Source organism: Candidatus Omnitrophota bacterium, from assembly GCA_041650805.1.
GTDB lineage: Bacteria > Omnitrophota > Gorgyraeia > 2-01-FULL-45-10 > 2-01-FULL-45-10 > JBAZKM01.
Genome location: JBAZKM010000003.1, coordinates 57,672 through 115,342 on the forward strand (window position 1 = coordinate 57,672; position 57,671 = coordinate 115,342).

52 protein-coding genes and 2 tRNA genes (2 of these 54 cut by a window edge) are annotated in these 57,671 nt (G+C 54.3%); 52 read left to right on the plus strand and 2 right to left on the minus strand.

What is annotated here, in order from left to right; all coding sequences use genetic code 11:
- The 24 genes from cutA to smc form a co-directional block, all read left to right on the plus strand.
- Positions 1-304 carry the 3' portion of a divalent-cation tolerance protein CutA gene (gene cutA / locus WC515_02915; protein MFA5146315.1) on the plus strand. The gene continues 17 nt to the left of window position 1, outside the view, so only the last 304 of its 321 coding nucleotides appear in the window; its start codon lies beyond the left edge, outside the window; its stop codon occupies positions 302-304.
- Positions 305-358: 54 nt separating this feature from the next.
- A tRNA-Ala gene (locus WC515_02920) sits at positions 359-432 on the plus strand.
- A 225-nt stretch (positions 433-657) separates the two neighbouring features.
- On the plus strand, positions 658-2,187 hold the full coding sequence (gene amrB, locus WC515_02925) for an AmmeMemoRadiSam system protein B (protein MFA5146316.1): 1,530 nt from the start codon (positions 658-660) through the stop codon (positions 2,185-2,187).
- Positions 2,184-3,098 carry a hypothetical protein gene (locus WC515_02930; protein ID MFA5146317.1) on the plus strand — a complete coding sequence of 305 codons (915 nt, stop codon included), beginning with the start codon at positions 2,184-2,186 and terminating at the stop codon, positions 3,096-3,098. Before amrB ends, WC515_02930 begins: the two co-directional genes overlap by 4 nt.
- Positions 3,099-3,111: 13 nt before the next feature.
- On the plus strand, positions 3,112-3,855 hold the full coding sequence (locus WC515_02935) for a 16S rRNA (uracil(1498)-N(3))-methyltransferase (GenBank protein ID MFA5146318.1): 744 nt from the start codon (positions 3,112-3,114) through the stop codon (positions 3,853-3,855).
- The gene (gene mtaB, locus WC515_02940) at positions 3,830-5,155 is read left to right on the plus strand and encodes a tRNA (N(6)-L-threonylcarbamoyladenosine(37)-C(2))-methylthiotransferase MtaB (GenBank protein ID MFA5146319.1); all 1,326 of its coding nucleotides are present in this window, start codon (positions 3,830-3,832) and stop codon (positions 5,153-5,155) included. Before WC515_02935 ends, mtaB begins: the two co-directional genes overlap by 26 nt.
- On the plus strand, positions 5,142-5,915 hold the full coding sequence (locus WC515_02945) for a glycosyltransferase (protein ID MFA5146320.1): 774 nt from the start codon (positions 5,142-5,144) through the stop codon (positions 5,913-5,915). The genes mtaB and WC515_02945 overlap by 14 nt, the downstream gene beginning before the upstream one ends.
- Before the next feature lie 67 nt (positions 5,916-5,982).
- Positions 5,983-6,723, plus strand: coding sequence for a 3-oxoacyl-[acyl-carrier-protein] reductase (gene fabG, locus WC515_02950; protein ID MFA5146321.1), 741 nt, complete (start codon positions 5,983-5,985; stop codon positions 6,721-6,723).
- A gap of 35 nt (positions 6,724-6,758) precedes the next feature.
- Positions 6,759-6,998 carry an acyl carrier protein gene (gene acpP, locus WC515_02955; GenBank protein MFA5146322.1) on the plus strand — a complete coding sequence of 80 codons (240 nt, stop codon included), beginning with the start codon at positions 6,759-6,761 and terminating at the stop codon, positions 6,996-6,998.
- Positions 6,999-7,005: 7 nt separating this feature from the next.
- A complete protein-coding gene (fabF, locus tag WC515_02960) occupies positions 7,006-8,268 on the plus strand; it encodes a beta-ketoacyl-ACP synthase II (GenBank protein ID MFA5146323.1) in 1,263 nt (420 codons plus the stop codon).
- 98 nt (positions 8,269-8,366) lie between these two features.
- Positions 8,367-9,521 carry an acyl-CoA dehydrogenase family protein gene (locus WC515_02965; protein MFA5146324.1) on the plus strand — a complete coding sequence of 385 codons (1,155 nt, stop codon included), beginning with the start codon at positions 8,367-8,369 and terminating at the stop codon, positions 9,519-9,521.
- 12 nt (positions 9,522-9,533) lie between these two features.
- A complete protein-coding gene (locus tag WC515_02970; GenBank protein MFA5146325.1) occupies positions 9,534-10,316 on the plus strand; it encodes an electron transfer flavoprotein subunit beta/FixA family protein in 783 nt (260 codons plus the stop codon).
- A complete protein-coding gene (locus WC515_02975; GenBank protein MFA5146326.1) occupies positions 10,313-11,518 on the plus strand; it encodes an electron transfer flavoprotein subunit alpha in 1,206 nt (401 codons plus the stop codon). The genes WC515_02970 and WC515_02975 overlap by 4 nt, the downstream gene beginning before the upstream one ends.
- 365 nt (positions 11,519-11,883) lie before the next feature.
- Positions 11,884-12,684 (plus strand): sulfate adenylyltransferase subunit CysD, encoded by an 801-nt coding sequence (gene cysD, locus WC515_02980; protein MFA5146327.1) that lies wholly within the window; start codon positions 11,884-11,886, stop codon positions 12,682-12,684.
- A 1-nt stretch (position 12,685) separates the two neighbouring features.
- Positions 12,686-13,903, plus strand: a complete 1,218-nt coding sequence (locus WC515_02985) for a GTP-binding protein (GenBank protein ID MFA5146328.1) — start codon at positions 12,686-12,688, stop codon at positions 13,901-13,903.
- A 299-nt stretch (positions 13,904-14,202) separates the two neighbouring features.
- Complete coding sequence (locus WC515_02990; protein ID MFA5146329.1) at positions 14,203-15,264, plus strand: hypothetical protein; 1,062 nt, start codon at positions 14,203-14,205, stop codon at positions 15,262-15,264.
- Positions 15,245-15,532 carry a PqqD family protein gene (locus WC515_02995; protein MFA5146330.1) on the plus strand — a complete coding sequence of 96 codons (288 nt, stop codon included), beginning with the start codon at positions 15,245-15,247 and terminating at the stop codon, positions 15,530-15,532. Before WC515_02990 ends, WC515_02995 begins: the two co-directional genes overlap by 20 nt.
- Before the next feature lie 3 nt (positions 15,533-15,535).
- Positions 15,536-16,618 (plus strand): radical SAM protein, encoded by a 1,083-nt coding sequence (locus tag WC515_03000; GenBank protein MFA5146331.1) that lies wholly within the window; start codon positions 15,536-15,538, stop codon positions 16,616-16,618.
- Complete coding sequence (locus WC515_03005) at positions 16,615-17,712, plus strand: radical SAM protein (GenBank protein MFA5146332.1); 1,098 nt, start codon at positions 16,615-16,617, stop codon at positions 17,710-17,712. Before WC515_03000 ends, WC515_03005 begins: the two co-directional genes overlap by 4 nt.
- Positions 17,709-18,761, plus strand: a complete 1,053-nt coding sequence (locus WC515_03010) for a radical SAM protein (protein MFA5146333.1) — start codon at positions 17,709-17,711, stop codon at positions 18,759-18,761. The genes WC515_03005 and WC515_03010 overlap by 4 nt, the downstream gene beginning before the upstream one ends.
- Positions 18,758-20,401, plus strand: coding sequence for an alkaline phosphatase family protein (locus WC515_03015; protein MFA5146334.1), 1,644 nt, complete (start codon positions 18,758-18,760; stop codon positions 20,399-20,401). Before WC515_03010 ends, WC515_03015 begins: the two co-directional genes overlap by 4 nt.
- The gene (locus WC515_03020; protein ID MFA5146335.1) at positions 20,398-21,555 is read left to right on the plus strand and encodes a UPF0489 family protein; all 1,158 of its coding nucleotides are present in this window, start codon (positions 20,398-20,400) and stop codon (positions 21,553-21,555) included. The genes WC515_03015 and WC515_03020 overlap by 4 nt, the downstream gene beginning before the upstream one ends.
- Complete coding sequence (locus WC515_03025) at positions 21,533-22,042, plus strand: S24/S26 family peptidase (protein MFA5146336.1); 510 nt, start codon at positions 21,533-21,535, stop codon at positions 22,040-22,042. Before WC515_03020 ends, WC515_03025 begins: the two co-directional genes overlap by 23 nt.
- 107 nt (positions 22,043-22,149) lie before the next feature.
- Positions 22,150-25,743: a chromosome segregation protein SMC gene (gene smc / locus WC515_03030; protein MFA5146337.1), complete on the plus strand. Its 3,594-nt coding sequence runs from the start codon at positions 22,150-22,152 to the stop codon at positions 25,741-25,743.
- Positions 25,744-25,761: 18 nt separating this feature from the next.
- Here the strand turns inward: smc and WC515_03035 are convergent, their stop codons facing one another.
- Together WC515_03035 and WC515_03040 are read right to left on the minus strand one after the other, a co-directional pair.
- Positions 25,762-26,943, minus strand: coding sequence for a diguanylate cyclase (locus WC515_03035; protein MFA5146338.1), 1,182 nt, complete (start codon positions 26,941-26,943; stop codon positions 25,762-25,764).
- 60 nt (positions 26,944-27,003) lie between these two features.
- Positions 27,004-27,513 (minus strand): hypothetical protein, encoded by a 510-nt coding sequence (locus WC515_03040; protein MFA5146339.1) that lies wholly within the window; start codon positions 27,511-27,513, stop codon positions 27,004-27,006.
- 428 nt (positions 27,514-27,941) lie between these two features.
- Between WC515_03040 and WC515_03045 the strand changes: the two genes are divergently transcribed.
- The 28 genes from WC515_03045 to WC515_03180 form a co-directional block, all read left to right on the plus strand.
- Complete coding sequence (locus WC515_03045; protein MFA5146340.1) at positions 27,942-29,138, plus strand: bifunctional 3,4-dihydroxy-2-butanone-4-phosphate synthase/GTP cyclohydrolase II; 1,197 nt, start codon at positions 27,942-27,944, stop codon at positions 29,136-29,138.
- A gap of 72 nt (positions 29,139-29,210) precedes the next feature.
- Entirely contained in the window at positions 29,211-29,675 is a 465-nt protein-coding gene (gene ribE, locus WC515_03050; protein ID MFA5146341.1) for a 6,7-dimethyl-8-ribityllumazine synthase, read from the plus strand.
- A 17-nt stretch (positions 29,676-29,692) separates the two neighbouring features.
- Entirely contained in the window at positions 29,693-30,112 is a 420-nt protein-coding gene (gene nusB / locus WC515_03055; GenBank protein MFA5146342.1) for a transcription antitermination factor NusB, read from the plus strand.
- Positions 30,109-30,942 carry a PHP domain-containing protein gene (locus WC515_03060; protein ID MFA5146343.1) on the plus strand — a complete coding sequence of 278 codons (834 nt, stop codon included), beginning with the start codon at positions 30,109-30,111 and terminating at the stop codon, positions 30,940-30,942. Before nusB ends, WC515_03060 begins: the two co-directional genes overlap by 4 nt.
- Positions 30,932-32,032 (plus strand): bifunctional diaminohydroxyphosphoribosylaminopyrimidine deaminase/5-amino-6-(5-phosphoribosylamino)uracil reductase RibD, encoded by a 1,101-nt coding sequence (ribD, locus tag WC515_03065; GenBank protein ID MFA5146344.1) that lies wholly within the window; start codon positions 30,932-30,934, stop codon positions 32,030-32,032. The genes WC515_03060 and ribD overlap by 11 nt, the downstream gene beginning before the upstream one ends.
- A complete protein-coding gene (locus tag WC515_03070; protein ID MFA5146345.1) occupies positions 32,017-32,658 on the plus strand; it encodes a riboflavin synthase in 642 nt (213 codons plus the stop codon). Before ribD ends, WC515_03070 begins: the two co-directional genes overlap by 16 nt.
- A gap of 81 nt (positions 32,659-32,739) precedes the next feature.
- Entirely contained in the window at positions 32,740-33,072 is a 333-nt protein-coding gene (locus tag WC515_03075) for an exosortase system-associated protein, TIGR04073 family (protein ID MFA5146346.1), read from the plus strand.
- A 340-nt stretch (positions 33,073-33,412) separates the two neighbouring features.
- A tRNA-Pro gene (locus WC515_03080) sits at positions 33,413-33,489 on the plus strand.
- A gap of 257 nt (positions 33,490-33,746) precedes the next feature.
- Positions 33,747-34,034: an acylphosphatase gene (locus WC515_03085; GenBank protein MFA5146347.1), complete on the plus strand. Its 288-nt coding sequence runs from the start codon at positions 33,747-33,749 to the stop codon at positions 34,032-34,034.
- Positions 34,035-34,042: 8 nt separating this feature from the next.
- A complete protein-coding gene (locus WC515_03090) occupies positions 34,043-34,771 on the plus strand; it encodes a metallophosphoesterase family protein (protein MFA5146348.1) in 729 nt (242 codons plus the stop codon).
- Positions 34,772-34,773: 2 nt separating this feature from the next.
- Positions 34,774-36,786, plus strand: a complete 2,013-nt coding sequence (ligA, locus tag WC515_03095) for an NAD-dependent DNA ligase LigA (protein MFA5146349.1) — start codon at positions 34,774-34,776, stop codon at positions 36,784-36,786.
- A 4-nt stretch (positions 36,787-36,790) separates the two neighbouring features.
- Positions 36,791-37,300 (plus strand): hypothetical protein, encoded by a 510-nt coding sequence (locus WC515_03100; GenBank protein MFA5146350.1) that lies wholly within the window; start codon positions 36,791-36,793, stop codon positions 37,298-37,300.
- The gene (locus WC515_03105; protein MFA5146351.1) at positions 37,278-37,907 is read left to right on the plus strand and encodes an MBL fold metallo-hydrolase; all 630 of its coding nucleotides are present in this window, start codon (positions 37,278-37,280) and stop codon (positions 37,905-37,907) included. The genes WC515_03100 and WC515_03105 overlap by 23 nt, the downstream gene beginning before the upstream one ends.
- 89 nt (positions 37,908-37,996) lie before the next feature.
- Positions 37,997-38,884, plus strand: coding sequence for a site-specific tyrosine recombinase XerD (gene xerD, locus WC515_03110; GenBank protein MFA5146352.1), 888 nt, complete (start codon positions 37,997-37,999; stop codon positions 38,882-38,884).
- A gap of 21 nt (positions 38,885-38,905) precedes the next feature.
- Complete coding sequence (locus WC515_03115) at positions 38,906-40,213, plus strand: CCA tRNA nucleotidyltransferase (GenBank protein MFA5146353.1); 1,308 nt, start codon at positions 38,906-38,908, stop codon at positions 40,211-40,213.
- A gap of 3 nt (positions 40,214-40,216) precedes the next feature.
- On the plus strand, positions 40,217-40,597 hold the full coding sequence (gene rbfA, locus WC515_03120; GenBank protein ID MFA5146354.1) for a 30S ribosome-binding factor RbfA: 381 nt from the start codon (positions 40,217-40,219) through the stop codon (positions 40,595-40,597).
- Positions 40,563-41,528: a bifunctional oligoribonuclease/PAP phosphatase NrnA gene (locus tag WC515_03125; GenBank protein MFA5146355.1), complete on the plus strand. Its 966-nt coding sequence runs from the start codon at positions 40,563-40,565 to the stop codon at positions 41,526-41,528. The genes rbfA and WC515_03125 overlap by 35 nt, the downstream gene beginning before the upstream one ends.
- Before the next feature lie 92 nt (positions 41,529-41,620).
- Positions 41,621-42,298 carry a tRNA pseudouridine(55) synthase TruB gene (truB, locus tag WC515_03130; GenBank protein MFA5146356.1) on the plus strand — a complete coding sequence of 226 codons (678 nt, stop codon included), beginning with the start codon at positions 41,621-41,623 and terminating at the stop codon, positions 42,296-42,298.
- The gene (gene ribF / locus WC515_03135) at positions 42,295-43,230 is read left to right on the plus strand and encodes a riboflavin biosynthesis protein RibF (protein MFA5146357.1); all 936 of its coding nucleotides are present in this window, start codon (positions 42,295-42,297) and stop codon (positions 43,228-43,230) included. Before truB ends, ribF begins: the two co-directional genes overlap by 4 nt.
- A gap of 38 nt (positions 43,231-43,268) precedes the next feature.
- Complete coding sequence (gene rpsO / locus WC515_03140; protein MFA5146358.1) at positions 43,269-43,538, plus strand: 30S ribosomal protein S15; 270 nt, start codon at positions 43,269-43,271, stop codon at positions 43,536-43,538.
- A gap of 101 nt (positions 43,539-43,639) precedes the next feature.
- Positions 43,640-45,811: a polyribonucleotide nucleotidyltransferase gene (gene pnp / locus WC515_03145; GenBank protein MFA5146359.1), complete on the plus strand. Its 2,172-nt coding sequence runs from the start codon at positions 43,640-43,642 to the stop codon at positions 45,809-45,811.
- Between the two features lie 52 nt (positions 45,812-45,863).
- Entirely contained in the window at positions 45,864-46,316 is a 453-nt protein-coding gene (gene dut, locus WC515_03150) for a dUTP diphosphatase (GenBank protein ID MFA5146360.1), read from the plus strand.
- Positions 46,317-46,339: 23 nt separating this feature from the next.
- Complete coding sequence (locus WC515_03155; GenBank protein ID MFA5146361.1) at positions 46,340-48,544, plus strand: DNA translocase FtsK; 2,205 nt, start codon at positions 46,340-46,342, stop codon at positions 48,542-48,544.
- Positions 48,534-49,394, plus strand: coding sequence for a RodZ domain-containing protein (locus WC515_03160; GenBank protein MFA5146362.1), 861 nt, complete (start codon positions 48,534-48,536; stop codon positions 49,392-49,394). Before WC515_03155 ends, WC515_03160 begins: the two co-directional genes overlap by 11 nt.
- Positions 49,395-49,399: 5 nt before the next feature.
- Complete coding sequence (gene rimO / locus WC515_03165; GenBank protein ID MFA5146363.1) at positions 49,400-50,731, plus strand: 30S ribosomal protein S12 methylthiotransferase RimO; 1,332 nt, start codon at positions 49,400-49,402, stop codon at positions 50,729-50,731.
- 25 nt (positions 50,732-50,756) lie between these two features.
- Positions 50,757-51,347 carry a CDP-diacylglycerol--glycerol-3-phosphate 3-phosphatidyltransferase gene (pgsA, locus tag WC515_03170; GenBank protein ID MFA5146364.1) on the plus strand — a complete coding sequence of 197 codons (591 nt, stop codon included), beginning with the start codon at positions 50,757-50,759 and terminating at the stop codon, positions 51,345-51,347.
- Positions 51,331-51,783, plus strand: a complete 453-nt coding sequence (locus tag WC515_03175; GenBank protein ID MFA5146365.1) for a phosphatidylglycerophosphatase A — start codon at positions 51,331-51,333, stop codon at positions 51,781-51,783. The genes pgsA and WC515_03175 overlap by 17 nt, the downstream gene beginning before the upstream one ends.
- 153 nt (positions 51,784-51,936) lie before the next feature.
- A protein-coding gene (locus WC515_03180; protein ID MFA5146366.1) for a helix-turn-helix domain-containing protein crosses the window boundary here: on the plus strand, positions 51,937-57,671 show its beginning. Its footprint extends 9,583 nt past the window's final position; only the first 5,735 of its 15,318 coding nucleotides appear in the window; the start codon lies at positions 51,937-51,939; its stop codon lies beyond the right edge, outside the window.

A 57,671-nucleotide genomic window follows, 5' to 3' on the forward strand; every position in this document is an offset into this window, starting at 1 on the left:
TATAATACTGGTCACCTGCGGATCGATGAAAGAGGCCGATACTGTCGCAAGTTCGCTCCTGAAGAAGCGCCTGGCGGCGTGCGCGAATATAATAGACGGGGTGCGGTCGCGGTTCTGGTGGCAGGGGAAGGTCGACTCTGCAGACGAGGTGCTCGTCCTTTTTAAGGCGCCCGCCGGTAATTTCCGGGCTATCGAGAAAGAGGTGAAGCGCCTCCATAGTTACGATGTGCCGGAGATCATTGCGATACCGATCACAGCCGGGAGCAGGGAATATCTCAACTGGATAGACGAAAGCGCGGGCTAGAGATTTAGCTTGTAAAAAGGGGTAGGATTTTTTATCATATACCTTATGTAGCTCGGGGCCGTAGTAAAGCGGGATTACGCAGCGTTCGCAACGCTGAATCACGGGTTCGATTCCCGTCGGCTCCACCATATTACGTGGTGTTTACGGGCAGGTTATAAGGTAACTTATAGGAGAATCGAAGCCCGCGAGCGCCGAGCGAAGCGAGGAAAAGGCCTCTGGCCGGCAGCGAGCGGACTGGCTACGCAGGCGGCCTCTGGACGCCGAAGTAGCCGATTCCCGTCGGCTCCACCATCCTGCTTCGCCATTCAATGAGAAAAAACTCGGGTATGGCTTCACAGAGATTACGGCAGGTTATGATGAATAAACCGATCTTATTCTTAACCTTAACCCTAACCCTGGCCTTAACCTTTTCATCATATGCCTCCGACACCAAGCAGGCGGACCTGGCCGGCAATTGGTATCCCGCCAACAGAGAGGAGCTGATATACCTCCTGGGCGGTTATCTGGAAAGCGCCGATCCGGATGATGTAGAAGGGGAGATATTCGCCATAATAGCGCCCCATGCCGGCTACAGGTTCTCAGGTCCCGTTGCCGCCCATGCCTTTAAGGCTGTACGCCGGAAAGCGGTGAAGACGGTCATCGTAATAGGGTTCGCCCACCGGAAGTTCTTTGACGGCATATCTATATATGACAGGGGGAGCTTTACGACCCCGCTCGGCGAGCTTTCCGTTGACACGGAACTTGCGAAGAAGATAAGCGCCGGGAACCCGAAGATATCGTACTACCCGGACGCCTTCAGCGGCGAAAATTCGATAGAGATGCAGCTCCCGTTCATACAGATGGTCTTCGGTGATGCCAGGATCGTGCCCATAGCCTTCGGCAATCAGTCGTATGAATATGCCGTTATCCTCGCAGATGCCCTGAGCGCCGCCTTAAAAGAGAGGGATGATTGCCTCATCGTTGCCAGTACGGATATGTCACACTACCATCCGTATGAAGAGGCGAAGGCCATCGATAGCCATGCGATACGCCTTCTCGAATCGAAGAAGGTGAAGGAGCTATATGATGAAGTGAGCCTCCGTATATGCGAGTTTTGCGGGGTCCTTCCCGTCGCCGCCACTTTACTCGCCGCGGAGAAACTGGGTTTCGGGGATATCAGGATATTGAAGTACGCCAATTCCGGAGATACGTTCGGTCCTAAGGAAGATGTAGTGGGATATGTGAGCGCGGTGATATACAAAAAGTCACCAGTCACCGGTCACCAGTCACCAGCGGGGACGAATTATAAGCCGCGGGGCTCGGAAGACGGGAAGGGAGAAGGGAAGATGCTCAATGAGACACAACGAAAGCGGTTGTTGCAGATAGCGAGGGAGTCGGTCACGGGTTTTGTGAGAGACGGGAAGAGGAGACGCTTTACCGAAAGCGATCCCGTGTTGAATATGCCCATGGGGGCGTTCGTGACCCTTCATGAGGGCGGAGAGCTGAGGGGGTGCATCGGCAACATGATAGGCCAGGGACCGTTATATCAGACCGTGGCGGATATGGCCATTGAGGCAGGAACGGGTGATCCCAGGTTCCCGGCGGTCTCTTCCGCGGAACTTGATAAGATAGAGATCGAGATATCTGTCCTTTCTCCGATGAAGAGGGTCTCGGGGCCGGATGAGATCAAAGTGCCGGGCCACGGCGTCATCGTAAGGCAGGGGGGCATGAGCGGCGTCTACCTGCCCCAGGTCGCCGAGGAGACCGGGTGGAGCAAAGAAGAGTTCCTTACGAGCCTCTGTGCGCATAAAGCGGGTCTTGCGCCCGACGCGTGGAGAGATCCGGCAACAGAGATGTACGTATTCACAGCCGAGGTATTTGGCGAGAAAGGGGGAAAAAGGTGAAGAACAGGAATTTGATCATAGGCATAATAGTCGCAACGGTAGTGCTTGTAATATTTTTGGCGATGCAGGGAAAACCGGCGAAGAAGGCCGTAAAGAAGGCGGTCCCCGCGGCGGGAAAGGCACAGCCCGGTCTACCCGCCAAGAAGGCGATATCCAAAGATAAAGGAGCGCTTACGGTAAAGGCGACCGATTCGAAGGGCAAAGAGGTCAACGTCAGGATAAAGGCATTCAGGTCGTATGACGCCAGGTCAAGTTTATATGATACCTCCTTTGCGGCAAACAGGATGCAGGAGCTTTCACCGGGCAATTATGACCTTGAGATCGAGACGACCCCGGCCAAGATATATAAAGGCGTCAATATCGCCAAAGGTAAAGAACATGTAGAGGATCTCGGCGCTATCACCGGCGCCGTACTGGTAAAGGCGACGGATTCCAGGGGAAAGGCGGCCGCATATCCGGTGAGGGCCGTATATTCCAGGACGACCTTGATGGTCGCGAGCGGCACTATGAACAGGCCCCTGGAGCTTGTGCCGGGTGCGTACGATATAGAGATATGGACGGCCCCGCGCCAGCTTCGCAGAGACGTAAAGGTCGAAGCGGGGAAAGAGAATCTTATAGATCTCGGCTGCGCTACAGGGTCCCTCATAGTGAAGACCGCGGACGAGAGCGGTAAAGCGGTAAAGAGCAATGTAAGGGTGACGAGGCCGGAGAACGGCGAAGCCGTATTGTCGGGAAAGGACGGACAACCGATGGAGCTCCTGCCGGGCATCTATGATGTCGAGACGATGGCAGGGCCAAGGCATGTGAAGAAAGGTAATACCGTAAAGGCGGGCGAAGAGACGGTAGTGGAATTGATCATACAGGCGCCCAAACCCGCACCTGCGGCTGCGCCGGCAAAGCCGAAAAAGTAAGGCAGTTCGATATATGGGCAGATTTTACGTTCCGCCGGAGGCGGTTAAAGGGAAGACCGTTATCATAAGCGGGAGAGAGGCGCATCATATCATAAACGTGATGCGCCTCAAGAGATCAGACGGTGTCGTTACGTTCGACGGATCCGGCAGGGAGTATGCCGGCATAATAAAGGATATAAGGGGAAAGACCGTAGAGGTCGAGATAATATCGACGCGGGAGCCCGTGCGCGGAACAGGCCTTCAGGTCACGCTCGTCCAGGCGCTCCCCAAGAAAGAGAAGATGGACTATATAGTGGAGAAAGGGACTGAACTGGGTGTCGCTTCCATAATACCGGTGATGACCGAGCGGACCATAGTCGACTGGGACGGTCCCAGGAGACAGGGCGCGGTCGCGCGGTGGCGTAAAATAGCGACCGAGGCCGCAAAACAATGCGGGAGGGCCGACATCCCCCTCATAGCCGATGTGACGGAGCTTAAGGGGTTCTTTAACGCGCCGCCGGAGCGCGACGCGGGTATTATAGCCGCACTGAGCGAAGATGCCGCACCCCTTAAGGAGGTCCTGGGGGCGTACCGTTCCGCCCGCCGCATATCCGTTCTGATAGGGCCCGAAGGTGACTTTACGCCCCATGAGATCAAAGAGGCAAAAGACAAAAAATTCAGGGTGGTTAACCTGGGGCCGCGTGTCCTGAAGAGCGACACGGCAGGGCTTGCGGTCCTGGCGATCATTGACTATGAACTATCAGGCCGGACAGTATAAAAGATTCTTTATAAAGACGCTTGGCTGCAAGGTCAACCAGTACGAATCCCAGGCTATCAGGGAGGACCTTGTAAGGAACGGCTTCAATGAGTGCGTCGCGGAAGATACCGCGGATATATATATCGTAAATACATGCACCGTCACAGGCAAAGCGGATAAGGAGTCCCGCCACTGGATAGGCCTCTTCCATGGCCTGAATCCCGGCGCCCGGATAGTCGTGACCGGTTGTTATACGGAAAAGAACGCGCATGAGCTGGCGGCCATGCCGGGCATATCGCACATAGTCAGGAACAGCGATAAGAACCGCATGGGGGAGATACTCGGCTCCGGAGGAGACCGCTTAAGGCCTGCCGCGCCGCTTGCGATCAGCGATTTCAAGGGACATTCGAAGGCGTTCGTCAAGATACAGGACGGATGCGAGAATTCCTGCTCTTATTGCAAGGTGCCTTCGGTCCGCGGACCGCTTACATCAAGACCGCTGAACGAGATATTGGAAGAGGCCCGGCGTCTCGTAGAGAACGGTTTTAAAGAGATAGTCCTCACGGGTATATGCCTGGGCGCATGGGGGAAAGACCTTGCCTCTAACGCCATAGCCGAAGAGATGGGGATAGCGGCCATGGGCCTTACGGATCTCCTGAAGGAACTCGACAGATCCCCCCGCGATTTCAGGATACGCCTGAGCTCCATAGAGCCCAGATACATCACCGGCGAACTCATAGAGTTCATGTCAAAAAATAAGAGGATCTGCCGCCATCTGCATATACCTTTCCAGTCCGGGGACGATGAGGTGCTCAGGCGGATGAATAGGCCGTACACCGCGGGCTATCAGAGAGACCTGGCGGCCAGGATCAGGCACGACATGCCGGACATAGCCATAACCACCGACATCCTCACGGGGTTCCCCGGAGAGACCGACGGAGAATTCCGTAATACGCTCGATTTTCTGCGGGATATATTGCCGGCCCGCACCCACATATTCACATTCAGCAGGCGCGAAGGCACGCCCGCGTATAATATGGCCCCCCAGGTAGCTCCCCATATCGTCAGGCAGCGATATTGTGCCCTTAAGGTCTTCGCATTGACTTCCGCCTATCTCTACAGGGAACGTTTTCTGGGCAAAAGGCTCGACATACTGGTCGAGTCGAAGCGGGATAAGGAGTCGGGCCTGCTGACCGGATATTCCGATAATTATATAAGGGTCCTGTTTGACGGCCCGGAAGCCCTGATGCGGAAGATAACCCCGGTAAGGGTAGAATACGTCAATATGATGCGCTCCACAGGTATATATGAGCCAGGATAGAAGCGCCAGTATCATAATCGCGGTATGGAACCAGCTCGGCTATACGAAACTTGCCGTGGAGTCGGTTCTTAAGAACACAACGACACCTTTTGAGTTCGTGATAGTAGATAACGGCTCGAAGCCGGAGGTCAGGGCGTATTTTGATTCGCTGAAAGGGCGCGCCGATATAAATTATATAAGGAACGAAGAGAACCTCGGCCCTATAAGGGCCATAAACCAGGGCATAAATGCCTCCGGCAAAGATTATGTAGTCGTTATGCACAATGACGTCATCATCCTCGAGAACGGGTGGCTGGGGAAGATGATATCCTGCGCCGAGAGCGATCCGCGGATAGGTATCGTCGGATTGGCCGGCAGAAAGGAGATATATAAGACAGGGTGCGTGAACGAAGAGAGCTTAAAGCACGATCTCCAGAACGAAGACCTGAACCCTCCTATGACAGAGGAGACCTCAGAGGTGGCCGTTATCGACGGGCTCTGTTTCATGATGACCAGGCGGCTGCTTGCCGGGATAAAGGGGCTCGATGAGACGTACGGGTATATGCATTGTTACGACCTTGATATATCCATGCAGAGCGCGGAGGCCGGGTTCAGGAATGTGGTTGCAAAGGTAGAGGCGATGCACATAGGTAACGGGGGCATGACCAGGAAGACGCGCGAGTACAGGGAGCTGGTGCGCGATGATTATGACCTCCTGAAACGCAATTGCAAGGTATTTGCCCGTAAGTGGCGGCATATGTTGCCCCTCAAGGTGGATTGATGGGAAAATTTTCTTGACAAGCGGTCAAATATGGATAGAATATGCTAAAGTTTGTTAAGGATACAAAATGAGATTTAAAGACAGTGTAGCGATGATAACGGGGGGCGGCCGCGGGATAGGCAAAACGATAGCGCTTGCCTTTGCGGCTGAGGGCGCGGATATAGCCATCTGCGATGTCAACGAAGAGAGCCTGAAGACGGCCCAGGCGGAGATAGAGGCGAAGGGCCGGAAGGCCCTCACGGGCGTCGTAGACGTGACCAAGGGCCAGGACGTAGAATCCTTCGTTCATAAAACCCTTGACAAATTTAAAAAAATCGATATACTTGTTAACAATGCCGGCATCACAAGGGACTCTCTCCTGGTCAGGATGTCGGAATCCGACTGGGATCTTGTCCTCGATGTGAATCTAAAAGGCGCTTTCAACTGCACCAAGGCCGTTTCAAAGATAATGATGAAGCAGCGGAACGGCCGGATAGTCAATATAGCGTCTATAATAGGTATAATGGGGAACGCAGGCCAGGCGAACTATGCCGCTTCGAAAGGCGGGCTCATAGCCCTGACTAAGACGGTGGCCAGAGAGCTTGCCTCGCGCAACGTAAGGGCGAATGCCATAGCCCCCGGGTTCATACAGACGGATATGACGGCTAAACTCCCCGATAACGTTAAGAGCGAGATGCAGAAGCTGATCCCGCTCGGCAATTTCGGAACGGCTGAGGATGTGGCAGACCTCGCCCTGTTCCTGGCAAGCGATGATTCCGCCTATATTACCGGACAGGTCGTTCAGGTTGACGGCGGCATGGTGATGTGAGTTAGGTAAAAGGGGATATAAAAAAAGGAGGTACAATGGAAGTCTCTCATGACAAGATCAGGCAGATTATAGCGGATCAACTTGGCGTGAAGAAAGAAGAAGTGACCGATAATGCGAAGTTCGTCGATGATCTGGGCGCGGATTCGCTGGACACTGTAGAGCTCGTCATGGCTTTAGAAGAAGAGTTCGGCATAGAGATACCCGATGAGGACGCCGAGAAGCTGACTACAGTCGGTGACTCTCTGAGATATATTGACGAGAAGGCCGGCAAATAACAGATCAATGATGTCTAAAAAAAGACGTGTAGTAGTCACGGGCCTCGGTGTCATATCTCCCATAGGAAACACCCTTGAAGAATTCTGGACATCCCTTCTCGAAGGAAAGAGCGGCGTAAAACGCCTCTCGTGTTTTGACCCCACATATTTTCCCTCCAAAGTAGCCGCAGAGGTAAAGAATTTCGATCCGTCCCGCTATGTCTCCGCAAAGGACCTTAAGAGGATGGACCGCTTTACCCTCTTCGCGGTAGCGGCCGCCAAAAATGCGGTGGCCGATGCCGGTATGGACCTGTCCGGGGAAGACCTTACAAGGATCGGTGTCCTGGTAGGGTCCGGTATAGGCGGCCTGCATACCATCGAACGGGAACATACACAGTACATAGCCCTGGGTCCGGAGAAGGGCCCGGGCAGGATGTCGCCGTTCCTTATCCCCATGCTTATCGTAAATATGGCCGCAGGCCAGGTATCGATAACGCTCGGCCTTAAAGGCCCCAATTCGACCGTGGCAACGGCGTGCGCCACCGGGAATCACGCGATAGGGGATGCGTTCAGGATCATCCAGAGAGATGAGGCGGATGCCATGGTATGCGGGGGGACCGAGGCGGCTACCACCCCCATGGGTTTCGGCGGTTTCTGCGCCCTGAAGGCCCTTTCGACCGCCTATAACGATACGCCCGAAAGGGCATCCAGGCCTTTCGACAAGAACCGGGACGGTTTTGTGATGGGCGAAGGCTCAGGTGTCGTCATGCTGGAAGAGATGGAACACGCCCTGAAGAGAAACGCCCGTATATATTGTGAAATGATCGGTTACGGCACGAGCGGGGACGCTTATCACATGACGGCCCCCGACCCTGAAGGCAACGGCGGCGTGAGATGCATGGCCGCTTCCCTGAAGGATGCCTCCGTAAAACCGTCTGACGTCACCTATATAAACGCCCACGGGACATCCACTTTGTATAACGACAGGATAGAGACGCTGGCCATAAAGAAGGTATTCGGCGATCATGCCGGGAAATTGGCGGTAAGTTCCACTAAATCGGTCATGGGGCACCTCCTTGGGGCAGCGGGAGGGGCGGAGATGATCGTCTGTGCCCTTGCCATAAAGAATGAGATAGCCCCCCCAACGATAAACTACGAGACGCCGGACCCCGAATGCGATCTCGACTATGTGCCAAATAAGCCCCGCGGTCTCAAGATAAAGGTCGCCATGTCCAACGCGCTCGGCTTCGGGGGCCATAACGCGACCCTTGTAGTACGTAAATTCACGTGATCAGCGTATAACGTTTAGCGGATAGCGTATAGAGAAGCAAAAACTGAACGCTAAACGCTATCCGCTATACGCTAAAATTTTTACCAAAGGAGACGAATATGGATTATCTCTTGACCGAACAACAGATCATGATACGGGACCTGGCCCGCCAGATCGCGTGCGATAAGATGAAACCGTTAGCCGCCAAATATGACGAGTCGGAGGAGTTCGCCTGGGAGATCATGAAGGTCCTTTCGGGGAGCGACATATTCGGTATCTATATACCCGAGGCATACGGCGGACTGGGCGGCGGCGTGATGGAGCTTTGCCTCGCGACCGAGGAGCTTTCGAGGGCGTGCGGCGCCATGGCGCTCGGTTTTGCCGGGACGGCGCTCGGGACATACCCGATCCTATTATACGGGAACGAAGAGCAGAAGAAGAAGTACCTCCCGGACATAGCCAAAGGGAAGAAACTTGCGGCATTCTGCATAACGGAGGCCGAGGCGGGGTCCGACGCCGGTAGCATAAGGACGACGGCGCGTAAAGACGGCGACCACTATCTCCTGAACGGGACGAAGCAATGGATCACGAACGGCGGCGAGGCCGAGGTATATACCGTAATAGCCATCACCGATAAGGCCAAGGGCGCGCGGGGGGCGAGCGCTTTCATAGTGGAGAAGGGCACCAAGGGGCTCGACTTCGGTAAGAAGGAGAAGAAATTGGGGATAAGGGCATCCGCCACGCGCGAGGTCATATTCACCGATTGCAGGATCCCGAAAGAGAATATACTGGGAAAAGAGGGGATGGGCTTCATAGTGGCCATGAAGACGTTCGACAACTCCCGCCCGGGAGTTGCGGCGCAGGCCCTGGGCATAGCCCAGGGGGCCTATGACCTTGCTATAGATTACGCAAGGAAGAGGATACAGTTCGGCCAGCCGATATCGAGCTTCCAGGCCATACAGCACATGCTTGCCGACATGGCGACCCAGATAGAGGCGGCGAGGGCGCTTGTATATTCCACCGCCAGGATGGTCGACTCCGGCGCCAAGAGCGTGGCCAAGGAGTCGGCGATGGCCAAACTCTACGCCAGCGACGTAGCCATGAAGGTGACGGTCGACGCGGTCCAGATCTTCGGCGGGTACGGTTATATGAGGGACTATCCCGTAGAGAAGTTCATGAGGGACGCGAAGATCACGCAGATATATGAGGGCACGAACCAGATCCAGCGGAACGTCATCGCCTCGCATCTTATCAAGGAGAGTATGAAGGGGTAGGAGCTACTAGCGGTGCATATCATCGTCTGCATAAAACAGGTCCCGAATACGACCGATGTCAGGATCGATCCGGTCAAGAATACGCTTATACGCGAAGGCGTGGAGAGCGTCATCAATCCCTTCGACACATACGCGATAGAGGAGGCCGTCCTATTGAAGGAACGGTTCGGCGGCAAGGTCACGGTCGTCACGATGGGTCCGCCGCAGGCGGAGAGCGCGCTTAAGGAGGCGATATCGCTCGGCTGCGACGAAGCTATCCTGGTGAGCGACCGGAAGTTCGCCGGTTCCGATACGTGGGCCACGAGTTACACGCTCGCCTGTTCCATAAAAAAGATAGGGACGTTCGACCTGATACTATGCGGCAAACAGGCGTCCGACGGAGACACGGCCCAGGTAGGGCCTGGCATATCGACCCACCTCGACATACCTCAGGTGACCTACGTCAAGAAGGTGGAGGACATATCCGGCAATAAGGCGAAGGTCGAGAGGATGACCGAAGAGGGATATGATGTCATAGAGACACCGCTCCCCTGCCTCATGACCGTCGTGAAAGAGATAAATACGCCGCGCCTCCCGTCCCTCAAGGGCATGATGAAGGCGAAGTCGGCTAAGATAACGAAGTGGACGGCCGACGACATAAAATGCGATCCGAAGAGCATAGGGCTTGACGGTTCGCCTACGCGTGTCGTCAAGATATTCACCCCGCCTCCTCGTAAAGGCGGAGAAGTCCTTAAGGGGGACGCCGGTGAGATCGCATCCAGGGTCGCAGGGCTACTCAAGGATATAGTCATATGAGCAGCGGTTCCATAAAGGTCATCCTCGAGAAGTGCACGGGGTGCACGCTATGCACGCGCGTATGTCCGTTCGGCGCGATACAGATGGCAGATAAGAAGGCCGTTATAGACCTCGCCAAGTGCACGCTCTGCGGCGCGTGCGTCGATTCCTGTAAATTCCAGGCGATCATCCTCGAAAAGGGCGCATCTGTCAAAAAGGATCTCAGCGCATATAAGGACGTATGGGTATTCTGCGAGCAGAAGAAAGGTGTCATACAGACGATATCGTTCGAGCTCCTCGGCGAAGGGAAGAAGCTCGTGGGCAAGCTGGGCGGTAAGCTCTGCGCCGTGATACTCGGAAGCGGCATAGGCGGGAAGGCGGATGAGCTCGCATCGCGCGGGGCTGATAAGGTCTACATGGTCGACGCCCCGGCGCTCGCATCATACCAGGACGACCCGTATACGAACGTCCTGGTCGATCTGGTTAAGGAGTATAAGCCGGAAGTCCTTCTGTGCGGGGCGACGACTATCGGCAGAAGCCTCATATCGAGGGTCGCGGTCAGGGTCAATGCGGGTCTCACGGCCGACTGCACCGGGCTCGATATCGATACTAAAGAACGGCTCCTCCTCCAGACCCGGCCGGCATTCGGCGGGAATATAATGGCCACCATCATCACGCCGAACCACAGGCCGCAGATGTCGACGGTGAGGCACAAGGTCATGAAAGAAGCCGAGGTCGATAGATCGCGCAAGGCTGAAGTGGTCAAAAAGACGTACGGCGAAGATCTCCTCAGGTCGCGAACAAAACTTCTCGATATAGTCGAAGAGATAGAGGAGACGGTCAACCTCGCGGAGGCCGACATCATCGTCTCGGGCGGACGCGGCCTGGCAAACCCGGACAACTTCTCGGTCGTCAGGGACCTGGCGAAAGTGCTCGGCGCGGCGGTCGGCGCCTCCCGCAGCGCGGTAGACGCGAATTGGATACCGTATTCTCACCAGGTCGGACAGACGGGGAAGACGGTCTGCCCGAAGCTCTATATCGCATGCGGCATAAGCGGTCAGATCCAGCACCTCATCGGCATGCAGTCGTCGAAGGTCATAGTCGCCATCAATAAGGACCCCGACGCGCCCATCTTCAAGGTCGCCACCTACGGCATCGTCGGCGACATCTTCGAAGTAGTCCCGGCCCTCACCAAAGAATTCAGTAAGATCCTCAAAAAATAGATCCTAAAATTTTTACGGGTGACCCCAAATTTTTACGGGTGACCCCAAATTTTTATAAAGGAAAAATTTGGGATAATCTATGGGCTATTAAAATACTAAAATTTCACAGAGGAAATTTTAGTATGACGCGACCGAGCCTTTTGGAGTATAGGGCACTACGGCGCCTAGGATCCACGATCTGTCATTGGTACGCCTCGAGAGCGTTGAATGCCCTATAGAAACAAAAGGCGAGGGAGCGGCAGGACCCGTAAAAATTTGTCCATAAGGAGATACCCAACACGAGAGGGGAAGCACACAGGACCAGTAAAATTTGCTACCATTGCCCGTTCGCTATGTTATAATATCATTGTTTATATACCATAATTATGACCTATCTGGAAAAATTAGAGAACGACACCATATTCATCATACGGGAGGCCTACCAGAAGTTCAGGAATATGGCGCTCCTGTGGTCGATAGGCAAAGATTCCACGACCCTGCTGTGGCTCGCCAGGAAGGCATTCTTCGGCAAGGTCCCGTTCCCCGTCCTCCATATCGATACCGGATATAAATTCAAAGAGATATACGACTTCAGGGACAGGTTCCGAAGAGCGTGGGGCCTCGACCTCATAGTCGCGAAGAACGAAGAGGCGATGAGAAAAGGGGTCTCGCCCGGCAGGAACAAATTCGCCTGTTGCACGGAGCGTAAGACGAACGCCCTTAAGATCGCCATCGCCCGGCACGGCTTCAGGGCGCTATACCTGGCCATCCGGAGAGATGAGCACGGTATAAGGGGTAAGGAGAGGATCTTCAGCCCCCGCGATACCGATTTTAAATGGAACTATCTCGACCAGCCGGCGGAGATGTGGGACCATTATAAGACAGCGGTCACAGGGGAAGAGCATATAAGGGTCCACCCTCTACTGGGGTGGCGCGAGATCGATATCTGGGAGTATATACGGAAAGAGGATATCCCCATAACGTCATTATATCTTGCAAAGGACGGCAGGCGTTACCGCAGCATAGGGTGTGAGTGCTGCTGCGCCCCCGTGGACTCCGACGCGGATACCATAGACAGGATAGTGAAAGAACTGCGGACGACCGATGTCTCTGAGAGGTCCGGCAGGGCGCAGGATAAAGAAGAGGTCTACATGATGGAGAAGCTCAGATCTCTCGGGTATATGTGAGATGAAAAAAGATACGACCCTCGCATTTGTCATAACAGGCCACGTCGACCACGGCAAATCCACCCTCATCGGGAGGATCCTTTACGACACGAAGTCCCTGCCTAAGGACAGGATACGGGACGTCCTGGGTGCTTCTCTGGAGAAGGACGTCTTTGCCCATTTCCTCGACTGTTTCAGGGAGGAGAGGGAGAAGGATATGACGGTCGATACGACGCAGGTGTCATTCAGGACGAAACGGCGTACCTATACGATAATAGACGCGCCCGGCCACAGGGAGTTCATAAAGAGCATGATCACCGGCGCCTCCTATGCGCGTATAGGGGTGCTCGTCGTAGATGTGAACGAAGGTCTGAAAGAGCAGACGAGGCGCCATGCCTCGATACTCTCCTTTCTCGGCATACGGAAGGTCATAGTGGCGATAAATAAGATGGACACGGTAAATTATGAGAAGGACCGTTTCTCTCTTTTGCAGAAAGAGACCGAACGTTTACTCTCCAGGGTAGGGTTGAAGGCGCATCTCTTCATACCGATAAGCGCCCTGAAGGGCGAGAATATCCTCAAGAGGTCGAAGAGATGCAGGTGGTATAAAGGGCCGTCGCTTATCGAAGCCGTCGATTCTATGGATATCTCCCCGCGCGTCGATCCGCAAAATTTTGTTATGTGCGTCCAGGATAATTATCGTATAGACGGAAAGGATATCGTCGTGGGCAGGGTGGACTCCGGGGTCATCAGGAAAGGGCGCGATGTCAGGATATTGCCCGGGAAGGGCAATGGAAAGGTGATATCCATAGAGCGCTTCCTGGAGAGAAGGGATGACGCCGGAACGGGCGAATCGATAGGGTTGGACCTCGCCGCCAGGCATCCGCCGAAACGCGGCGATATACTCTGTGACGCGGCCGGCCGCCCCGGTCTACGGAGGCGCTTTGAAGCGGACATCCTTTTATTCGACAGGGATATAACGGTCGGAGAGCGTCTCGCCCTGCGCTGCTCCACCCAGGAGATGCGCGCCTCTATCGGAAAGATATTTAATAGGTTCGATTCTTCTACGCTCGAGGAACTCGGCAAAAGCCCGCGGCTCAGATGCCTCGATATGGCGAGGGTCATCATAAAGACGGAAAGGCCGGTACTGGTAAGGCGATTTTGTGAAGATGAGAACCTGGGCAGGTTCGTCCTGGAGAAGGATAGCGTGATAGCCGCCTGCGGCATCGTGGTGAAGTGAAGATATCTATATAACAGATGTCGCAAAGTAACGGCAAAAAAGGGAGGAGATGATATGCCAAGCGGTCCGAAAAGAAGATATGTAAAACCGGTGATCACAAGGATACAGCTTGATCACACACAGGCGGTTCTGACGGCATGCAGGGTGGGCGGTACGTTCCTTAATTTAGCAAAGAACTTTTGCTATTTTAACGGCGGGACTCTTTATACTTGTAGAGTGACCCCAAGAGGAGCGGGAAAGTTTTCCAATGCCACTTCGCGCGAACTCGGAAGCGGCGCCACATAACAGGCCTTCCGAAAATGATAGATTTTAAAATAAATGTAGCCGGGAATATCATCCGTTTTAGGTGTGATGACCCCGTACCGCTGTATGACCCATCAGACAACATGGGGTTAAAAAATTTTTTGTACTCAGGCACCAGGGAAGAGGATATCGTATTCGATATAAAGTATGGTCCGATGCCGTCATTCTGCGGGAGAGAGGTACTCTTCCGGGGCGGAGAAGAATGGGTCCGCTCAAAATGGAACGGGAATACCCTTATAGAGTATATGGAGACACGTCTCCCCGGCAGGGTCGACCGCGCGGCAGTGATAGGCCCCGATATGAGGCGCGGGACGATATATGTAAATGCGGAGATGACCGGGGAGGAAGAGGCGGCGGCCCGCGGGATAAGAGAGGCGCGCATGACGGAAGAAGAGAAGGCGCAGAGGATGGATAGGCGGGCAAAGCGGAAAGCTATGGCGAAGAGCATTGTGTGTAAAATGCCGCCGGAAGGGGTGATACTGGGCAGGCGCATCATGGGGGATACCAGAGGCCGTCTTTTCCAGTCATTCATTATAGAATATTTGGTGAAAAAAAGAGTAGGCATTCTGGTCCATTCCGCGTGCATAAAGGCATTCGGCGAGACACATCTCTATATGGGTCCGTCCGGCGCTGGCAAGAGCACGATCTCAAGGATCTTCCATGAGAACGCCGGCGCGCGGGTGCTTAATGACGACAGGGCCATACTGATCCAGGATGAAGGCGTGATCGACTTTTGCAACGCCCCTTGGGCGGGTGATTTTGCCGGCCGTTGCGACATCGATGCGGAAGAGCGGGTAAGGATAGACAGGATATTCTTCATCTATCACGAGAAGGATAATATAGCGAGGAGGGTCCCGGATGCCGAAGCCGTATCGTACTTATTCAGGAACAGTTTCCCGGTATTCTGGGACAAGGAGGACCTGGACTTTGTAATATCTTTGTTTAAGGAGTTGGTGAAGTCATCCCGTTGTTATCGCCTCGGGTTTGTCAGGGACGGCAGCGTAACGGGGACCATACGCAAATTGATAGAAGTGGAGGATGAAGATGGAATGGAATAAGATATACAGGAAGAACCCGGATATAGTGTCGCGAGAGATAGATAATGAGATGATACTGGTACCGGTCTACAGGACGAGCAAGGATATAAACGAGATGTACACGCTGAACAGGACGGCCCGGGATATATGGAATATGGTAGACGGCAAGAATACGATCACCGATATAAATAGAAAGATGTCGGCCTCATACAAGGTGGATCCCCACCGGCTCGAGGAAGACCTTAAAGAGTTCATTAGAGACATGAAAGAGATAAAGGCGATAGAGTAGTTTGTGATAAAGACGGCCCCTCACAGGAGTTTCATGGATACCCTGCTCTTATCAAGAAAGGCAGGTTTGTGCAGGCCTGTCCATGCGCAGATAGAGCTCACCTACAGATGCAATCTTCAGTGCGTGCATTGTTACTGTAAAGGGTCGGAAAAAAACGGTGAACTGGGCCTGCCGGAATGGAAGGAGATATTAACGAAACTTCACCGCTCCGGTGTACTATACCTGGAGATAACCGGCGGCGAGCCGCTCCTAAGGGACGACTTCACGGAGATATACGATCTTGCGAGGTCGAAAGGTTTTTTAATAACATTATTCACGAACGGGTCATTGCTCACCGACCGGCTCATACGACACCTTGCCGAGAAACCTCCCCATTCGATAGAAATAACATTGAACGGCATAACGAAAGATACGTATGAATCGATCACCGGGGTCGAGGGGTCCTTTGAGAAGGTGATGGATGCTATACATAAAGTGTCTTGTAAGCGGCTCCCTCTCGTCTTGAAATCCAACGGTCTCAGGCAGAACAAGGGCGAGATAGTCGCTATAAAAAAGTTCACCGAAGAGTTATTGGGGAAGAAGAGATTCAAATTCGACTCTTTTGTGACGCCGCGCCTGGACGGAGAGAGGACTCCCTGTGACCACCGGCTTTCCGCACGCGAGATAGCCGGGATAGAGGGTTTGGATGCCGAAATGAGCGCCCAGAGGGAAGAAGAGTTCGGGGCATGGAAGGATATCATAAAATACCCGGCACGCAAGTACCATTGTAATGCGCACCTTACGCATCTATATATAACGCCTTATGGGAGGTTGAGGTTCTGCCATCTGACGGACAAATATTCCGGCGACCTGCGCAGGTCTTCCGTATCGGGCATAATGAACGGCGCGATCGCGCATATCCGCAGAGAGAAATACAGGGCAGGCTCAGAATGCATAAGTTGTGATGCAAGGGAGTTCTGCCATCACTGCCCGCCGCGCGCATTCCTTGAGACAGGAGACGAAGACGCGGCGGTGCCGTACTTTTGCGAATTGGCGCGCGCAAAGAAGGCGCAAAAAGGGCGGTTTGACGTATCCCAGAGAGTATGAAAAATATAAGATATCTTAAATTCATGCGGAGATTATGCGTATCCAACAGGAAGGCGCGCAGACCCCTCAAGGCGTTCTTTGAGCTCACATACAGGTGCAATCACAGGTGTGTGCACTGTTATAATGCCGCAAATGGGGAAGACGAGTTGTCGAGAGAAGAGGTATTCTCCGTCCTGGACCAGCTTGCCCGGATGGGCACCATCCAGATCGTCTTCACCGGAGGCGAGATATTCACCAGGCCCGATATAACGGACATATTGCTGCACTCGAGGAGAAGAGGTCTTCATACCATGCTTATGACAAACGGTTCCCTCATAACGGACCGGACGGCCGGCATGCTCAGGGATATCGGTATATCCGATGTAGATATATCGTTTCTCGGCTCCAGTAGAGAGACGTTTGATTCGATAACACAGGTAGAGGGGAGTTATGATAAGGTCGTCTCCGGCGTAATGGCGCTCAGGCTAAAAGGCATAGTGCCTGTGCTTAAGGCATGTGCGATGAAGACGAATATGGAGGAACTGGCGGATATATTCGAGATGGCCAGGCGCCTGGGCGCGTCTTTCGGATTCTCGCCTTCTGTGATCCCGCGGCTGGACCTTGATAAAAAACCAACGTTCTTCAGGCTCACCTCAGAAGAATGTCTGGATATCAAAAACAGGCTCAACCTGCTGTGCCGGGCAAAGCCCTTAAAGCCGCATCTTTTGAAGACGCGTATCAGAAAAGAAGCTAAACGGTATCCGGCCCGGACGACACGCGATGATGGCCGTCTCTTCAACTGCATGGCGGGCAATACGACTATATGTATCAACCCTTACGGCGAGATAAAACCATGTCTCATCTTACCCCAACCCGCATACTCTATACGCGGCAGCACAGTTGAAGAGGGGTGGGATAAGATAAAAAGGTTTGTAGACGATATAAGGCCGCCTGAAGGATGGAGATGCGCTTCGTGCGAATATGAGAGATGGTGCGCAAAGTGTCCCGCCATGGCCTACCTCAACTCGGGAGATATCTTCGGGTGTACCGACCATCTCAAAGAGTCGGCGCGCGCCGGAAAAGAAAAGTATGAAGATAGCGCGAGGGCGGGATGATCAGGACTCGACAGTACAGAAGTTGGAGCGCCGTATTTCACGAAGACCACGCCGCCCGTCCCATCTCGATACAGATGGAGCTTACCTACAGATGTCCGCTCCATTGCATACACTGCTATTCCGACTGCTACAACAACCCGGGGTCAGAAGATAAGGAGTTATCCGCGGACGGCGTAAAGGATATGATGGATAAGCTATATGACGCCGGGTGCCTATGGCTCTGTCTTACCGGCGGTGACCCTCTGGTAAGGTCCGATTTTCCTGATATATATGAGTATGCCAGGAGGAAGGGGTTTGTGGTGACCGTCTTTACAAGCCTTGCCTCTCTGGACGATGTAGTATTGAAAAAGTTCATAGATATCCCGCCGTTTGTCATCGAGGTGACGGTAAACGGCGCCACGCCTGAGACGTATGAACGCGTATCGCAGGTCAAGGGTTCCTTCAGCAGGGTGATGGCCAATATGAAGAAGATAACGGATGCCCGGCTTCCGCTCAGGATAAAGGCGATGGTACTCAGAGAGAATATGCATGAGATGGATATACTCTCTGATCTGGGCAGGTCTTTCGGATGCGATGTAATGAGTAGCGCGATAATATCCGCCCGACTGGACGGTGATAGCGCCCCTTGTAAACACAGGGTCGAAATAGACGATCTTGTGAGGAGCGGGCCCGCAGCCGGTGCGTATTGCGGCGCAGGATATTTAGATAAGGCAGACCCCGGGACACGGGACCGGGAGAAGAATACGTTATTCTCTTGCCCTGCAGGGAAGTGGCAATGGAATATAGACCCTGTGGGCCGGCTCTCCTTATGCGCGCATCTCAGGGAGCCGTCTTATGATCTATCGAAGGGTGACCTGAAAGACGGCATGAGGGCACTGTACGGATATGTAAAGACCGGGGGTTTTTCAAAGCCATCCGAATGCGAAAGGTGCGAAATACGCCGCCTTTGCTATTCCTGCCCGGGAAGGGCAAAGCTCGAAACGGGTGATGAAGGGACGCCGGTGCCCTATTTCTGCGAATTGGCCAGGAGAGAGGCCGAGAGGTCATGATGAAGAAAAAGGTTCTTGTGATAGGGCTTGACGGTGCGACATTAGATATTATTAAGCCGCTTGCCGATAATGGGAGGTTGCCGAACTTTTCCCGGTTGATGAGAGAAGGTTCGTACGGAGTCCTGAAGAGCACCATCCCGCCCGTAACCCCATGCGCATGGACCAGTTTCGCGACAGGCAAGGACCCTTCAAAGCACGGCCTGTATGATTTCACGCTGTATGAGGGGGATCCGGAGAAGCAGACGAACGTGAACAGGACGTTCGCGAAGGCAAAGTCGTTATGGAGGATATTGACGGAGAACGGGAAGAGAAGTATCGTCATCGATGTGCCGTTTACCTATCCTCCTGAAGAGATAAACGGGTGCATAATCGCAAGGGAATTTTCACCCAGCGGGAAAAATTGTGCATATCCCAGGTCGTTATACGGATACCTGAAGAAGAACGGATTTATTAAAAAGGCGCCCGCGGAATTGAACGAAGTCCATCGCCACGACAACGCCCGGAACAGGGTTGACCGGAAGGTGATAAGTAAAATAGAGGCAAAGAGGATATCGGCAGAAAAAATAGCTAAAAATTTTCGAGAGTTGACGGAAGGCGTAGACAGGAACATACGGCTTTGCCGGCAGCTTATGGCAGAAGAGGAATGGGACTTATTCGTGGCCGTATTCATGTCGGCCGATCACGCCGGCCATTCGTTCTGGGGTGATAAAGGAAAGGTACATAAGGTATATGAAAAACTCGATGAAGCGGTGGGGATGCTCTTCCGGTTCGCCGGGCCGGAGACCTTGAAGCTGATAATCTCCGATCACGGTTTTACCTCGGTCCCCTATGCCTTCAACATAAACGAATGGCTGTGTTCCAAGGGGTTCCTGGACAAAAAGATAGATATCCCGTATCAGGATACCAGAAAGAGGCTGCGCAAGGTCTTGAAAAAGATACGGGACGATGCCGCTGAACGAAGACGCGGCAGGAAATATAAGTTCAAAAAATTTAAGTTTATATTGAATACCGATTATTCAAAGTCGAGGGCGTATCTGCAGTCGTTCACCTCTTACGGGGTGAGGATAAATCTGAAAAAGAGAGACGATCGGGGGATAGTCGGAGCGGATGAATACCGACCCATGAGAGAATATCTCATAAAAGAACTGAGCAGGTTAAACCATCCCCTGACAGGCAAAAAGTTATTTGAGCATGTGTTGAAAAAAGAAGAGGTGTACGCGCCGGGTCCTTTCGGCACGGATCCGGCCCCAGACATATTCTTGCTGACCGAGGGAATGGAGACGGCACTCGACGGAAAATTTGACCGGGATGCCAGAGTATTTAAAAAGACGGTAAAAGGGTACGGTTTTCATCATATAGACGGAATATTATTTGTCGAGGGAGAAGATATAAAAAATGGCCGCATATCGAACGCCGGCATCACCGATATAGCCCCGACCATACTCCATATCCTCGGTATACCCATCCCGGCAGATATGGACGGGAGGGTCTTAAAGGAGATCTTCAGCGATAGCTCCGAAGCGCGTAAAAAGGATGTCAGGCATGGCGCCGCCGCAACGGCGCGACAGCGTAGAGAGATATACCCGGATAGCGATGATGAGGATGTGAGGGCAAAGCTTGCCGCTCTGGGGTACCTGTGAAGATCCCGATAAAGACGGTGGAAGATCACCACGAGGCATATTATTTCTGGAGAGGCCTGGGTATGAGGAATGCCGTCCTCCTCCATTTTGATGCGCACATAGATCTTGAATTAGATCCTCCGATCGAATCGGTCATGACCGCCGATACCAAAGAAGGCCTGAAGAGACGGTTCGAAACTTACCTCAGGTTTAAAGAGCGGTGCAGGGGCGAGAGGGACCCGATAGATCCGGGGAACTATATATATTCGGCGATGAGGGACGGCATCGTCAGCGACTTTTACTGGATAATACCCGGGGACCGCGGCGAACTTGACAGGTCCCTGGAAAAGGTAAAGGATATTTTGCGGCGAATATCTTCAAGAGGGGCGTCCCCGGCCGGAGAGGCGGCATATTCCGGTGGGATCCTGACGACGAAGATATATAACAGGGACCTTGTCGTCACCACTATCGAGGACCTGCCCCGGGGCATAGACAATGCGCTGATCGATATAGACACCGACTACCTGACGACCGATACCATAAGACGGTCCGACCCGCGGACCTGTATCGGGAAGAGGATACCATGGCTTTGGCCGGACCGGTTCGTCGCGGAATTAGGCCGCAAAAGGATAGAGCCGTTATGTGTGACCGTATCCTATTCCGTGAACGGCGGCTATACCCCTATCATATATAAATTCCTGGGGGATGAGGTGTCGGCGCTTCTTAATGATGCAAAAAGCCCTTTCGTGGACGCGCTCTCGGAGAGGAGCAGGGCCGTTCAGGCATTTCATAAAGAGGATTTCAGTGGCTCTATAAATATCCTGCTCGGACTCGCGAAGAAGGCTGACGGTATAAAGATGGACCGGTCCCTGAATGAGAAATTCATGGCGCATATACATTTCCTCTTATTCAGGTGCTATGCGGAGCTGGGGTCGCGCGCTGAGGCAAAAAGGCATTATCGATCCAGCGTAGCGCTCGACGGAACATACGGCGCCAGGGATAATAATTATGGACCGTTGTACCTGGGAACTGAGGGAAGGCTGGGGGATGCGGAAAGGGAATTCAGGATGATCCTGGCGTCCGACAGGGGCAATCCGCATGCCTTATCAGGCACGGCAAAAGTATGGCTCAGGAAGGCGGGACGTCTCTCGCATGAGATACTCAAAGGTCGTTAAAGAGATATACCTGAATACCCTGGAAGAAGGGAGGCCTGTCACATTACCGTCATCCGGATGGTGCATGTGGCCTTTTATAAAAGGGGGTGATATCCTTACGCTGCGATCGGGATGCGGCAGGATAGAGATCGGTGATATAGCCATAGCGGATACCTGCAGCCCGGATGAGGTCCGTTTCGCGGGGCACAGGGTCATAGGTATAGAGACCGTCGGAGACAAAAAGATATATTTCCTGAAATCGGACAACTCCGCCGGCAAAAGCAGCGAATCGATACCGGAAGATAAGATCAGGGGAAGGATCGTGTCGGTCACCAGGAACGGACTGGTCTTCGATTACTCGATGCCCCATCTTAAGATGGTGAATCGCGCTATAGCGTTCATGTCGGCAAGGGCCCCTCTCTTATGTATATTTTTGAAGATGCCCGTATACCTGATAATAAAATGGCGGTTAATGATAAAGGACATGTCAAAACGGCCGATTCCTTGATTTTTGAGCGATCGTGTGGTATACTTTAGTACGCTTTAGTATTTATGCCGTTAATTTATATCTTTTTGGCTTAATTATACTATTTATCAATAAATTATACACAGATCATGCACTTTAAGGCACTAGAGCTGATAGGGTTTAAGTCGTTTGCCGAAAAGACAAAGCTCAATTTTGAACCCGGCGTCACGGCAATAGTCGGTCCGAACGGCTGCGGTAAGTCGAATATAGCCGATTCCATCAGATGGGTACTCGGCGAACAGTCCACGAAGAGCCTGCGCGCCTCCAAGATGGAGGACGTCATCTTCAACGGCACCGACAATAAAGAGCCGATAAATTTTGCCGAAGTATCCCTCACCCTGTCCAACGAAAAACGTATCCTCCCCATAGATTACGACGAAGTCACCATAAGCCGCAGGGTCTTCCGCTCCGGAGAGAACGAATACCTGCTCAATAAGACCCCCGTACGCCTCAAGGACATATCGGAGCTCCTGATGGGCACCGGCATAGGCGCGGAGAGCTACTCCATAATCGAGCAGGGTAAGATGGACCTCGTGCTCAGTTCAAAGCCGGAAGACCGCAGGTATGTATTCGAGGAGGCGAGCGGGATAACGAAGTACAAGTCGAAGAAGAGAGAGGCCCTCCGGAAACTCGAGCAGACCGAGCAGAACCTGCTCCGCATAAACGACATCATCCAGGAAGTCAAGCGTCAGATAACCTCCATCGAACGGCAGGCCCGCAAGGCCGAGCGTTATAAAGAGGATTTTGAAAAACTGAAAGATATGGAGGTCAGGATATCCTGTCTGGAATATAAAGACCTCAAGACCGGCGAGAGGACGCATGCGCTTGAGAGCCAGGACCTGAGGGAACGCGAGAAGGACTATAGCGCGGATATCGCCGCGATCAACGCAAAGATCGCCGATTACAGGCAGGCGCTCGAAGAGGTCAATAAGAAGATATTCGCCCTCAGGGACAGGCGTTCGTCGCTCTCCGGGGCCGTAGATATGAATGCCCACAAGATGGAGATAGACAGGGAGAGGATAGAAGAGTCGCGTTCATCCGAATGCACGCTTACGAAAGAGGTAGAGGGTTTGAGGGAGAAGATATCGCAGGAAGAGGCCTCGGCCGCAGGATTGAAAGCGGAGTTTGAGAGGGTGGCGTCGGAGAGGACGGCGCGGCAGGCATCGCTGGAGGAGAAGGACCGCACACTGAAGGACCTCAATAGAGATATAGAGGAGAGCGAAGAGAAGCTCAAGGTGTGCAAGGTGAGCACGGTCGATCATCTGGCCAGGGAGACACGCATAAAGAATGAGCTGATCAAACTGGGGGCGGACGTACAGAACAGGAAGGTCCGCGAGCGCCGGTTGAATATAGAGAAGGAGACGGTGCAGAAAGACCTGGAAGCGGTCGGCAGGATATCGGAGGCCATCGGGATCGAATTCGAAGAGGCCCGGAAGAGGGTGGCGGACTTAAGGTCCGACCTTGAAACGAAGACGAAGGTCTCGGAGGCGCTGGCCTCGGAATTGAAGTGCGCGGAGGAAGCGATCGCAAAGGAGGAGAACAGGAAGACCGCCATCAGGTCAAAGATAGAGTTCCTGGAAGACCTGGTCAACAGGTTCGAAGGCTTCAAGTCAGGTGTCAAGAACCTGCTTGTGAAGATGAGGGAAGAGAGGTCCTCGTTCGGCGGGCTTCACGGGGTCCTGGCCGATCTTATAAAAGTGGAGAGAGGTTACGAGGAGGCGGTCAGCACGTTCCTGGGAGAGGATGCCCAGCTCATCGTGGCGGAAAAGGATGACGATATAAAGAACGCGATCGGGTACCTCAAAGAGAGCAATTCGGGCAAGGCGACGTTCATATCGCTCCAGACGCTGGGGAGGATGCGTAAAGACCGGGCGCTTCCGGACGTATCGCCGGGTGCGGTGCCGTTCGAAAAATTTATAAAAGTCGACGAGAGGTTCGGCGCGCTGGTCGATTATTTCTTCGGGGGCGCTTACCTTACCGAATCGTTGGATGATGCCATAAAGCCGGACGTCGTGTCGGGACAGTTCGCCCTCGTCACAAAGTCCGGTTTGATGTTCAAGAACGGAAAGATATCCGGCGGCAGCGCGGCGGAGAGGGACGAATCCCTCCTGATAGGGCGCAAAGACCGCCTCGAGGCGCTGAAACGGGAAGCGGTGTCCGCGGAGGAGTCCGTCGCGGCGCTTACGGGATCCGTGCTCGATAAGCGGTCGCGTTTCGCTGCCCTCGAGAGCGAACTGAGGTCTATCGGGGACCGGGCGCATGCCGAAGAGATAACCCTTTCCAATATAAAGGTCAGGAAAGATGCCCAGGAAGAGAGCGTCAGGAAGTTCAATGACGAGCTCTCCGTGGTCGACCTTGAACTTGATGAGGTCAGGCAGGCGGTCGATGAGCTTACGACGAAAGGCGAGGCGCTTAATAAGGAGCTGAACGACACCGAGGCAGAGATGTCACGCGCGCAGCTATTCGCGGAAGAGTCGCAGGTCCTGATAAGCGATAAGAGGTCGAAGCGTGAACAGCTCATCCTGGAGATGGCCACCCTCAGGACGGAGACGCAGTCGTATGACAGGGAAGAGGAGAGCGCAAGGATAAATGCCGAAAGGTCCGAGTCGTTCCTGGCGGAGTTGAAGGCGACCTTATCCGCCAGGGAGGGGCTCTTGAGGGATGCCGGCGCGAAGATCATCTCCCTGGAAGAGGAGATCGCTTCTCTTGGTGCGCAGAACGGCACGATGGTCAACGATCTCAGGCTGCTGGACGATGAGTCCGCGGTGGTCGAGAGGTCCAGGTCGGAGGCGGTCGACAAGATGAGCATCGATGAGCTTCAACTCAAGGAGAAAGAGAGCGAGCTCGAGGCCATGCGCAACCAGGCGCGCGATCTTGACGTGAAGCTCACGGAGATAAATTACAAAAAGACGAACCTGCGCGAGCGCATACAGCAGGCATATAAGACGGACCTGGAGACGGTCCACGCGGAACCCGAAGAGACGATAGACCGCGACGCGTTAAGGGCGCAGGTGTCGGAGCTGAAAGAACGCCTGGACAGGATGGGCCCCGTCAACCTTGTCGCCATAGAGGAGCATAAGGAATTGGAGGAACGCCACTCTTTCCTGGTCCACCAGCAGGAGGACCTGGTGAACGCGAAGGAATCATTGCTGAAGGCGATCCAGAAGATAAATAAGACCACCAGGGAACTTTTTATGGATGCGTTCCAGAAGATACGGGTGGAGTTCAAAAATTTCTTCCGGCTCCTCTTCGGCGGCGGCCAGGCGGAGCTGGTGTTGATAGACGAGCAGGATGTGCTGGAGTCCGGCATCGAGATCATAGTGAGGCCGCCGGGAAAGAAGCTACAGAACATCATGCTGCTCTCGGGCGGAGAGAAGGCGCTTACGGCCATAGCGCTCCTCTTCTCTATATTCAAGGTCAAGCCGAGCCCGTTCTGCGTCCTGGACGAGATAGACGCGCCCCTGGACGAATCGAACGTCCTCAGGTTCTCCAATGTCCTGAAGGATTTTCTCAAGATATCGCAGTTCATCATAATCACCCACAACAAGCGCACCATCGAGCTTGCCGACGTGATGTATGGCATCACCATGCAGGAGAGGGGCGTCTCGAAGATAGTATCGGTTAAGTTACTGGATGAGAAGAAGAGGGCCAAGGAAGGCGAGAGCGTAGGGGCCCCCTCTTAAATATCGGTATTGACCTGCCTAAACCATAGCGGAAGAATAGAGACAGACCTTGTTCTTACCGGTGCGTTTTGCCTCATAGAGCGCCATATCGGCGCGTGATATCAGCTCATCTTTCGTCAGGGCGTCTTCCGGGTAAGCCGCAACCCCTGCGCTTATGGTGAGACGCTTCGAAATGTCCTTTATGGTCTCATCGTCCGCATAGAGTTTTTCCACTTCACTCCTTATCCTCTCGGCGAAGAGGCGCGCGTTCTCTTTCGATGTGCTCGGCATTACGATCGCGAACTCCTCGCCGCCGTACCGGGCCACCGTGTCGCACTTCCTCGATTTGCCCTGCAGCACTTCCGCGATCTTCCGCAGGGCATGGTCGCCGCGCATGTGGCCGAGGGTATCGTTATAATTCTTGAAGTTGTCTATGTCGAGCATCACCATGCTGATGACGGTGTCATTAAGTTTGGCGCGTTCCATCTCTACCGAAAGGACATGCTGGAACTTTCCGTAGTTCCAGAGCTTGGTCAGCCAATCTATATTCGAGAGGTACACGGTCTCTTCGTACAGCCGGGAATTCTCTATGGCAAGCCCTGTGTGGTTAGCGAACATCGTGAGCATTTCGACATCGGATTTGGTTATCGGCTTTTTATTGAAGACGTTGTCTACGAGTATCGCGCCGAGCACCTTGTCCTTTGCCCTCAACGGTATCGTCACGAAGTAGTCGGTGTTCAGCATCTTCCGCAGGTCAGGGTCCACCCTGGACTTCGCCTCTTCGGTTATTATCTCGAAAGGCATGCCTTCGAGTATGGTGAGGGCGAGTATCCCCATATCTTCCCTGAGCGGTATCTTTATGCCCTTTACTATGGAGTTCAGCTTCGATTCCCTGTCGCTCTTGAAACCGTCATATGCAGCTATGAAGTCGTCGAGCGTCATCCTGCGCTGAGATATCGCGTGCCAGATCTTTCCTGCCTCATCGGCCGAGTGCGGCCCTATGCCCATTACGCCTTCAAGGACATTCTCTTTCTCGTTAACAAGGAAGAGCATGGCGCGGTTGAATCCGAGCCCCTCATGGGAAGTGAGGGCCGTGAGGATTATATAGAATATCTGGTCGAGCTTAAGGGTGGTCCTCATGGCGTTGGAGACCTCGTAGAGGAGCGCGAACTCCCACTCAAGCCGTTCCAGTTCCTGTTTTAAGTTCTTCTCTTTTTCCATATTTTATAAAAACTCGGCCGTGGCGCGTCTTCGCACCACGGCCTTGCGTTAAATGCGCTATTATTCGGCCGTTTTCCCATCTGCCGCTTTTTGAGGCGCTGCGGACGGGGCGGGGTTGCGTATGACACCCTGGCCCGGAGGAAGGGAAGAAGGCTGCCCCATCACAGGCGCCTTGACCTTACCGAAGGCCACATTGAGAGCCGTCTCTTTGCCGTCGGAGCTCCTGGCCATGATCCTTACCGTATCGCCGGGTTTAAGCTCCGAGATATCCGTTATCTTTGCCACTCCCGTAGTCGGCGTCAGTTCGACCGAATGGACCTTATTGTCCCGCTCATTCTTTACTTCGAGCACAGGTTTGGCCGGGTCAGAGGTATCTATCTTCGTCAGGGCGCCGAATAGCACGGTAAAATTCGGCCGTGGCATCCCGGGCGGCATGCCTTGCGGGATAGCCGGCATGGCCTGAGCGGCGGCGGGTTTCGATGCCTCATCCTTCGTATCGGCCGCATGGGCGGATAAGAGCATGGAGACGGAGAATAATGCGGTTACAAACGTTATCATGACCTTCTTCATAGTGAACCTCCTTATATATACCTTGTAATATTAACATAATACCATAGAGCTGTCAAGCATCCCGGGCATGTGCGACTTATTCATAGCTACGTCAATTCCAATAAAAGGGTTGACAGGGCTGACCGTCTGGTGTATGATACTTGCGATCTTCGGGGTGAGGCGAAATTCCTCAACCGGCGGTAAAGCCCGCGACTCCCGTATATAACGGGACAGAACTTGTGAAATTCAAGTGCCGACCGTTCCACCTACGCAGTTTTCGCTATTCAAGGGAGATTTGCTTCGGTGGATCCGCCGAAGCTCAAACGCGAAAGCATTTGAGCGAAGGCGGAATAGTCGGGATGGTAGAAGAGAAGATAAGTCCACAGTCGACGGTCCACAGTCCACGGTGGAAGATGAACCCCGAAGAAAGAGATCGGGGTTTTTATTTTATGAAATTTAATTCAATAAAAGAGATATTGGAAGACCTGAAGAAGGGCAGGCAGGTCATCGTGATCGACGATGAGGACCGCGAGAACGAGGGCGACCTCATAATGGCGGGTTGCCTGACCAAACCCGCAGACATCGCCTTCATGGCTACCCATGGCCGCGGCCTTATATGCGTCCCTATGGAGGCGCGGCGTCTCGATGAGCTGGACCTCCATCCGATGGCGACAAAGACATTCGATACTTACAGGACGGGATGGGCCATATCTTGCGATGCCGGGCGCGGAGTGACGACGGGCATCTCTTCTCACGATAGGGCCCTCACCATAAATATGCTGGCAAACCCACGGACCGTCCCGGGCGACCTCATAAGGCCGGGTCATCTATTCCCGCTCAGGGCTAACGAAGGCGGGGTGCTCGTGCGCGCCGGCCACACCGAGGCCTGCGTCGACCTTTTGAAGCTTGCGGGGCTCTATCCGGTCGGCGTCATATGCGAGATAATGAAAGATGACGGCACTATGGCGAGGACGCCCGACCTTCTGAGGTTCTCCAGGACGCACGGCCTCAAGATATGCGCTATCGCGGACCTTATAGAATACAGGAGGAGATCGGAGAAGCTCATAAAGAGGGTAGCCGAGACGGTGATCCCGACGGATTTCGGGAAGTTCAGGGTCTATGTTTATGAATCGGTGCTCGACAGGTATCATCACCTTGCCCTGGTAAAGGGCAGGCCGGATAAGAACGGGGCGCTCGTAAGGGTACATTCGGAATGCCTGACCGGGGATGTCTTCGGGTCCAAAAGGTGCGACTGCGGCGAACAGCTCCATAGGGCGATGAAAGTGATCGGCCTGTCCCGGGGCGGCGTCATACTTTATATGAGGCAGGAAGGCCGAGGTATAGGGCTCGCGAATAAGCTTAAGGCGTATGAATTGCAGGACGGCGGGCTCGATACCGTGGAGGCCAATAAGGCGCTCGGCTTTAAGCCGGACCTCAGGGATTACGGTATAGGGGCTCAGATACTGGCCGACCTGGGGTTAAAGAAGATACGGCTCCTTACGAACAATCCGAAGAAGGTCGTCGGGTTGGAAGGTCATGGTCTTGAGATCGTTGAACGCGTCTCCATTCAGGTGCCGCCTTCCAGGACGAATAAGCGGTATCTCAGGGCGAAGAAGGAGAAGCTGGGCCATTTGATAAGTATTTAAGCTGTCAGCTTTCAGCTGTCAGCTATCAGCAAAAAAAGCTGAAAGCTAAAAGTAAAGAAAGGGAGGATGAAGATGGCGAATCTGATAAAAGCGGATCTTATGGCAAAGGGTAAGAAGTTCGCGGTGGTGGTCTCCCGGTTCAATGAGTTCATATCGGGAAAGCTCCTGGAGGGGTGCCTCGATACCCTTACAAGGCACGGCGCCGCGGATAGTTCGCAGGATGTCGTGTGGGTGCCTGGCGCATTCGAGATACCTCTCATCGCGCTGAAGCTGGCAAAGGGTAAGAAGTATGACGCGGTCATATGTCTTGGCACCGTGATCCGGGGCGCGACGCCGCATTTCGATTTCGTCGCGAGCGAAGTGGCCAAGGGGGTCGCGAAGGTCTCGCTCGATACCGGGGTACCGTGCGTCTTCGGTGTCATCACCGCGGACAATCTCGAACAGGCGATAGAGCGTGCAGGGACGAAGGACGGCAACAAGGGGCGCGACGCCGCACTCTCGGCGATCGAGATGGCGAACCTGGCGGGCAAGGTATAATAATATAAGGAGAGGACATGAGGAAGCGGACGAAGGCGAGGGAATGCGCGCTGAAGGTGCTCTACGCGATCGACATAACGAAAGATGCCCCCGATAAGTGCATCGAGATGTTCTGGAAGAACAACGAAGAGGTCGAGGCGGCGGTCAGGGAATTCACGGATGCGCTCGTCCTGGGGGTGACGAAGAACAGGAAAGTCATCGACAAGGTGCTGTCGGATTATGCCACCAACTGGCAGCTTGAGCGTATGGCGGTAATAGACAGGAACATCCTGCGCTTCGCCACTTACGAGCTCCTCTTCTCCTCGGAGATACCGCCGAAGGTATCGATAAATGAAGCGATCGATATCGCGAAAAAGTACGGTGACAAGGATTCCGGAAAGTTCGTCAACGGCATCCTTGACAAGATCAATAAGACCGAAAGGAACAAAGCGAAATGAAATACGCCGACCTCCACGTGCATACCTTCTACTCCGATTCGACATTCTCTCCGGAAGAGGTCGTCTCCTGCGCCGTAGAGAAGAAGATAGATGCCGTAGCGATATGCGACCACGATTCGATCGACGGGATAGAGCCGTGCCGTCGCATAGGCGCCGAGCTCGGCGTCGAGATAATACCGGCGATAGAGCTTACGGCCGAGAAGGTGGATATAGAAGTGCACATGCTGGGATATTTTGTCGATTGGAAGATACCATGGTTCCAGGAGAAGTTGAGAGAGATACAGAAACTGAGGATAGGGCGTGTATACAAGATGGTCGATAAGCTTAAAGGCGAGAATGTAGAGATAGATCCCGATGATGTGTTCAAACTGGCGGGAAAAGGTTCGGTCGGCCGGCTTCACATGGCGCAGGCGATGTTGAAGGCGGGCAAGATAAAACGCCTTCAGGAGGCCTTCGACAAATATATCGGGTTCCTTAAGCCGTGCTATGTGCCGAACATAAGGTTCTCTCCGCAGAACGCCATAGAGCTGATATTGAGCGTCGGCGGGGTGCCGGTCCTGGCCCATCCTTATACAATAAGGAAGGACGAGTGCATACCGGAGTTCGTCGAATACGGCCTGAGGGGCATAGAGGTCTACCATACGGACCATAAGCCCATAATAGTGCAACACTATGAAGAGACGGCCAAGCGCTACGGGCTCATAGCGACCGGCGGTTCGGATTGCCACGGGCTCGGCAAAGGCAAGGTCCTCATGGGCGGCGTGCGGGTCCCGTACAGCGTGGTGGAAAAGCTGAAGGAAGAGTCGGAGAGGATACGCCGTGGCGTCTGACGGACATTACATGCGCCTGGCCATAAGGCTGGCAAAGAGGGCCGAGGGCATGACAAGCCCTAACCCCCTGGTAGGGGCGGTCATCGTCAGGAGAGGGAAGGTCGTCGGGAGCGGTTACCACAGGAAGGCGGGGCTTCCCCATGCGGAGGTGAACGCCCTTGGCCGCGCCGGACGGGATGCCCGGGGCGCGACATTATATGTCACCCTTGAGCCGTGTGACCATTTCGGCAGGACCCCGCCGTGTACGGACGCGATCATAAAGAGCGGCATAAAGAGGGTGGTCGCGGCCATGAAAGACCCGAATCCTGTGAATAACGGAAAGGGCATAAAGAAGCTGCGCAGACACGGGATAGAGGTGACGGTCGGCCTGATGGAAGAGGAGTCGCGGCTGATGAACAGGCCCTATCTGAAATTCATAACGGAGAAGATGCCCTACGTAACCATTAAGATCGCCGAGACACTGGACGGCAAGATCGCCACCAGGACAGGCGACTCCAGGTGGATAACATCGGACAGCGCCCGCCGTTACGTGCACAGACTGCGCGGATCCGCGGACGCAGTTATGGTAGGTGCCGGGACGGTCGTGAGAGACGATCCTCTCCTTACGGCGAGGATACCCGGCTCGAGGCAGCCCGTCAGGGTGGTAGTGGACAGTCGTTTAAGGGTGCCTTTAAATTCAAAGATCTTTTCGGGTATGAAAAGATCACCGGTGATAATAGCCACGACAAAAAAGGGGAAGGCCGCGAAGAGGTTCGAAGGGGCCGGGGCGCGTCTCATCTTCACCAGGATAAAAGCAGGACGCGTCGATATCAGGGACCTTCTGGAACGGCTTGCGGGTATGGGAATAACGAGCCTGATGGTCGAAGGCGGAGGCGAGCTCGTTGCCGGGTTTCTCGAAGAGGGTCTGGCGGACAGGGTCCTCTTCTTCATAGCGCCCAGGATAATAGGCGGCAGGGACGCGGTAACACCGGTGGAGGGCATGGGAGCGGCCAGGGTCGCCGACGCCATAGAAGTGGAAGAGGTGCGTATGAAAAGGTTCGGGAGAGATATACTTGTAGAAGGGACGATAAGGCGATGTTCACGGGGATAATAAAGGAGATAGGGATCGTACGTTCGCTCTCGGCCAGGAACGGTATCTATACGTTAAGGGTGGAGGCGAAGGCCGTATTTGAACGCGCGGCCCCCGGCGACAGCGTGGCGGTGAACGGGGTATGCCTGACCGTTACCGGGAAGGGCAAAGATCTCCTGACGTTCGACGCGGTGGAAGAGACCCTGGAGAGGAGCGATATAGGAAACCTGAGAGAAGGCCATCGCGTCAACCTTGAGGATGCCCTGCGCACAGGCGATCCCCTGGGGGGCCACTTCGTCTCCGGCCATGTAGATTGCCCCGGCACGATACTTTCGATAGAAAAGAGAGGCGGCGACGCAGTGATGGAGGTGGGATTCCCGGTCGAATTTTCTCCCTGGGTGGTGGATAAGGGATCGATAGCGCTTGATGGTGTGGGCCTTACTGTGGGCACGGTAAGAGGAGATAGGCTCACCGTCCATCTGATACCTCATACTTTAAGATCGACTACCCTGGGCGATAAGAGGGCAAGGGAGAGGGTGAATATAGAGTTCGATCTCATAGGGAAGTATATATCAAAGATGGCCGCCCGGGGAAGCGCATCGCCTGTAACCGAAGACCTGCTGCGAAGATCCGGGTTCCTGTCATAAGCGCAGATAAGATTATTCTCTTTATATTTGGAAAATATAACCTTTTGTGGTATATTTGAGTGAAAGGGAGGATGTGAAATCATGAAGAATACCATAACCATCGGCCTTATTACTCTATCTCTTCTGGCCTCGGCGAATTATGCCGAGTGTGACACGGCTATCAAAAAGTTGGGACGGGGTGTCGCCAATATCGGCACGGCACCTATCGAGGTCGTCGAGCAGATAAAGAGGGTGAACGATACGGACGGTCCCATAGCGGGTGTGACCTACGGCGTCCTTAAAGGCGTATTCATGACAGGGGTGCGCGTGCTTGTGGGGGCTTACGAGGTAGTGACGTTTCCCATACCGTTCCCCAAAAATTATGGCCCCATACTGAGAGACCCGGAATTCTTCTTTGAAGACATGAACTGGTAAAGGGAGTGCCAATATCCCCGTATTTAAAGGCCTGAGCCATCAGGCCTTTTTTATTGCCTGCCGCAACCTCATATGATAAAATATTATGTTAATTAGAAGATAGAAGAGAATCTATATCGGGGCGTAGCCCGCCTTCGCGATCAATGAGGAGTAGCGAAGATGCTTCGGCGGGCAAAAGCCAATAAGTGTAGCAATACAAAGCAGTTATTCATCGGGGCGTAGCGCAGTTTGCCTACAAAGGTTTGAAGCGAGTTTAAAACGGGGCGTAGCGCAGTTGGCTACTCTGGTTTTTTCAGAGAAAAAACCAGAGTGCCTACTGAGAGTTGAAACAAGTTTAAAACGGGGCGTAGCGCAGCTGGCTAGCGCGCTTGGTTCGGGACCAAGAGGTCGGCGGTTCAAATCCGCCCGCCCCGACCATCCGCCTTCGCAATCAATGAGGGGTAGCGAAGATGCTTCGGCGGATTTTATCCGCCATAGCCATCATGCCATAATATGCTGAAGGCGAAGGCGGATTTTATCCGCCATAGCCATCATGCCATAATATGCTGAAGGCGAAGGCGGATTTTATCCGCCATAGCCATCATGCCATAATATGCTGAAGGCGAAGGCGGATGAGCCCGCCGTAGCACCTTGTCTATTACTCGTTGATTGCGAAGGCGGGCCACTCTTAACTTATGGTCAAGTACGCACATAAGCGCATCCACGTCTATTATTCCGGATCTGTACAGGGTGTGGGGTTCAGGTTCGCCGCGGAACGGACGGCCGGCTCGCTCGGGCTGTCGGGTTGGGTCAGGAACTTAGGGGACGGCAGGGTGGAGACGGTGTGCGAGGGGCCGGAGGTGTCGCTAAAAGAGTTTCTCGGTAAGATCAAGAATATATTCGACGGTTACATAAGCGATGCCGATATCGAATGGGCTGAAGCTACGGGCGAATTCGAAGGTTTTGACATAACGGACGGCTGACTGCCTATATGCGATATGCCATACTTTCAGATATACACGGCAACATTGAGGCGTTCAGGGCCGTCTGTGACGCGCTCTCAACGGAGGGGATAGACAGGTACCTCTCGACCGGCGACGTCGTAGGATACGGCGCCGATCCCGCATCGTGCATAGCCCTTCTTAGGTCCCTTAAGCCGGAGGCTACCGTGGCCGGCAACCACGATTGGGGAGTTGCAGGTCTCGCGGATATAAGTTATTTCAATCATATGGCAAGGTCCGCCGTCATATGGACGAAAGGCGTGCTGGGGAAGGACGATATCGGCTATCTGGGATCTTTCCCGCTCGTATACGAGCGGGATGGGGTGACCGTAGTCCACGGCACGCTCGATGAGCCGGAGAGCTTTTCTTATATATTGACCGCCGATGATGCTTCTCCCACCGCGGATATGATGAATACGGATATATGCTTTGTAGGCCACTCCCACTGTCCGGGTATCTTCGTTTCAGCATCGGGTAGGGTGCGTCCGCTTTCCGGGACGGGCGTTACGCTTGAGAGCGGTAAGAGGTATGTGGTGAACGCAGGGAGCATAGGCCAGCCGCGCGATTCCGACCCCAGGGCTTCTTTCGTCGTATACGACGAAAGGGAGCGGACCGTAGAGATAAAGAGGGCGGCATATGACATAGGGGCCGCGCAGAAGAAGATCATGTCCGCAGGGCTTCCGCGGGAACTTGCTTTGCGTTTGGCCGAAGGGGCGTGAGAATGGACCTGAAGAGCGTAAGGGCCGAGATAGGTAAATTGAGGGACGCCATAAGGCGCCACGACCATCTCTATTATGTCCTCAGCAAGCCGTCGATCTCAGACCAGGAGTACGATCGTCTTTACAGGAGGTTGGTCGATCTCGAAAAGGCCCACCCGGCCCTGGTCACGCCGGATTCTCCGACACAGAGGGTCGGGGGCGAGCCGGCCAGGGCCTTTCCGGCAGTGAAGCATATCGCGCCCATGCTCAGCATGGACAATACCTATTCGGCCGAAGAGATACGGGAATTCGACAAGAGGGTCAGGAAGAACCTTAAGGGAGGCCCGGTCGAGTATGTCGTGGAACTGAAATTTGACGGTGTCAGCATATCGCTTTTATACGAGAACGGCGTCCTGACGCGCGGCGCGACCCGCGGGGACGGCGTAGAGGGGGACGACGTCTCGAACAACCTGAAGACGATACGTTCGATACCGCTCTCTTTCGATCCTGGATGCGGCAGGGTCCCGCGCCTTATGGAGGTCCGGGGCGAGGTCTATATGACACGAAAGGGTTTCGAGGATATAAATGCCGGTAAAGAGAAGGCGGGGGAAGAGCCTTTTGCCAATCCGCGGAACGCCGCCGCAGGCAGCCTGAAGCTTCTCGACCCGAATATAGTGTCAAAGCGGCATCTCGATATTTACGTTTACGGCGCGGGACATTATGACGGCGTGAAGTTCGATACGCATCTGGAGGTCCTCGAATATCTGAAGAGGGCCGGTTTCAGGGTAAACCCGCATTACAGGCTCTGCGGGACCGTTGACGGCGTGATAGAGTACTGTGATTCATGGGCGGATAAGAGAGGGAAGCTCGAATTCGACATCGACGGCATGGTCCTTAAGGTGAACGACCTTGCCGCCAGAAGGTCCCTTGGAGTGACCTCGAAGAGCCCCCGGTGGGCGATCGCGTATAAATTCCCGGCGGAAAAGGCGATGACGGGCCTCAGGGATATCGTGGTGCAGGTCGGCAGGACCGGCGCCATAACCCCCGTAGCCATCCTTGATCCGGTGCATCTTTCCGGCTCCACCGTTTCGAGGGCGACCCTGCACAACTTCGACGAGATAGAGCGGCTGGGCCTCAGGATAGGCGACCGTGTCTATGTAGAGAAGTCCGGCGAGATAATCCCCAAGGTCCTCGGCGTCGCTAAAGACAAGAGGACCGGGAAGGAGCGGCCGTTCCGCGTCCCGGAGAAGTGTCCCGCTTGCGGTTCGAAGCTCGTTTCGGCCCCGGACGAAGTCGCCATACGGTGTGAGAACGCCGGATGCCCCGCGCAGGTCAAAGAGCGTCTCCGTCACTTTGCCTCAAGGGATGCCATGGACATCGAGGGCATGGGCGATTCGATGGTGGACAGGATGGTGGAGAAGGGGCTGGCCGCGGATTACGGCGATATATATTATCTTAAATTCGAAGAAGTGAGATCGCTGGAACGGATGGCGGAAAAGAGCGCGCGTAACCTGATGGATGCCATCGAGAAGAGCAAGGCCAACGGCCTGAACCGGCTCATATATGCCCTCGGCATACGGCACGTAGGCGAGCGCTCGGCATGGGTCCTTGCGGAGAATTTCGGCACTATCGAAAGATTGAAAGAGGCGACGGTAGAAGAGCTGACCGCCGTCGGTGAGATAGGGCCCGTTATGGCCGGGTCGATCAATGCCTTCTTTGCCAGTAAAGAGAACCTGAGGATACTCAAGAAGCTTAAAGATGCGGGTCTCGCGATGGCCCGGGACGCGGCCGGGGCCCTTCCCGGAGGAGGGAAGCTCAGCAAGAAGACATTTGTCATTACCGGGACTCTCGTCTCGTTCACGAGGGGTGAGGCAGAGGAGACCATACGCAGATGCGGAGGGAACGTCTCCTCGAGCGTGGGCAGGAATACCGATTTTCTTGTCGTGGGCGGAGAACCCGGCTCAAAACTTGAGAAGGCGAGATCGCTCGGCGTGAGGACGCTGAGCGAAGAAGAGTTTAAAAAGATGACGGGGTGAAGAGATGAAAAAGGCATTGACGATCTTTCTCATATTCTTTCTGGCCGTGAACCTTACGGGGTGTGACGCGCTCAGGAAGAAGTTCACCAGGAAGAAGAAAGATGCGGTGAAGATGCCGCGTATATACCAGGTCAAGAAGTACGAAAAGAAGCCCACCCCGGAACTCTACAAAAAACACTACTCCTACTGGATGACATGGCAGTCCGAGCTGATAAGGGTGCTGGGGGAGAACCATAAAAAAGATATGAGGTGCATAGAAGAGATAGTGGGGAACCTCAAAGACATGCGCAGCATACTGGTCAAGGAGAAAGGGGATGAGCTCACCCCGCATATCGAAAAGATGGAGTCCCTGAGGGATTCCATATTCCGCAACGAGATCTCGCAGGCGAACAGGGATTATTCGAGGAGGACGCTGGAGCGGGAGGACCGTCTCATAAAACGCGCCTTCCCTTACGACAAGGTGAAAGATTACCTTAAGAAGAGTTTTGAGGATGAGCCGGGACAGGGTGAGTGACACCATCTTTGAGCATTTTATCGTGGGGCCCATGGACGTCAACTGTTATCTCCTGGCCGACCCGAAGACGAGAGAGGCATGCCTCATCGACCCGGGGGCGGAGCCGGACAGGTTAAAGAGGTCCTTGAACAAAAAGGGCCTGACGCTCAGGTTCATAATAAACACGCACGGCCACGGGGACCACATCGCCGCTAACGGCTGCTTCGATGCGCCCGTATATATACATCATCTTGACAAAGATTTCCTGACCGACCCGGAAAAGAACTTATCCGAATATATCGGTTTCCCGGTGCGCTCTCCGGAGGCGAAGAGGCTGTTGTCCGATGGGGATGAGGTGATGCTGGGCGGCGTCCGCCTGGAGATACTGCATACGCCGGGACATACGCCCGGGTCCATATCTATAAGATGGGAAGGCGCGGTCTTTACCGGTGATGCCCTCTTCGCGGGGAGCGTAGGGCGCACCGATTTTGCGTACGGGGACGGCGCGCTCCTTTTAAGGTCGATAAAGAGTAAACTGCTGGTGTTGGACGATGATGTGGCCGTCCTCCCCGGCCACGGCGAATCATCGACCATAGGCGAAGAGAAACGGTCGAACCCGTTCTTATAGAGCTATCAGCCGTCAGCTCACAGCTATCAGCTAAAACAAAAACCTGATAATTGCTGAAAGCTGAAAGCTGAAAGCTGAAAGCTGAATAAATGAAGACGCTCATAGATGAGTTTTTGAATTACCTGACCGTCGAAAGAGGGCTCAGCAGGAACACGATCGCCTCTTACCGGACCGACCTCATCTCGTTCTTAGGCCACCTGGAAAAGAAGGGCCATCCCGATGCCGAAAAGGTCAAGAGGTCCGATATAACCGGCTACCTACTGTATCTGAAGGACAAAGGCCTGTCCAGCAATTCGATATCGAGGGCGCTTGTCGCGATAAAGGTGTTCTACAAATTCATGGTACAGGAACGTTTTGTGAAAGAGGATGTCGCAGGGGTGCTTGAATCGCCCAAATTGATACGTCCTCTTCCGAATGTGCTGGGGGCGCTTGAGGTCGAAAAGCTCCTGGGCGCTCCGGACACCCGGGATTGGATGGGATTGAGGGACAAGGCGGCGCTTGAGCTTATGTACGCGACGGGCATGCGTGTTTCGGAGATGGTGGAGCTGACGATGGACGGCCTTAACCTTGATGTGGGGTTCATAAAGTGCAAAGGGAAAGGCGGCAAAGAACGTATAGTGCCGATAGGGAGAGAGGCGAAGAACAGCGTCCTGCGTTACATCGAGAAGGTGAGGCCGCGGCTTTTGAAGAAGAAGACGGACAGCCATCTCTTCCTGACGCGGCTCGGGAGGAAGGTCTCCCGCCAATCTTTCTGGAAGATGATCAAACGGTGCGCAAAGGCCGCCAGGGTCAAGAAGGATATCACGCCGCATACGCTCAGGCACTCATTTGCCACGCATCTCCTTGAACGCGGAGCGGACCTCAGGGTGGTACAGGAGATGCTGGGGCACGCCGACATATCGACGACCCAGATCTACACGCACATAAACAAGGAGCGGCTGAAGTCGATACACCGCCAGTTCCATCCGCGACCTTGACATCAGGGAAACATGGACCCGATGACGGCACATAGAAATATCTCAAAGGAGATGCGCGCGGCGCTTCCGGAGGATACCCTGAAGCTCCTGGAGAGGATAGGGCTTCTCGCCGGTTCCTGCGGATACGGCGCATTCATAGTCGGAGGGCCCGTAAGGGATATCCTCCTCGGCACAGGCAACTCGGACCTGGATATCGCCGTAGAGGGCGACGCCATAGCCATGGGCCGTCTTCTGGCGAAGAAGCTCGGCGGAACCGTTGTCACTCATAAGCGTTTCGGGACCGCGACCGTCTTCGCCGGCAAAGGGGTCAGGATAGACCTCGCCACGGCCCGCACAGAGATATATGAGAGGCCGGCAGCTTTACCGGTGGTGAAATCCGGCTCTCTCAGGGATGACCTGATGCGGCGCGACTTCACCATAAACGCCATGGCGGCCAGCATCAGCAAAAATAGTTTCGGCCGGCTCGTCGATTTTTTTGGCGGGGAGACGGACCTGCGGAACGGACGCATACGCGTACTGCACGACTCAAGTTTCATCGATGACCCGACCAGGATATTCAGGGCGGTCCGTTTCGAGCAGAGGTTCGGTTTTGTCATAGACCGCCGCACCGAGCGCCTCATCCGGGATGCGGTGAAGACGGGGATGTTAGACAAAGTCGCCCCCGGGAGGATACGGAACGAGGTAATCCTCATACTGAAGGAGAAGGACCCCGTTAAGGTGCTGGAGAGGATGGCGGCCCTTCACGGGCTCAGGTCCATCCATCCCGGTATAAAGTTCGATGAGGCGGCCATGAGGCTGTGCGGTTCTGTCGGTGAGGTCTCGGCGCGGTATGAGGACGCCCTTTCCGGAAGAGCGCCGATCGAGAGGTGGATCATATATCTCATGGCGCTTATCGACGGCCTGACATATGCACAGTCGCGCGAACTTTGCGGGCGTTTCGCATTCAGACGCGGGGAGACGATGCGGATATTGTCGCATAAGAAGCATGGCCGGGCTATAATGAGAGCCCTGGGCGTAAAGGGGGCGGTCCCGCCGCACGTAGTATACAGATTGCTCGAGCCGCTCTCTTACGAAAACGTCCTCTTCCTTATGGCGAGGGCCGATTCGAAGAAGGCGAGATCAAGGATAAAAGATTTTTTTGAGAAGTATAGCGGCTCAGGCCTCACGGTCCGGGGGAGCGATCTTAAGGCGCTTGGCCTGAGACCCGGTCCGGAATTCAGCAGGATACTCCGGAAAGTCCTGTATAGGAAGATCGACGGAGCCCTTCCGGCAAGGGAGGATGAGCTCAAATACCTGAGATCTTTAGTTAACCGTATTGACGGAGCGTAAAATATGACGACGAGACCGGAGAAGGTGCAGGAAGCGCTGAGGCAGGAGTTGAGCAGGATAATACACGGTGAGCTCAAGGATCCGCGTCTCGGGTTCCTGACGATAACGTCTGTGGAGCTGACCAAGGACCTGAGATATGCCAAGGTGTACTTCAGCGTCCTGGGAGATATTAAGAATAAGAAATTGGCCCTGAAAGGGCTGAACAACGCGAAGGGGTACATAAGGAACCTCGTAGCGGATCGTATCAAGCTGAGATTTGTGCCTGAGCTCAGTTTCCGGATAGACGATTCTTTCGAGAAGACGAGGGAGATACTGGACCTTCTGGACAGGGTTAAAAAGGAGACAGCTCATGAAAAGGGTGATAGAAGCGATAAAGAAGCATAAGACCTTCCTGATAAGCGCGCACGTGAACCTGGAAGGCGATTCTCTGGGCAGCCAGCTGGCGATGAAGCGCCTCCTGACGGCGCTCGGCAAAGAGGCGTTCATACTCGACGCCGATAGCGTGCCGGAGCACTACAAGTTCCTGCCCGGGACGGGCGATGTGCTGAATTCGCTGAAGGCAGGCAGGACCTTCGATGCCGCCATGATCCTCGACTGCCCTACCATGAAGCGGATAGGGAAGGTGGCCGATCTCATACCGAAAGGCACCTATATCATCAATGTGGACCATCACATATCGAACGAGAAATTCGGGGACGTGAACTGGGTGGACCCCGATGCCAGCTCTACCGGAGAGATGATATACCGGCTCTTCAGGGATGCGTCCCGGCAGATCACCAAAGAGGTGGCGCTATACCTCTACATCGCCATACTTACGGATACAGGATCGTTCAATTACGACAACACCTCAAGCGTCACCCATGCGATAGTGAGCGAGCTCCTCGGTTACGGCCTCGACCCCAGCAGCATATCCGAGAATATATACGAACGGCGTTCTATGGCCGATATAAAACTTCTCGGCATGGTCCTCTCCTCTATAAATGTGAACGGCACGGGGGAGGTCGCATACGCCGAAATAACGGGCGATATGCTGCGCAGTACGGGGGCCGATATAGCGAAGTCGGAGGGGTTCGTGAATTATGCCAAGTCGATAGATACGGTGAAGGTCGCGATACTCTTCAGGGAAGATCCCAAGGAGAAGGGCTCTATCAGCGTCAGCTTCAGGTCGAAGGGCGACGTGAACGTGAACAAGATAGCTTCCTACTTCGGCGGCGGCGGCCACAAGAAGGCGTCCGGATGCGTCATCGCGGGCTCTCTCGCCGATGCCGAGCGCAAGATACTGGCGAAGGTGGAAGAGGTTTTGCGGCAGAAATAGGGTAGTTAGCTTTCAGCAGTCAGCTTTCAGCTAAAAACTTAAAAAGCTGGCAATTGCTGAAAGCTGATGACTGACAGCTGAAAGCTAAAACTATGGACGGCATATTAATAGTAGACAAGCCCAAAGGAATGACGAGCCATGATGTCGTCGATCTCGTGCGCAGGCGGTTCGGGATCAGGAAGGCGGGGCACGGCGGGACGCTCGATCCCATGGCGACGGGCGTTCTGGTGCTCTTATTGGGAAAATATACGAAGGCCTCGCATGCGTTCCTCAGCGATGACAAGGAGTACGAGGCGACGCTCATGGTCGGCGCGACATCGGATACGGGAGACGCTGAGGGGAAGCTGACCGAGAGATGCGCGGGCGTAAGCTTCACCCGGCAGGAGATAGAGGATGTCTTCAAGAGATTCACGGGCCGGATAGAACAGGTCCCTCCCATGTACTCCGCGGTCAAGTTCAAAGGAAAGAAACTGTACGAGCTGGCGCGCAAAGGATTGACGGTCGACGTGAAACCGCGCACGGTATTCATCAAGGAGCTTGAGATATCACGCGTGGAACTTCCCGAGATATCATTCAAAGTGACCTGTTCCAAGGGTACGTACATACGGCAGCTCTGCGCGGACATAGGCGCGCGGCTCGGGTGCGGTGCGTATATGTCTGAACTGCGCAGGACGAGGTCGGGAAAGTTCGTCCTGGGCGAGGCGCTTGGCATCGAAGAGTTGAAGTCCTCGACGGCCGGGGAACTGGAAAAGCGGCTTTACCATATATGAAGATCATAGAAGGAACGAAGGGAATAAAGATCAGGCGTTCCGTCGTGACGATAGGCGTATTTGACGGGGTCCATGTAGGGCACGTCAGCGTGATACGCAAGACGGTGGCGCGGGCGGCAAAGATGGGTATACCGAGCGTCGCGGTGACGTTCGATCCCCATCCGGCGAAGGTACTGTCGGGTAGGCATAGCGCCCCCAGCATCATGTCGCTCGCTCACAGGATACGGCTCATATGCCGGCTGGGAGTAGATTACGTCGTCATAATGAAATTTACAAAAGGGCTTGCCGGGATATCTCCCGGGCGCTTTGCCGGCGAGATACTGCGCTCCGGGCTCGGCACGCGCGAGATATACATCGGAGAGGATTTCTCTTTCGGCAGGGGCGGGTCGGGCACCGTATCGACGCTTAAGTTCCTGGGGAGAGATCTCGGTTTCATGGTCCGGGCCGTCCGGCCGGTGCGCAGATACGGCCGAGTCGTGAGCTCAAGTTTCATACGCGATCTTATAATAAAGGGCGACCTGGCAAGGGCGTCGGTGCTGCTGGCAAGGCCCGTCTCCATACTGGGCACGGTAGTCAGCGGCCTCGGCAAGGGCAGGATACTGGGGTTCCCTACGGCGAATATCGATCCTCACCACGAAGCGGTGCCGCCTTACGGCGTCTATGCCGTCAGGGTCAATTACGGCGGAAAGATGTTCGGGGGTATCCTGAATATAGGGCTCAGGCCGGCCTTTTTCGATCCCGGCCCAGAGAGAGAACCTACCATAGAGGTTCACATATTCGGCTTTAATAAGATGATATACGGAGAGGAGATAGAGATACTCTTCGTGAGGAAGATGAGGGATGAGCTGAAGTTCCGTGACAAGGCGTCGCTAACGGCCCGGATAATGCGCGACGCGGCGCAGGCGCGGAAGATTTTGGGCTTTACAAAATAGTATAATTATGTTAATATAACCAAAAAGTGAGGTGTAAATTGGTGTTGGAAAAGACGAAGAAGAAAGAACTCATAACCGGTTTCAAGGTGCATGAGAAGGATACCGGATCCCCGAGCGTGCAGATAGCGCTTCTCACGGAGAGGATAAATTCCCTCTCGGACCATTTTAAGATGCATAAGCGCGACCACCACTCTCGACGCGGGCTTCTGCGCATGGTCAGCATCAGGAGAAGGTTATTGGAGTATCTGAAGCGTAAAGACGAAAAAGAGTATCAGGATATAGTAAAGAAGCTGGACCTGAGAAAATAAGACGGATATGCACGGATAAAAATCGGATGGACACGGATTGTCCGTGTTTATCCGTTAGAGATCCGTGTTAATTTGTGATTATTATAAAGAAAAAGGAAAATATGATAAACAAATTCGAAACAAAATTAGGGGAAGAGGTACTCACGATAGAGACCGGCAGGATGGGGCGGCAGGCGGACGGCGCCTGCGTGGTCCAGCTCGGCGGGACTGCCGTGCTCGTTACGGCCGTATGTTCGGAGAACACCAGGGAAGATATCGACTTCTTCCCGCTGACCGTAGAGTACCAGGAGAGGACCTATGCCGCAGGGAAGATACCGGGCGGTTTCTTCAAGAGAGAAGGAAGGCCGTCGGAGAAAGAGATCCTCACAGCGCGGCTCATAGACAGGCCGATAAGGCCGCTCTTCCCGAAAGGGTTCGTGAACGACCTTCAGATCGTCGCTATCGTGCTGTCGAGCGACTCCGAACACGATTCCGACGTCCTGGCCATGATAGGGGCGTCGACCGCGCTCTCGATATCGGGCATACCGTTCGAGGGGCCGATAGCAGCCCTCCGCGTGGGCAGGATAGACGGCAAATTCATCATAAATCCCACATTCAAAGACCTTACCACGAGCGACGTCGACCTGGTGATAGCCGGCACCGGCTCAAAGATAGTCATGATAGAGTCCGAAAGCAAGGAGTTGAGCGAGGAGGTGCTCTTCGACGCCATAACGTTCGGCCAGAAGCATCTCCAGCCCATCATAGACCTGCAGGAGAAGATGATTAAGGAGTGCGGTAAGCCGCAGAGGCAGTTCCAGCTCTGCCTGACCAGCGAAGAGCTTCTCAATAAGGTCCGCGCGTCTTCGGTGGCGCGGCTTGACGAGATCAACCGGTTGAGCACCAAAGAGCAGCGGGAAGAGGCGATGGCCCTCCTCTCCAAAGAGCTTATCGGGAAACTCGTTACCGAGGATTCGGGATACAGCGAGAAGGAAGTGAAGAACGCGCTCTTCGAGGTCGAAGAGGAAGAGGTGAGGAAGTTCATCGTCGGGAAGAAGAAGCGCGTCGACGGCAGGCGCTTCGACGAGATAAGGCAGATCACCTGCGAAGTGGGTGTGCTGCCGCGCACGCACGGGTCGAGCTTATTCACGCGCGGGCAGACCCAGAGCCTTTCGGTGACGACTCTCGGGACGAGCGCCGACGAACAGAAGATAGATGCGCTGGAGGGCGAGACGCAGAAGAGCTTCATGCTCCACTATAATTTCCCCCCGTTCTCCGTGGGGGAGGTCAGGCCGATCCGCGGGCCGGGGAGGCGCGAGATAGGGCACGGGGCCCTTGCGGAGAGGGCGCTTAAGGCCGTCATGCCCTCCAAAGAGGCGTTCCCCTATACGGTCAGGGTCGTATCGGATATACTCGAGTCGAACGGTTCTTCCAGCATGGCTACGGTCTGCGCAAGTTCTCTCTCTTTGATGGATGCCGGGGTCCCGATCACGAGACCCGTGAGCGGCATAGCGCTGGGGCTCATAACCGACAAGGACGAGAAGATACTCCTTGCGGATATAGCAGGCGTTGAGGACCATTACGGTGATATGGATTTCAAGGTCGCCGGGACGGAAGTCGGAGTCACCGCTCTCCAGATGGACCTCAAGGTCAGCGGCGTCGATACGGTCCTCATAAAGAGGGCGCTCGAGATGGGCAAGACGGCCAGGGCATTCGTGATGGAGAAGATGATGCAGGTCATCGCCAGGCCCAAAGAGTCGGTATCGGAGTTCGCGCCCCGTATCGTGAGTTTCAAGATAAGCCAGGATAAGATCGGCGAGGTGATAGGGCCTGGCGGCAAGATAATAAAGAAGATAATACAGGATACAGGCGTCACGATCGATATAGACGATGACGGTACTGTCCAGATAGCGTCTACCGACCCGGCGGCGATGGAGAAGGCGGTCAACATAGTGAAGGGCATAGTCGAAGAGCCGGAGGTCGGGAAGGTCTACACCGGCACGATAAAACGCATAATGAACTTCGGCGCCTTCTGCGAGATAATGCCCGGCAAGGAAGGCCTTATCCATGTGTCGGAACTGGCGGACAGGTTCGTAAAGAACGTGGAAGACGAGGTAAAGGTCGGCGACGAAGTTACGGTGAAGGTCATAGAGATCGACGAACAGGGCCGTGTCAACCTCTCCCGTAAACAGGTCAATTCGCCTTCTTCTCCCGCGGAGGGCGGGGGAGAGCACCGCGAGCATCGCGAACATCGCGAACGCGGTGACAGGGACAGGCCGCACCGCCGTCCCAGATAAGGCCGCCTGTATTGACGCGCCGGTCCGTGTTAAATAGGATCTCTGAGCTCATTTGAAGAGCGTTACGGTTTCGATCAAGAAAAAAGACGGCTGCGATGACATGCCGGTCCCGTGTTACGCTACGGCAGGTTCGAGCGGGATGGATCTCTCGGCTGACGTCGAAAGCGAAGTCACGATAATGCCGGGCGAGATAAAGCTTATATCGACCGGCATTTATGTAAGCATACCCGTCGGATATGAGGCCCAGATACGGCCGCGGAGCGGCCTTGCCCTCAAACACGGCATAAGCCTGGTGAATACCCCGGGCACCATAGATTCCGACTATCGCGGGCTCCTGAGCATCATCGTCATAAACCACGGGAAGGACCCCTTCACCATACGGCGGGGCGACAGGATCGCCCAGATGGTGATAAACGAGGTCATACGCGCCGAGATCGCGGTGAAGGAAGAGCTGGATGCGACCGAGAGGTCGCATGGCGGTTTCGGCCACACGGGCAGACGCTAGTTCATTTTACCTTTACAGGTGTTATGGATAAGACCAGGTGGAATGAGATACAGGCCGTCCTTCTTTTTGCAGTGGCCGTCCTCATATTTATCAGCCTCATCACGTTCGATTTTTCAGACCTTCAGTTATTCACCTCGACCCCGAACTATCCCGTAAGGAATTTTGCGGGGCTCTTCGGCGCCTACCTGGGGGCCGTCCTCTTCTTCGTCATGGGCCTGAGCGCCTATATCATACCCGTGCTTGTCCTGACGTGGGCGCTAGCCCGGTTTTCCGGGATCACCCCGCAGAAATTGTACTTCAAGATATTCGGGACGTTCTTCCTTGTGATGGCCTCAAGCGCCATCTTCTCCATAATAGGACGCGGAGACAACGCATTCCGTTTCCGACTCGGCGGCACCGTAGGGCTGGTATTTTCGGACTTTCTCATAAAATACCTGGGAAGGGGAGGGGCATTCGTCGTCATAATAGTCCTCTTTCTCCTCTCCATATTGCTCGCCACGGAGTTTTTGCTCATACCGTTCCTTTCGGGGTTGTTCAAGCGCGCCCGCTCGCTCCCCTCAGGCATTAAAGAGAGGATCATGGAAGAGCGCGAAGCGGTGACCATGAAGATAAAGCGGCCGTCCGGCCCGCCGCAGTTAAAGGAGAAGAGGGACGAAGACGCCCCGCCCTTAAAGAAGCCCGCCTTCTCGCCGGCCGAAGCCATCAGGAAGAAGCTTATGCCGCAGCCCGAAAGGCCGGCGCCTGTCAGGGCGAAAGCGGCGGTAGAGGCAAGGCGTATCGACCCGTCCGGTTACAAACTTCCGGGGCTCGACATACTGGAGTCCCCTCCCCCCATAGAGAATAGGAAGATAAAGGAGGACTTCCAGGAGAACGCGACCATACTGGAAGAGACGCTGAGGGATTTTGACATAGAGGCGAAGGTCGTGAATTACAACAGGGGCCCGGTGATAACGCGGTATGAGCTAGAGCCTGCCCCGGGCGTCAAGATACACCGCATCACATCGCTCGGAGATAATATAGCCCTTGCTATGAAGGCGCAGAGCGTCAGGATAGTGGCCCCGATACCCGGAAAGGGGACGATAGGCGTGGAGGTGCCGAATTCCGCGAGCACCCTGGTATACCTGAAAGAGATACTCGATTCGAAAGAGTACCGGGATTCGGCCTCGAAATTGAAGCTGGGCCTCGGTAAAGATATAGCGGGGACCCCGGTCATAGCCGATCTTTCCACAATGCCGCACCTCCTGATAGCTGGCGCAACCGGGTCCGGTAAGACCGTATGCGTCAATGCGCTCATAACGAGCATACTCTATAATTCGACCCCGGACGAAGTGAAGTTCATAATGATAGACCCAAAGAGGGTCGAGCTCGCGGTATTTAACGATCTCCCCCACCTCCTTGCGCCCGTCGTGACCGACTCGAAGAAGGTGGCAAGCGTCCTGGAATGGCTCGTGGGCGAGATGGAAGGAAGGTATGAGCTCTTTGCAAAGATGACAGTCCGTAATATAGACCTTTATAATGAGAAGATGGCAAAATCCGCCGGCGCGTCGTCCGCAGAAGACGCGATGAAGAAACTGCCGTACATAGTGGTCATCATAGACGAGCTTGCCGATCTCATGATGATAGCGCGGCAGGACGTCGAAGGCGCGATCACGCGCCTCGCCCAGCTTTCCAGGGCCGTCGGGATACACATCATACTGGCGACACAGCGCCCGTCCGTTGACGTCATCACCGGCGTCATCAAGGCGAACTTTCCTGCGCGCATCTCGTTCAAGGTGGCCTCAAAAGTCGATTCGCGCACCGTCCTCGATATGAACGGCGCCGATAAACTGCTGGGAAGGGGCGATATGCTCTTTGTGGAGCCGGGGGCATCGAAGCCGGTGAGGGCGCAGTGCAGCCTGATCCAGGACAGGGAGATAGAGCGGATCACCGCCTTTATAAAATCACAGCGCGGGCCGTCTTACGCGGAGGGCATTCTGGAGAATGAGAAGAAGGGTTCGTTCAAGAAATTCGATAAGGATGAGGTGTATGAAGAGGCGGTGAAGCTCATCCTGGAGACGCGGCAGGCATCGGTCTCTGTCCTGCAGCGGCGGCTGGGGCTCGGCTACACGCGCGCGGCCCGGCTGATCGATATGATGGAAGACGAAGGCATAGTGGGCCCGTATCAGGGGTCCAAGCCCCGGGATATACTTATAAGTATAGAGGAGTACCAGACGAAAAGTGGCGGATGAAATAGGGACTTCAAAGAGATCGATGACGACCCTGGGTGAGCGGCTTAAAGGCGCACGGGAGAAGAGAGAGCTCACGATAGACCAGGTCCACAAACAGACGCATATCCATTCCACGGTCCTGAGGGCCCTCGAGGAAGGGCGCTGTGACGATATACTCACACCCACCTATGTGAGGAGCTTCCTGAAGAAGTATGCCCACCACGTAGGAGTGGATGTAAAATGGGTCCTCGACGAATACGACCTTATAAATTCCGCAAAGGCGGGCGGGAAGGGCCCCAGGGAAGAGAAGATGCCGGAGGTGAAGTCATCCGAGATCGCCTCGCACTTCATACACGCCTTGAGCATCATCCTCCTCCTGATCGCGCTTCTCCTCCTGATATCGTTTTTGGGCAAAAGGATATTTTCGTATCTCTCTTCCGTACGTAAGAGCCGGCCTGCCATGACCAGCCCGGCCGTCCTCCCCGGGAAAGGGAAGGCGGTGAAGACGAGGCAGGTTATAACGCCGGTCAGGAGCAAAACCGCGGCCAAGGCAAAGCCCGCCCAGCAGGCCCCGGCGCCGGCCAGGAGCCCTGCCGCGGTACAGACGGCCGTTAAGAGCGGGCCGTTCAGGTTGACCATTAAGGTGAACAAGGCCGTAATGGTGGAGCTGAAGCGGGACGGAGAGGTCCTATTCAAGAGGCTGCTTTCGAAGGGCACAGTAGAGACATTCTCCGCAAATAATAAGATAGAGATCTACGTAGCGAACGGGGAGGCGATAGAGCTGATCCTGGACGATAAGTCGTGGGGGTCGCCCCGCAAGGGTGTGATAAAGAACCTTGAAGTGACATCGCAGGGTATCAGGATACGCTAATATCGATGGCCAAAGTAGGGATCGTCAGTTTAGGATGCCCGAGGAACCTTGTCGATTCTGAAGTGATGGTCGGTTCTTTGAAAAGGGCCGGATTCGAGCTGACAGATATCGAAAATGGGGTCGACATATGCCTTGTTAACACATGCTCGTTCATCGACTCCGCGCGGGAAGAATCTATAGACGCGATACTCCAGGCCGCATCCCTTAAGAGAGATGGTAAGATAAGGCATATGGTGGTCGCGGGGTGTCTTGCGCAGCTCGGGAAAAAAGAGCTTCTTAAGGATATCCCCGAGATCGACCTCCTCATAGGCACGAACGATTTTCACCGGATAGGAGAACTGGTAAAGGGGCTGGGGCACGGCGTCTCCTGCGCCGTATCGCGGAAGCTCGACCACCTCTATACGGAGGACTCGCCCCGCTCGCTGCTTACCCCGAAACATTACGCATATGTCAAGATAGCGGAAGGATGTGACAATAGCTGCAGCTATTGTATCATATCGCGCCTCAGGGGCTCTTTCAGGAGCAGGCCGATGGCATCCATAGCCGGAGAGATAAAGCGGTTATCGGCCGGCGGGGACCTGAGGGAGATAGATCTGATAGCGCAGGATACGACGCTCTTCGGCCGGGACAGGCCGGGTAAAGAAACCCTGCCGGCCCTGCTCAGGACCATATGCCGGATGAGGACGTCCGTGGGATGGATACGTCTCCTCTACACACACCCGGCGCATTATTCCGACGACCTCATAGATACGATCGCGCATGAAGGGAAGATCTGTAAATACCTCGATATACCGGTACAGCATGTAAGCGACAGCATATTGAAACGGATGAACCGTCATACGACGAAGAAGGCGATCATCGGCCTTCTGGAAAAGATAAGAAAGAACGTAAGAGGAGTAACGCTCAGGACTTCCATAATAACGGGATTCCCGGGCGAGACGGAAGAAGAGTTCAGGGAACTCATCGATTTCGTAAAGCGGATGAGGTTCGAGCGGCTCGGCGTATTCATATATTCGCGTGAGGACGGGACGAGGGCGGCAGGGTTCCGCGGCCAGGTCCCCGAGAAGGTCAAGATGGAAAGATATGATGAGCTGATGAAGACGCAGAAGGCCATATCGGCAGAGTTGAACAGGTCTTTCCTGGGAGAGACGATAAAGGTATTGGTCGACGAGAAGATATCCGGGGAGAAGGACAGGTTCCTCGGCCGTTCCGAGGGTGACGCACCCGAGGTAGACGGCGCCGTATATATTACGGGCAAGGGCCTCAGGGTGGGAGATTTCTGCCGTGTCAGGATCACCGACACGCTCGAGTACGACCTTGTAGGAGAATCCGTATGACCGGGGGGAGGGAAGTGACCGCACCATGAACTTACCCAATAAGCTGACCATATCACGGATAGCGCTGACGGTCATATTCATGTTCTTCCTATTTGCGAACGGCCTGCTGGCTAAAACGTTTGCGCTTATGGTCTTTTTGGCCGCGTCCCTCACCGACCTCCTGGACGGGTATTTTGCAAAGCGGGACAACCAGATAACCGACTTCGGGAGGCTGATGGACCCGATAGCGGACAAGATACTGGTCCTCTCCGCCTTCCTGGCGTTCGTAGAGATGGAACTTGTACCGGCCTGGATGGTCGTGGTCATAATCTTCAGGGAAGTGGCGGTGACGGGCCTGCGGGTCCTGGCGCTGACGAAGGGCAGGGTCATACAGTCCGACGACGGCGGGAAGCATAAGACCGTCTCGCAGTTCGCCGCGATATTCGCCATACTCCTCTTCCTGATATTCAGGGAGGCGGGTATGAAGGTCTTTGAATTCTGGAGTGACCGTACCGAGGTCCTGTACAAAAATACGATATTTGCGCTTATGTGCATCACCGTGGTATTGACGCTTATAAGCGGCGTATCGTATCTGGTAAAGAACAGGGAGGTCTACACCAATGAAAAGACACATTAAGCTGATAACGAGTTTCTTCTATATAGGCCATTCACCGGTCATGCCCGGGACGCTCGGAAGCATCGCGGGGCTTATCGTATACTTCGTGGTGAATAAGAGCATACTCCTGTACGGCTACTCCATAGCGTTTCTCTTCATGCTGGGGATGATATTCTCGGCGGAAGCCGAACGCATATATAAACGCAAAGATGCCCGCATGATAGTCATAGACGAGGCGTGCGGCATGTTATTGGCCCTGTACCTGATACCTGCCAGGCCGGTGCTTATCCTGCTGGGATTTTTGTTATTCCGTATCTTCGATATAACGAAGCCGTTCCCGGCGAAGAGGGTGGAGAAGGTCTCCGGCGCATTCGGGGTGATGTTCGACGATATAATAGCGGCTCTATATACGAACCTTATCCTTCAGATGGTCTCCCGCCTGTTTCACATACTATAATATCAGCATATATAGAGTAAAGATAATATGGAATGGTTTGTGCATTTAGTTAAGGCATAAAAAAGTAACTTGTCTTATCAAAATTATATGGTATACTTTCATCGTTTATTATATTAAGAGATTAGCAACCCAGATTGTATCTAAATCATGCAAATGAAAAAGATAATTTACAAGATAATCTCGTCGATACTTATAGTGACATTCTTTGCGCAGGATATATTATGGGCAGATCCTGAGATCATAAAGGATGGCTATTCTCTGCAGGTACAGTCGAAATTCCTTCCTTCGAACCCCGAGATATTCCATAAAGGGCTGATAGAGATCCCGCTTAAATATATCATCGAGAGCACCGATATAGGGACGTTCAACCTGCGCCTTATGCCGCGCGTCTATGAAGGCGTTGAGGTCATACTCGATTTCAGCCCTGCCGATCTTTCGATAGGCAAAAGTACCGGAAAATATAAAGACGGCGACAACTGGATAGTGCCTTGTTTCGTCGGGGATGTAGAGGGGCGGTATACATGGGCATATGAGGCGGTCGTCGCGCCTGACAGGTCCTTCGAGGTGAAGAGGGCCCCGGAACGCGCTCATCCGCCCGCGGCCGATAACGATCTTGATGAAGATGCCGAAGCATGGCTGGGGACGACCTTTGTGTATATGATGCTGGACGTCTCTAAATTGCCGGCCGGGCAGGATGAAGTGGCGCAGGAGTTACTGGGGATATTGGATGAGGAGACGTCAGCGGGGATAGGTTCGGAGGAACGGAAAGACGCGATCCGGGCGCGGCTCGCCGGCCATTTCTACGCACGGCGTACGGAGATAGAAGAGCGTCTTTACGGCCCCGTAAGGAAGGATCTGCGCGATAGGGCCGGCAGTATCGCTTCCGGGCTCGAGGGTGAAGGACCGGACGCCATCGATCGGGCCGGCCGGTTCCTGGCCGAATACGACGCGCTCGACGCCTCCGTTAAGACGCCGGGGCTGGACCGTCAAGTAGAGTCGCTCCGGATGCTTCTCAACTCTGCGATACAGAGAGAAGAGCGCGCCGAACGGTTAAAGGAGGTCCTCAAAAAGGTTTCGCGTGAGGATATCCTCGTAGTAGTGCGGCAATCAGGAAGCGAAATCGGCGAGAGGATGGGACGCAGGAAGCTTGCTAAACTTGCGCGGCGCTTTGGCATTACGCCCGGCGACATTTTTCGCGCGGCCAATCATTATCTTATCCAAGACGCCGACGCCATACTGGAACGATTAAGGGCTCCGACAGACGAGACGATCGCCGGGGCCCGGGACTTTATGAAAGAGATGTCGGGCATGCCGTTCTCTGTAGAGGATCCCGAGCTGTCGAGGCGTTTTATTAATATACGCCGGATCCTCGGCGATTTTGCCGAGATGGAACGGCGGCGTGAGGAAGAGGCCGTGAACGCCGAACGGAGGCAGAGAGCGCTTGAGGAAAAGTTGCGGGAAGACGCCCGCCGGGCCGCGCACATCGAGGATCTCAAGCTGGCCATATCCATTGGATCTCTTACCGGAGCTCTTACTTCAACCGGAGGTGACCTGGCCAGGACGGCGAAAGAATTGAAGAGTACGGTACCCGACATCATGCTGCTGGTAGATTCATACGGATTGAATGACGCGCTTGAAGCGATCAGGACACGGGCCAGGGCGGAGAGCGAAACAAGAGAGAGGGAGGATACCAGGAGAGGCCTCTTGGAGCTGATGGAGACGCTCAGGTCTCCCCGGAAGGAGATATCACCCGCCTATCTGGCGAGATTTTTAGAACCGTTAAGACGTATGCCCGGAGGATCCCTTAATGCTCTTGCCGCGGAGGCGGGCATCGACACGGCCGCATTTGACGCGCTCCTGGCCACTTACCGGGACCGGTACAGGAAGGCCTTCCCGGAGCGCGCCCCCGGCGCCGGAGAGCCGTCCCGGCAGGACCGCATAAGCGGCAGGACTGTAAGAGAAAGGTCCTTCGATATAGAGTATGTGGGACCAAACAACCCGCGGTATGCCATTGTCAGGAAGAGCGCGACGGGCATAATAGGCGCGGGTGTCGAAGAAGAGGTCGACGGCTCAGGCATGATAACCATCGATCTGCAGATCCTCATCCTGGGGGTCCTTTATAAGGCGGTCGAGAATTCGGTTGACGGCATATTCGAGCGCGCCAACCACGAAGAAGATACGGACCGCCTCTTCCGGGATGCGATAAGGTTCAGGATTTTGCGCGACGAGAGAAACGGCCTCGTCCATTTTATGCTGGAAGATAAGGGCAAGGGTATACCTGCTGAAGTGCTCGCGGCATGGATGCGGGATGATTTTCCTATGACCACAAAGGACCAGTCGTCAGGGCTGACGCAGGGCGGCGACGGCAGGGCCGTCGGGGAGGCGCTCCGCATATGCGCCGAATGCGGGTTTGCCATATCCTTCATCACCAGGACCGCGGACGATAACGGATATGAATTTATACAGGAGCCGGACGGGTCCCGCCGCCTCCTGGAGCGTCACGTGGAAGATGCCGGCACCTCGGTCGTCATCACTGTCAAGGCATCGGGACCTGCCCGGGGCGCCGGGCGCCGGTTGAAGGAGATCGTTTGGCCGGAAGAGCCGAAGACCGCCGGATCGGACAGGGCGCAGGCCATCAACGATTGGACCGCTTATTTTGTAAGATCACTTGATATTGCGGCATCCCTGGACCACCAGAATATATGGACTTACAAACTTAAAGAGACGGGTGAGGTAGTAAAGGCAGAGGAGAGCTTCCTGAAATGGATCACGCACAACGCGCGGAATCATCTCGGATTTTTGAGTGACGATACCCTCTCCTTTGAGGCAAGGGCGGAAAGGGCGAAAGAGGCATTCGGCAAGATAGCGGCAGAGGATAGCTTTGCCTTTCTCAGGTCCCTGACCGGGAAAGAGATAGGGGAGATAGTCCCCGGGGAGGTCGTTCATGCCGGCACCGAGAAGGATCCGATGCTCCGGACCGAACTCTCCAACTTCTTCTCGGGAAGAGTGCTGTTGTGTGAGGGGGGCGCCGAAAACCTGGCGATATTGAAAGAGGTCTTCGGCCGGATGGAGAAGGCGATGGCGAAGATAGCGGAGATCTCAGGGCCCGGTAACGGCGGCAGGCCGTCACATCCGGCACTCATTATCGGCATCATCGCCATGATGATCCTGCCGTATATACTTGAGAATCTCTTCCCGGGCCTCTTCGCAGGCAATGGCCCGGCCGCTATGGCGGCCATGCTGCCGATCCTGCCTATGCTTGTATACGGAAGATCCGATAAGACAGATATTTCCAAAGAAGACCGTTCATGGTTACCGGGAAGCCCGGAAGACCCTATTATGGAACGGTGGAGGATGCTGGTAGACGAGATCATAAATACGGAAAGCCTGAACGAATGGGCGCGGCAGAAGGGGCAGAGACCAAACACCGTAAGAAGTTATATCGATAGGATCCCGGTGCTCCGTAGGATGCTTGCAAGGGCAAGGAAAGCGAATCCGCTAAAGCTATGGGTATCGGGCAAACCCGGCCAGTCCACCGGCGAACGCCTTAATCTTTTCATTAAAGAGATATTGATGGCAGGCAGCGTTGCAGCCTGGGCAAGGGAGCATGGGAGAGATCCTTCCGGCGTCCAAACCTTCGTCGAATCCTATGAAGGTCTTCGCGAAAGGGTCTATTCAGCCCTGCTGCGGCCGTGGTTTCCCGGGAGGTTAGACCAGAGTCCGGAGGAACGGATAAAGATATTTCATGCCGAGGTTCGTAAGGAAGGAAGTGTGAGCGCGTGGGCGCGTAATCACGGTATCAGAGACCCGGGTATCGTCTATTCTTTCATGAAAAACCATCCCGAAACGGCAATACCGGAAGAAAAGATACCCGATCGGACCATTATCGAACGAAGCGTAAATAACAAGACCATAGGCCCGTTCACTTATACTAAATTATTGACTTACATGAAGCATCTGGAGGAGTGCGGCATAGAGGGCCTGGAAGGGCTCGAGATACGGTACGGGTCTTCGAAATTAACGATATTTGCCCGCACAAGAAAAGGCAGAGGGGTATTACTGCGGGAAACCCATCAGATACTGTTGGGCGATGATCTCAGGCCCAAGGGCGTCGACGGAAATATGATGTCGATATCCAGGGTCATTGAAAAACAGGGTGCGCCCGTTATGATACCCGTATATCCTGAGATAGAAGGGTTCGGTTATAAGATAGTCGACTACAGGATACGGTCGTTCCTGGAGCATTTAGGACTAAGGTCCACCGAGGTGGTGGCTTTCAGATATACAGGGGACGGGGAGCCGAACAGACGTATTGAGATATGCATGAAGAAGAAGGGCTTCATGAGAAAAGGCGAACTTATCACCGTGATAGACCTTGACGAAGACGGCTTTCCTGTCGGTGTCCCGAAACCGGCCATGCCGGACCCCGGGCAGAGGATAAGGGTAAATCTCCTGAAGCTCCAGATAAAGCGCGGCAAGATAGACGCCGAGGTATATCCCATGACCCGGTCAGCATCAATAGTCCAGAATGTGATAAACATAGGAGGGGTGGAGTATATAGGATTGCAGACCTACATAAGTTATCTGGCAAGGAAAGGGACGGCCGATATTTCAGGATTGGATTTCGTAAAGGTGTCAAAGGACAGAGTGGATATATTTGCTGTTTGTAGTAAGGACGGCGTAGAGACAAGGACCAAAACTCATTCCATTATCCTGGACGAGGACGGCCTGCCCGAAAATAGGCCTGCCGAGAACAATAGCGAAAGATACTATCTTATGGATATATTGAGGAGGCAGGGCAACGACCTCGGATATTCCGTCCCGGCAAGAAGAGATTCGTGGCCTTTAGAGAGGACACTCGAAGCGATCCGGGAGAGGGAGAGGGCCGGTCTCCCGCTCAACCCTGGTTTCCTGAGAAATCGTAAAGCCGATGAAGGAGGCGATGTAGGATTGTGGGGTGCAATGAAAAAGCACGGCCTTCTTGACCGATACCGTCTTCATGCAACGGGCGGAAGAAGGATAGAACCCGTACCCGGTCCGATAGCTCTGTATAGAGGCTCCGTCATGAGGTACGGTGAACTCTCCCAGGAAGAAGCGGAGGCGTTATGGCGCAGGATGGCATGGGGCGATGACCAGGCGCGGGTCGAGCTCGCAAACGGCTTAAGCCGGCTTGTAGTGATGTGGCTCGAAGATGACTCTGTATTCGGCATGGACCTGTCAAGAAGCACCGAATGGAATGAGGACGTATTGAGCACGGCAAATGAGACGATACTGGAAGAGTTGGAGAGGTCTAAGAACGATTCTGATCCGCTGGCATGGGACGGCGAACCGGATACCCTCTTCTCATTCCTGATAAACAGGATAAGAGGGGCTATCAAATGGGCGAGAAAAGAGAGGTACGAAGAAAAAGCGGTCGAAAGGACGGCAGTACGGCTTGATGCGCTCCAATATTCAAATAAGAGTAATGGGCCGACAAAGAGAACCGGGCATGAAGGCATAGAAGCCGCTGCGGATATCACCCGTTATCATCCCGATGAGATCGGCAGGATCTTATCCCCGGACGGTATAAATGGCCTTGACCGGGCCCTGGCCGAAAGGGATGCGGAATCAGCCGGTGAAGGCATAATAATGCCCGACGAAAAAGATGAATTGGCGGCGAGGATAAAGGCGCTGCTGATAGAAAAAGGTATCCCGGGAAAGATAGGCAGGCTCTTGCATAAGCCCTTTGCCGTATACATGGTAGGCAGCATGGGACGTTTTAAACCGGCCCGTCACCATTTAAGCGATGTGAACCTGGTCCTTGTCATAGATAATGATAACGATAATATAGAAGAAGTGTTAAGGGTGCTGCAAAATGAGATAGGAGGGAGGGTGGCCTATCAGGATGA

Bases quoted from the DNA above. Each gene is read 5' to 3' on its own strand.
- amrB (MFA5146316.1), top strand. From the start codon at position 658: ATGATGAATAAACCGATCTTATTCTTAACCTTAACCCTAACCCTGGCC.
- WC515_02935 (MFA5146318.1), top strand. From the start codon at position 3,112: ATGGGCAGATTTTACGTTCCGCCGGAGGCGGTTAAAGGGAAGACCGTT.
- mtaB (MFA5146319.1), top strand. From the start codon at position 3,830: ATGAACTATCAGGCCGGACAGTATAAAAGATTCTTTATAAAGACGCTT.
- WC515_02945 (MFA5146320.1), top strand. From the start codon at position 5,142: ATGAGCCAGGATAGAAGCGCCAGTATCATAATCGCGGTATGGAACCAG.
- fabG (MFA5146321.1), top strand. From the start codon at position 5,983: ATGAGATTTAAAGACAGTGTAGCGATGATAACGGGGGGCGGCCGCGGG.
- acpP (MFA5146322.1), top strand. From the start codon at position 6,759: ATGGAAGTCTCTCATGACAAGATCAGGCAGATTATAGCGGATCAACTT.
- fabF (MFA5146323.1), top strand. From the start codon at position 7,006: ATGATGTCTAAAAAAAGACGTGTAGTAGTCACGGGCCTCGGTGTCATA.
- WC515_02965 (MFA5146324.1), top strand. From the start codon at position 8,367: ATGGATTATCTCTTGACCGAACAACAGATCATGATACGGGACCTGGCC.
- WC515_02975 (MFA5146326.1), top strand. From the start codon at position 10,313: ATGAGCAGCGGTTCCATAAAGGTCATCCTCGAGAAGTGCACGGGGTGC.
- cysD (MFA5146327.1), top strand. From the start codon at position 11,884: ATGACCTATCTGGAAAAATTAGAGAACGACACCATATTCATCATACGG.
- WC515_02985 (MFA5146328.1), top strand. From the start codon at position 12,686: ATGAAAAAAGATACGACCCTCGCATTTGTCATAACAGGCCACGTCGAC.
- WC515_02990 (MFA5146329.1), top strand. From the start codon at position 14,203: ATGATAGATTTTAAAATAAATGTAGCCGGGAATATCATCCGTTTTAGG.
- WC515_02995 (MFA5146330.1), top strand. From the start codon at position 15,245: ATGAAGATGGAATGGAATAAGATATACAGGAAGAACCCGGATATAGTG.
- WC515_03005 (MFA5146332.1), top strand. From the start codon at position 16,615: ATGAAAAATATAAGATATCTTAAATTCATGCGGAGATTATGCGTATCC.
- WC515_03010 (MFA5146333.1), top strand. From the start codon at position 17,709: ATGATCAGGACTCGACAGTACAGAAGTTGGAGCGCCGTATTTCACGAA.
- WC515_03015 (MFA5146334.1), top strand. From the start codon at position 18,758: ATGATGAAGAAAAAGGTTCTTGTGATAGGGCTTGACGGTGCGACATTA.
- WC515_03025 (MFA5146336.1), top strand. From the start codon at position 21,533: ATGAGATACTCAAAGGTCGTTAAAGAGATATACCTGAATACCCTGGAA.
- smc (MFA5146337.1), top strand. From the start codon at position 22,150: ATGCACTTTAAGGCACTAGAGCTGATAGGGTTTAAGTCGTTTGCCGAA.
- WC515_03035 (MFA5146338.1), bottom strand. From the start codon at position 26,943: ATGGAAAAAGAGAAGAACTTAAAACAGGAACTGGAACGGCTTGAGTGG.
- WC515_03040 (MFA5146339.1), bottom strand. From the start codon at position 27,513: ATGAAGAAGGTCATGATAACGTTTGTAACCGCATTATTCTCCGTCTCC.
- WC515_03045 (MFA5146340.1), top strand. From the start codon at position 27,942: ATGAAATTTAATTCAATAAAAGAGATATTGGAAGACCTGAAGAAGGGC.
- ribE (MFA5146341.1), top strand. From the start codon at position 29,211: ATGGCGAATCTGATAAAAGCGGATCTTATGGCAAAGGGTAAGAAGTTC.
- nusB (MFA5146342.1), top strand. From the start codon at position 29,693: ATGAGGAAGCGGACGAAGGCGAGGGAATGCGCGCTGAAGGTGCTCTAC.
- WC515_03060 (MFA5146343.1), top strand. From the start codon at position 30,109: ATGAAATACGCCGACCTCCACGTGCATACCTTCTACTCCGATTCGACA.
- WC515_03070 (MFA5146345.1), top strand. From the start codon at position 32,017: ATGTTCACGGGGATAATAAAGGAGATAGGGATCGTACGTTCGCTCTCG.
- WC515_03075 (MFA5146346.1), top strand. From the start codon at position 32,740: ATGAAGAATACCATAACCATCGGCCTTATTACTCTATCTCTTCTGGCC.
- WC515_03085 (MFA5146347.1), top strand. From the start codon at position 33,747: ATGGTCAAGTACGCACATAAGCGCATCCACGTCTATTATTCCGGATCT.
- WC515_03090 (MFA5146348.1), top strand. From the start codon at position 34,043: ATGCGATATGCCATACTTTCAGATATACACGGCAACATTGAGGCGTTC.
- ligA (MFA5146349.1), top strand. From the start codon at position 34,774: ATGGACCTGAAGAGCGTAAGGGCCGAGATAGGTAAATTGAGGGACGCC.
- WC515_03100 (MFA5146350.1), top strand. From the start codon at position 36,791: ATGAAAAAGGCATTGACGATCTTTCTCATATTCTTTCTGGCCGTGAAC.
- WC515_03105 (MFA5146351.1), top strand. From the start codon at position 37,278: ATGAGCCGGGACAGGGTGAGTGACACCATCTTTGAGCATTTTATCGTG.
- xerD (MFA5146352.1), top strand. From the start codon at position 37,997: ATGAAGACGCTCATAGATGAGTTTTTGAATTACCTGACCGTCGAAAGA.
- WC515_03115 (MFA5146353.1), top strand. From the start codon at position 38,906: ATGACGGCACATAGAAATATCTCAAAGGAGATGCGCGCGGCGCTTCCG.
- rbfA (MFA5146354.1), top strand. From the start codon at position 40,217: ATGACGACGAGACCGGAGAAGGTGCAGGAAGCGCTGAGGCAGGAGTTG.
- WC515_03125 (MFA5146355.1), top strand. From the start codon at position 40,563: ATGAAAAGGGTGATAGAAGCGATAAAGAAGCATAAGACCTTCCTGATA.
- truB (MFA5146356.1), top strand. From the start codon at position 41,621: ATGGACGGCATATTAATAGTAGACAAGCCCAAAGGAATGACGAGCCAT.
- ribF (MFA5146357.1), top strand. From the start codon at position 42,295: ATGAAGATCATAGAAGGAACGAAGGGAATAAAGATCAGGCGTTCCGTC.
- pnp (MFA5146359.1), top strand. From the start codon at position 43,640: ATGATAAACAAATTCGAAACAAAATTAGGGGAAGAGGTACTCACGATA.
- WC515_03155 (MFA5146361.1), top strand. From the start codon at position 46,340: ATGGATAAGACCAGGTGGAATGAGATACAGGCCGTCCTTCTTTTTGCA.
- rimO (MFA5146363.1), top strand. From the start codon at position 49,400: ATGGCCAAAGTAGGGATCGTCAGTTTAGGATGCCCGAGGAACCTTGTC.
- pgsA (MFA5146364.1), top strand. From the start codon at position 50,757: ATGAACTTACCCAATAAGCTGACCATATCACGGATAGCGCTGACGGTC.
- WC515_03175 (MFA5146365.1), top strand. From the start codon at position 51,331: ATGAAAAGACACATTAAGCTGATAACGAGTTTCTTCTATATAGGCCAT.